We start from the raw sequence: 57,671 nt of genomic DNA, 5'->3' as shown, positions 1-57,671 counted from the left end.
GTGTTGGACGTCACGCCGCAGCCGACCGCGAGCGGGACGCAAGGGTGACGTCACGAGAGGAGTTTGCCGGAGCCCTTTCAATGGGACTCTCTCTCAAGTAACAGATCCGTTAAGCGGCTGTGACAGCTGCGGCAGGGCCGTCACCATCAGCGGGCCTGATCAGTTCGTTGCCGGGCGCTATATCCTTGCGGACGAGGTGGGCGTGGGTGCGCTCGGCGCGCTGTTGCTCCCAAGCCTCGACGGCCTTCTCGATGTATTCCTCTCCGCGGGTGACCATCAGGTATATCAGGCAGGCGAGTTCGCGCGCGGTGGCGTTGACAGCGACGGCGACATCCTTCCGGGCGAGTCGGGCACGGTGCCGGGCGCCGACGAAGGACTGGCTTCGCCGGGCGCCCGCGGCGGCCATGCGCAGCGCCCGCCCCGACCGGATTGACCGTCGTGGGCGCCCGGCACTGGTCGCGCCTAGACGGCGCGCACCCAGCTTGTCCGGGCGGTCGGCGACTGTATCGCCAGTCCGTCCCTCAATCCCGCTTGCAGCGGGCGCCACATTCCGGAGGCAGCGCCCATCTGTGCAACCGGCCTCTCTCTCAGTCAGCCCAGTCCCGGACTCGGCGACACACCATCCAGCCCAGTTCCGGCTGCGTCCATCTGGACCGGAAACTCGAGGGCTCGGCGTCAGGCGATGCAAGAGCCTGCAGGCACGACTGGCCACAGTCCAGTCAAAAACCATCGACCGGCCGATGAGCAGACCGTTGTCGTCCCATTGTTGCTGGTAGACACTTTCCATGCTCTTGGAGACAAAGCAATCATGAGTAACCCTGAACATGTAACCAAATTGCTCGAAGGAGCGAAAGCGTGGAATGATTGGCGACAAACCACACGCGTGAATCCGGACCTGTCGCATCTAAATGCAAGCGACCAATTTCGCAGGAAGTACAATTTCGAAACTGGTCAGTCGCTTCCTCTGGAAGGCATCGATTTCTCCTGGACTGATCTGAGGCACACGAATTTCTACAATTCAGATTTCTCGAACGCGAGCTTTTGCACGGCTTGCTTGGAAAACTCCAATTTTTCACATTGCAGGTTTCATCGTGCCAATCTGACTTCCGCAAAACTGCAGGGCACGGACTTGGCGCACTCTGACCTCATCGGGGTCAATTTGACAAACACGGAACTGTGGCGAGCCAAGTTGTACGAGGAGCCGCCCGAGCACTCGCGTCCCCCGATAGTCCGGTCGGCGAGAATTGCCGAATCCAGGTTACATGCCGAACTTAAAGAACTCTCCGATTTGTTCAAAGACTTTCAAACGCTTCGACGTCACTACGCCGATTTCCCGGACGACGACGTGACATTCTACTTTCGTGGAGAGTGTGCAGACTTCGAGGCGTTACGCCCTGCCGTTATGCGGCGTAGTCCCGCGGCGGACGAAGGGGAGATGCTGCTTGATCTCCGCTCCCGACGACCCGAAGATTTCGTCGGGATGAACTCAGCCTTGGCGCATTGGGTACTTGCGCAACATCATGGCCTGACGACCCGTCTGCTGGACGTAACCCGCAATCCGCTGGTCGGGCTGTTCAACGCATGCCGATCTGCTGAGATGCCGGATTCCCACACAGATGAAGATGGCCGCCTGCACATCTTCGCCGTTCCCAAACGCTTCAAGGTATCCACGCAGGATTTCAGTCTGGTGAAGTCATTCGACAGTGACACGATCAGCGTCATCGCCAATTTCGCAAGACTGTCTCTGGACGAGCAAGGCGTCATTTTCGGCTGCAAGGGCGTCAGCCTGATGCGAAATGATCCGCGAAACATTACATACGAGAAGGCTATGCGTCGGCTGTATCACTTTATTCATCAAGAAAAGCCGAATTTCCGAGAACGGATCGATGTGAGGGACTTGTACTGCGTGTTCGTGGTGGAGCCACAGCAGATGTTCGAGCGCATCCGCGCTCAACAGGGAGCTTTTCTGATTTCCGCATTCCACAAGCGGTACGAAGAGGCGGAAGTACTGAAATGGAACGATGGACTGCCCCACTACCATCACTACTTACAGAAGATTCCGAAATCCAGGAAGGCGGACCTCCTCGACCAGCTGGCGATGGCGGACATCACTCGTGAAACCCTGTTTCCGGGTCTTGACGAGGCTTCGCGTGCCGTCAACACGAAACACGGCCGGTGAATTCCTCGTGAGCGGGTTCGCGGGTCGTCGATGCGGGCACTCGCGCCCCCTTTGGACGGTTCCGCTTCGCGCCGGCATATGCACCTCCCGGGCCGACTTGCGTCACCCGGGACGCAACGCGTTTCCGGCTAACGCAAACAAAAACGGAGCAGTCGTACCGAAGCCCTGCACGCAGCCCATGGCCGGGTGACAGCAGCGCGCGTCTCCCCTCGATTCCACTCCTCCCGGCTGGCCTCAATGCCCAAACACGGGGAGCCTCGCCGGCGCTCTCCGGGGCCAGCAATGGCGCGCAGTGTGCGACTGTGAGCGGTTTCAAGGGAGACTGATCGATGACGCCGCAATCCGGTGAGGTTCCGCCGCCGGGTACGCCCCGCCCCTCGGTGCCGCAAGCGGCATCGCTGCAGTCCGTCCGGTTTGCCCTGGACGAGGCCTCCCGCGCGGCCAAGCGGATCGAGGATGGCGCCGAGCGAGCCGTCATTCTCGCGCGCGTCGCAGTGCTGCGGTGGCGAACCGGCGACGCGCCGGGCTGCACGAGTACTCTGGCGACGGCGCTGGCCGGTGCCAGGAACATCGAGGACGACAGCGCACGCGCGCTCTCACTCGCCCGCATCGCGCGCGCCCAGGCGCAGACCGGCGATCGGCAGGGGTGGCGGGCGACGGCGGCGGAGGCGCTCGCATCGATCACCCCCGGGCTCGCCGACGAGGTTCGTCTCTCCGCGCTGGCCGAGCTCGCCTTGGCCGAGGCAACGGGCGGTGACTTCACCGGCGCCTCGGCGCACGCCGAACAGCTGACTGACGGTCGCAAGCGCGACCGTACGCTCGGCGCCATTGTCTCGCTCGCCACGTCGGCGGGAACGTTTGCGCCGGCCCTCGGCGCGGCACGGGCGACCAACGACATCGACAAGCGGACGCACTGTCTGGCTTCGATCGCCCGAACGCAGGGCGAGGCGGGCGACGCCGCAGGTGTTACCGCTTCGGTTGTCGAGGCCCTGAGGACCGCCCGGATGCTCGCGGACGGGTTCGACCGCACAGTGCACCTGACCGCAATCACCAGGGTCCAGGTCGCGACCGGAGATCGTCAGGGCGCTGCTCGCACAGTCGCGGAGGCGCTCACGGCCGCAAGGGGGGCTGAGGACAACAGCGATCGCGTGTTCGCGCTCGCCCATATCGCACGCAACCAGCAACGGCTGGGCAATCTGATGGATCCTGAGCTACTCCTTGCCGAGGCTCTTCGCGCAGCGCGGCGTATCGACGGAGACGGCTGCCTCGCGAGCGCGCTTTGCGAGCTTGCCAACGTGAAAGCTTGGGCCGGAGACCGGGTCGGGGCGCTGGACTTGATCGCCGAGGCAACAGCAGCGGCAAAGCGCGATGCGGCGGACGACGGATACGACTGGCACGCTGGCGACATCGCCGAGGCGCAGGCGATGGCGGGCGACACCGTCGCGGCCCGCACGATTGCGCGGCGGCTGGCACGCGAAGGAGGGAACGACGGCTGGCTCGCCAATATCTGCGACGCCTTGTGCTGTGGGGACGCTGTCGGCGAAGCAGTTGCGACGGCCCACGATATCGAATCGGCCCGCGCCCGTTCACAAACGCTCGTACAGGTAGCGGCGCACCAGGCGCGGGGAGGCGATCCGGACGGGGCCGCGCGGACGGGCGGCCTTGCCCTGGCAGCTGCCCGCGCGATCGCGGACAGCGCCGACCGCGCGGCGGCGTTCGTGGAGATCGCGGACATGGAACTCGCAATCGCGGCAGGCCGCAGCCTGTCATGACACCGTCCGGGCGAGATCCGGACAAGGGTGGGAGCAACGCGACCGTAGCGACGGACAGACCGCACGGAGTGCGAGATCTCGAAGGGCCTGGACGCAGGCTTGCCAAGGCCCGGCGCATCTGGCGGGCATCCGCCGGTTGCTTTGCGCCTAGTGTCTACAATGTCTTGGCATGCTTATGGGAATCCAAGAGCCACGTTGGACGATAGCCACAGGGGTAGCTCCGGAGGTACTTGGGTCCTTCCAGGCGGGAGTTCCTGCTGGCGAACCTTGCCAGGGACGGGCAAGCGATCTAGGGTCTGCCGCCATGAGCCCACGGACCCGCATTCGCGTTTCTCGACGACGCGCCTTCGTATAGGCGGTCGCAGGCTCGTTCACTAGCACCACAATCTAAGCAGCCGCGACTGTCGCCGAGAGGCGGGGGTCTGTGTTGCTGCCCTTGTCCTCAGCGGCCCAAGCGGAGAGGACAAGGCAATGACGTCAATTGCAGAGCATCTGACTGACGGCACGGCGCACGGTTCCTACGGCGCCTTGATGGAAATCACTCAGCGGCCCCCAATCACCTTCACGCGCGGGCGGGGGGGATGGCTGTGGGACAGTGACGGCAATCGCTACCTGGATTTCGTCCAGGGCTGGGCCGTGAACTGCCTCGGGCATTGCCCGCCGGCCATCGCCCACGTGTTGGCCGAGCAGTCGACCAGGCTGCTGACCTGCAGCCCCGCCTACTACAGCGAGCCACTGACGCGCTATGCGAGCGCGTTGACCGCTGCCGCGGGCCTGGACCGGGTCTTCTTCGCCAACAGCGGTGCGGAAGCCAATGAGGGGGCCATTAAGCTCGCGCGGAAATGGGGCGCAAGGTACCGCGGCGGCGCCCACGAGATCATCACCACCGTCCACGGCTTCCATGGCCGGACCCTCGCCACCATGTCCGCGTCGGGCAAGGCCGCCTGGGACGGGCTGTTCGAGCCCAAGGTGGCGGGGTTTCCGAAAGTGCCAGTGAACGACCTGGGGGCGATGGAAGCGGCGATTACGGACAGGACCGTCGCCATCATGCTGGAGCCGATCCAGGGCGAGGCCGGCGTCTGGCCTGCCGACGACGAGTACTTGCGGGCACTGCGCTCGTTGGCCGACCAGCGGGAAATCCTGCTGATCCTGGATGAGATCCAGACCGGCATGGGACGGACCGGCGCCTTGTTCTGCTTCGAGCACGCCGGCGTTCGGCCGGACATCCTGACGCTCGGCAAGGGTATCGGCGCGGGAACCCCGCTGGCCGCGTTGCTCGCACGGGAACAGGTCTGCTGTTTCGAACCCGGCGATCAGGGCGGCACATTCAACGGCAACGCACTCATGGCCGCGGTCGGCAACGCAGTGCTCGAACAGCTCACTGCGGAGGGCTTTCTGGACCGCGTCCGGAATGCAGGGGGAACGCTGCGGCGCGGCCTGGAGGCCCTCAGCGAGAACCATGGACTCGGCGGAGTGCGCGGCCGCGGGCTGCTCCTCGCCCTCGACCTGAGGCCGCGGACGGACGGATTTGCCCTGGTCGAAGCGGCGTTGGCGAACCGACTGTTGCTCAACGCCCCCGCCGCCGACGCTCTTCGCTTCATGCCGGCGCTCAACGTGTCTGACGTAGAGATCGCCGAGATGCTCGACATGCTGGACCGGTTGTTGAAGGGCGCATAGCTGGGGCACGGCGCCCCGTGTATCTGCCCATCGCCGACAAGGCGGTTATCCGTCGGATTGCCCGCCCGGCGTAACGGCGGGACGGCCGGCGGGCGGGATCGTCTTACATCCGGTGGTCCGGTTACCGGCGCAAGCCCGAACACCGGGACACCGACATTCGAACCGGACCTGTCGCTGGGGAGCGGTCAGCAAGGGAGGCGGCATGCGGAGAATTGCAACGTACAAAAGAGGCGGGGACGGGATAGCATTTGCGATCCGTCCCATTTGCGACGGGGACGAGGAGACCGTCGCGGAACTCTGGCGCGCCTGCGGGCTGGTGCGGTCCTGGAACGACCCGCTCGGCGACATCGGGAGGGCGCGCGCCAACGCCTCGTCAGAGATTTTCGTGGCCGTCGCCCAAGACAGCGGCGGCATCGCGGGCAGCATCATGGTGGGCAATGACGGCCACCGGGGCTGGGTCTACTATGTCGCGGTCACCCCGGAGCATCGTCTGCGGGGTTTGGGCGAACGGTTGATCCGCCATGCTGAAGCCTGGCTTCGCCGCCTCGGTGCTCCCAGGGTCAACCTGACGATCCGAGAGGAAAACGCGGCGGCTCGCCTGTTCTACGAAGGGCTCGGCTACGCCATCGAGAAGCGCATCGTCATGAGCCGGTGGACAGACGAGGGAGGGTGAGCGGCAGCGCGCACACATGCTGACGCCGTCCAACCCGCTGCGCGGTCACCGGACGCGCCTGCGGGCAGCGCCGACCAGGGAGCGTCGCCGAGGGGATGCATTGCGAGAACGGGCCGGACCGACGTCCGCTGCCGACCGCCGGGGAGATGAACGATGGCCGACGACAAGGCGCCAGTGGCAATTGCCGCCATGGACGTGCCGCCCCGCGCGAAGCCGTCCAGCTACCCGGAGCCCTTCGCCAGCCGCATGGTGCGGCGGCAGAAGCGGGCGCTCGGCGATTTCTTCGACCTGAAGAATGTCGGCGTGAACCTGACGAGGATCGCACCGGGCGGCGAGTCGGCGCTGATGCACACGCACAGCAAGTCGGACGAACTGGTCTATGTGCTGGAGGGCGAGGCGATCCTGGCAACCCCTTCCGGCGAGACGCCGCTCTCCGCCGGCATGTGCGCCGGCTTCCCAGCCCGGGGCGAGGCGCACCACATCCTCAACCGCAGCGACCGGGACGTGGTCATACTCGAGGTCGGCGATCGTGCCGAAGGGGATGAGGGAAGCTATCCGCAGGACGACATTCAGGCCGTCATGGGCGCGAACGGCAAATGGCAGTTCACACGCAAGGACGGCACACCCTACTGAGGTAGAGCCATTCCCGCTCTCACGCCAAGCGCGGTTCGGCCTAGATGATCTTCAACGCCTGACGGGCGGGCTCGCACGTCGCCGGTCGCCCACGTGACATTCTCAACCGCCGGTTTCGAGCGCGCGAATACCGCATCGCATCCCCGATGGAAGGACATGGTTTCGAACAACGTGTAGAGCGATCCTTGGGTCCGTCGGGCGGCAGGTCCGCCCGTCGAACCCCTCTACAGTATGCGTTCCTCTCACGACGCTTCTTCCACAGTGATTCGATAGCTTCGCCGATGATCCGTTCCCAGAGATAGTTCAGGCCACCGTGGCTCCGGTGACCAGTCTTGTCGCTCCCGCGATGTCGGTGGACGGCACTGTGATTAGCGACGGGTGGCCCGGAACCGTCGTACGGCGCTTCCGCACATGTACCTTGACGAGTACGGAGCAAAGGCCAATGGAGACACCTCGTCGGCAGTGCCCTTCGCCCAATACTTCGCGTCCTGCTGCCTCATTGCGCGCCGCCCGGAAGCCGAAAGGCTGTTCAAGCACTGTTTCCGCAAGTGGGTGGCTGGCGCACCGCTCAAGCGCCGCGAAGGCTCAGTTCCTTCTAGCGGCGAACGGCATGCCGATGGCGGCGTTGGGAGCACAACGTCTTCGTTAACTCCCTGCAGGAGTTTCGGGGGCACACCCGACGCAGGTCCCTGCGGGTGCGCGCTTACGCGCTATTGCGTGCCCTGAAGGGCACTCTAGGCCCCTTGAGGGGCCTGATGGTTGCGGGGCGAGCGAATGCCATTTGCATACGCGTTGCGACCCTGATGTTTCCTTGCTGTCGGCACCGCATGTAAACGGTTTGCATTCGGTGAATGCGATTTGCATACGCGGATGTGTGCGGATTGCATACAGCCGGGATGCTATCACCACTGGTGTCAAGCCTCTGCATTTCGTTCCGGATTCGTACGGCCTCGCGGATCCTTGCCCGTCCGGCTTCCCTCCCGCGCCGTAACTTAGGCTGGCAATCGACGCAGGATCGCGCACTCGAACATGGTGTCCAACCAACATCCGGCGAGGCCTGTCGTGCTCCGAACTCTCTTTCCGAGCGGGCGCCAGGTGCACGTACCTCAGCAAAGGCCGCCACTAGGGCGAGGCTGGCGCCGTGGCACTGCGGCCGACGATCTCTACTTCTGCAGCGGCAGCATGACGCTGGATCTGGCCGAGTTGACCGAGCGAACCTCCCACGGCGTCCACTTCCTCACTTGTCTGAAGCACGAGGAACTTGACGGGCGGCCCTTCACATTGCGTATCTGTCGCCGATCCAGGACAGCCACTGGCGCCAGCGGCCCTCGCGGTCATGCTCCCTCACCCATTCCAGCCATTGCTGGTGGGTGAACACGGCAAACACCGCTTGCCCCCTGAATACCTTCCCCCACCCGTGTAGGTCGGACAATCCGAGCTTCCGCAGGCATCTGTTCAGATCTTCATTGCGCTCATCAACGGCGACTGCGGACACGGTCAGGTCGTATTTCCCCGACCGCGCGATGCCCTCAGCCAGGGCAGTTTGGCGGAACAGTTGATAACCACGGCGGGCGGCGGGGCAACAAGGCATGGCCGCCAGGGCTTCGCGGTCGGTCACGGCGGCGAGATGCTCCCAGTACCGCCGGCGCCACGCCGACTGATGGCACTGACCCGCGGGATTCCACAGCACCTTTAGCGGTTGGTCACATCGATCAGGATCCGGGTTTCCCGCCCGCCGAGCGCTGCCCTTGTGATTTCGTGCGGAACATCTGGAGAAATCAGGCTCGGTGAACTTGCTCTCCACAAGCACCAGCCCCCGTCCGTCGTTCACTTTCAGCCCGAGATCCGGCGACGTCTGCCCGGCACCCCGGCTTCCGCCGGTTTCTCCGAGGAGTCGCGAAGGATGTAATTCGCCATCCTCACACTCGGAATACTCCAGCTCGATTGCTTCAAGAGACGTGATCGGACGAGCAACGTGCTGCCGGAGGAACGAGGCGAGCAGCCTACGGTCCTGATCCGACCTTCGGAAAGGGAAATACAGGTTGGCGCACAGAACCCAAGAGCTCTTCAAATTGTGCACGCCGCTGTGCTTCTGCACCCCCGAACACTCGAGATAGGTTGCGAGCGGGTTGTCGGAGCCTTTGCGGATGCCGGGCCAGAGGCCCTCCTCCCACAAGCACCGGGGCACGATCCAGGGGTAGGGTTTGCCTCGCCACGTGCCCATTTCGGACGACGAGACGTTGCTCCGGCGCCACTCGACCTGGTGGCAGTCCATGAATTCGCTCAGGGAAGGGATGCTTGCATCCGACTTGTCGTAGCCGGAGCAGTGTAACCGTCGGGCGGACTCGCGGTGGATGGCCATCTGATGGTATGAGGAAGCAGGGCCAGATGACTGTTGGAGCCGGTTTCCCGTAACCTCCGGGGATTATGTAGGAAAGTGCCGAAAATCTGCCTAGTCGAAGAACAACCAGTACCCGAACCAGACGGGCGTGCCCAATAGCACGCCCCACAGCACGAATTGAAAAACGAACGCGCTGACAACGCGCCCGGCGATCCCCACGATGTCATGTCTCGCTTCCTGCGCTAGATAGAGCGTGTCTTTTTGCACCATCCTGAAAAGAAGAATTAGACAAGAGAAGGCTCCCGCGCCCGCGAAGCACTGCCACCATTCCATGTCAGGGTCTCAGGAAGTAGGTTCTTTGACGTACCGGATTCTCACCGGCTTCGCGAGCGCGTCCACGGCCTCATCGAACGACGCATCAACCCGCATATCTTCGTTCAGTTCCGCCCGGCTTGGCTGGTAGTCAGGGCGTACGATCTTGACCTCCTCGGGCGGTTTTCGGTCTTCGGTAGTCATGTTGTTGTCTCCCAGAATTAGCGGCGGGTAAAGAACACGGCGCACGTCATCTCGAACAGGGCGTACAGGATCACGATCGCGACCCAGATACCGATGGCGACAGTGAGCGCGTCTGCCATGCCTTACTCATCATTGCGATGGGCGGCAGGGATCTTGACGGAAGGCACTTCAATCGAAATCCGTCTCGAACGTACTGAATTTGTCCACTTGGTATTTGACGATGATTCCTTCATCGGAGTTATTTGGATAGACGATCAAATATCCGGCATTGTCGATGGTAAGAAAACAACTCAGTGCTGCTGGCCGGAATATGTGAGCGGGAATCGAGCCGTGTGAATCTTCGCCATATTTCTCACCAATTTTTGGAAGCGTCCAAATAGCTAACTCAAGGCATAGTTCACGCGTGCTGCTATCGCTGAAAACACCCTCCGGCTCCTGGCCATAAGCGAAGGGCGCAGACAGCATGATGAGTGCTGAAATCACGAACCTGGGGGAGGATCTAATCAAGTGTCCCCCCGCGGAAACAGAATGTCCCCGATTGCCCTTTGGCTGGCTCGGTGCATGGACATGGCCTTTCCGTCAATTACTAAATCACAGGACATGGATTCTTCGTTCCATTTCGGCGTGATATGGATCACCTTCAGGATGGCGTTGCTGCGCATGGGCCTGACTTCGATTGTTTGCCCAGAGATAGACACAGCCGTTACGCGACTTCCCCGGCTAAAGGTCACTGTCCGGTAATCGACGTGCTTCACTTCGCAATCGTCATTGCTAGACAATCTGTTGAATGACTGAACGTCAGATTCAATGACAGCAACCAACGTCTTGAATGCCGCATCGACAGTGCAGGCGTACCGTGCCTTCACCCACTCCCGTTCGCGTTCGATTCTCTCGCCGTCGGTCATTTTCTTGCTCCCGAGTCCAGCCCATTGTGGGCGATCAGGTCGGCGTACTTCAGCCGCTTGCCAACGCCGCCGGTCGTGACGGCCGCCATGATCTCGATGGTGTCACGCTCCCGCAGATTGTGGCGCGTGGAGAATTCGTCGATGTACCGCTGCAGGTGCTTCGGGGACATCTTGTGGAACGTCCCCTTGTGCGCTCGCTTGAACATGCTCCAGACGGATTCCATTTCGTTGGTGTGGACTTGGCCCCGGACGTACTCGGATACCGAGTGCTTGACTGTTTCGTGGTCGTACCACGCTTCCAGAATGTCGTAGATCGGTGCGTCGTCCGTGTAGACCTTGGAACCGGGCTTGGTGTTGACTGCGACGAAGCCGGGAACGTTCCGATAGTCGGTAGCCGGAACGTGGCGGGCGCGGACTTCATTGGTCTTCCGATCCTTCACGCCAACGACCGCGGCCTTGTCGGAACCGCCCCGGCCAGTGCCAGCCAGTTCCTTCCGCTTCCGGTTGCTCATGTTCTTTCGGATACCGCCAACATACATCTCGTCGGCTTCCACGGGGCCGCTGAATTCGGTTCCGTCTTCGGTCAGCGCGGTGCGGAGCCGGTGCGCGAGGAACCATGCGCTCCGCTGGTTGATGTTCATGTCGCGGTGCAACTTCATGCTGGATACCGACGTCAACGACGTGGACAGCAGGTAGGTGGCGATCATCCAAGTCTGGAAACCGAGCTTGGAACCTTCCATGACCGTGCCGGTCTTCGCACTGAACCGCTTGGCGCATTCCTTCTCGCGGCAGCGGTAGGGCATGGTCTTGTGCTTTGCGCCGGTCTGAACGTTCATGGAGCCACAATGCGGGCAGGCAATCTCTTTAGGCCAACGCCGCTTGATGAACCATGCTTCGGCGGTCGCGTCGTCCGGGAAACGCTTGAAAATCTGTACCAGTGAAATGCCTTTGCGGCGGGACTTTCCGGGTGATTTGCGGGCCATCTGTCGGTCTCTCCTAACTGGCCCGATCTTACAGGAAAGTGCCGAGCAAGTCAGGCGTTCGGCACTTTCCTACGTAATCCCCTAACCTCCAGGAACCAAGTCAAGTCCCACTGGCCGGCGTCAACCGTGCCGATCGGCATCGCTGCCGGAAGGCTGGCAACGTGCAAGGGGCCACACGCACGCTCATGTCTGACCGGTCCCGGTAGGGCCACCGGCCCCGAACCTTGCCATTTCGGCGATGGGATCGCGCCGGGGATGCCTCGCCCGACGGCAGGACTGCTCAGTCCGAAGGGCCGGCCCGCAGCTCGTCGTGCAGCGCGCGGGCCGAGCGGACCAGCTCTTCCAGCTCCTCCCCGCGGCCGTTCCCGATCATCTCGTTCCGCAAAGCGGTCGCCAGGATGTGCGTGTACCGGAAGATCCGGTCGACCTGCCGAGCCAGCCGGTCGTCGGCACCGGCCACGACTGGCCCCGCCCCGACCGCGGCGATGGCGGCCGTGCGCACCAGTTCGGGGGCCGTCATGCCCCGCATCACGGCGAACGTCTCAATCCGGTCCCAGTCATGGTCGGTAAAACGGATGGTGCGCGGCAGCCGTTGCCCGCCCCTGTTGCCCGCCGTGCCCGCGGGTCGTGCCGGTCTCTGCTCCATCAACTCCCTCCCGGGCATGCGGTTACGCGTGGGCGGGCGGCAGGTTCACACAGGAAACCCTGAACCGCCGCCGACGGTCCTCACAGCCCAAGGTCAGGCTCCTGACCCCGGCTGCGCTCCCGATCGGCCGACTCCCGTTCCGTGGTCCGCGAACCGGACCCGGTCCGCGGCCCGGCGGCAATGCCCGCCGTGCGTTCCTCCGACGCCGTGTCGCGCGTGTGGGCAGCGTCCGCCGGCCGGTCCCGCGCCTCCCGCGGCATCTCCCCGATACCTTCGAGCGCCGCGATGCGCTCGCCCGTGGCCGCCTGGAGCTGCGCGCACAGCCCGCCCGCGTCGTCGGTGACCAGCTCCGCACGGTCCCGGGCGCGACTGATCTCGACGTAGAAGCCCTTCTGCGTCGTCAGGTGCGGGTGCCGGGCCTCCATCGCGGCGATCACGTTGTCGACGGTGCGTCCCTGAAAGGCGTGCGCGGTCGACGCCCAGGCGTGGTCGAGATGCCGCAGTTGCGGGTCGCCGTCACCCATGACCAGGTTACGGCCATCCTCCAGGCGGAACGCGACGCGCCCGTTGCCGACGGCGAGCACCTCGGCGGTGCGGCTGTTGACCACCCCGAGGCCCGCGTCGTTCCGCGTCCAGCGGATGCGATCACCCGCGCGGAGCTCGATCCCCTCCGCCCGGTATACTTCCGTGCCGCCCTTCCGGCCGCCGATCTGCGCCGGCTTCCAGGCGACGGTCCCGCCCCTGCCGTCGTCGATCAGCACGGCACGGCGGGCGTGATCGACGCCCGAGACGCGGCGCTCGTCGCCCTTCGCCACGCCGATCCGCTGGTAGTCCCGGTAGAAGGCGACCACGTCACCCTTCGCGTAGTTCCCGGCGAGTGCCTTCTCGGCCTGCGTGTACCCCTTCGAGACCAGCCGCTCGACCCCGACGGCCGGACCGTGCAGGCGGCCCTCGCGCGCGAGTTCGTCACGGATATGGCCGTTGATCTTCAGACGGAGCTCGTGACTCGGGGCCATGACGCCGGTCCGTTCCCGCGCCTCCGGCGTGAGCGCCAGCCAACGTTCGGCCACGGTGCCCGCGATGTCGCGGGATCCGGTTTCCGTGACGTTGGCGCCGAGCCTGTCGAAGGCGCGGCGGATCTCGCCCCGGAGGCTCGCCTCCACCGCTTCCTTCAGCGCCGGGTCGCGCTGGCGGAGGATCTCGTCCATCACCGCTGTCGGCATGCCGGCCGCCTGGAGCTGGGCGAAGGGCTTCCCGGCATCCACGGCGTCGAGCTGTTTCGCGTCGCCCACCAGAACCACCCGCGGGATGCGGAGCTCGTCCGCGATCCGGAGCAGATCCCCGGCCTGCACGGTGGAGGCCAGCGAGCCTTCGTCCACGACGAGGATGGTTTTCGCGAAGGCGGCCCGTAGCGCGCGCACACTGCGTCTCGTGACGCGCCCCGCGGCGACGCCGGCGTTTCGGGCCAGGAACCCCTGTAGCGTCTGCGACCCGATCCCGGCCTCCGCGGCGAGCGTCTGCACCGCCGACGCCGAGGGTGCCAGGCCCACCATGCGCCATCCCTTCTTCTCCGCGAGGGTGCGCGCCCGGTCGAGCATGGTCGTCTTGCCCGTCCCGGCGTAGCCTTGGACCCCCACCACGCGATCCCTCGCCGACAGGATCAGCTGCACGGCATCCCTTTGCCCCGCCGTGAGCGGTCCCCGACGGAGGTGCCCCCGGACGACCCAGCTCCGCATCGGGGCCTTCCCGCGGGCCTCGCCCGCGCGCATCAGGGCGATTGTCTCGCGTTCTTCGCCCACCGTGCGGTCGGTGGCCAGCGAGTCCCGGGCACCCGGCAGGTGCACCGCGTGCAGCGTGCCGTCCGCCTCCCGCGCTGCCACCTCCCGCTCCACGGCCTCGATGGTGAGCGTACCGGGCGCAACCGACAGCGCCGCGGCGAGGAGCGCGGTGCGCCGGAACACGGCGTCGCGCTCCGAGAGGTGGTCGAGTGCCCAAGTCACCGCCTCCGCGGCCACCGCATGCCCGGGGACATGCCCAACGCCAGTTGCCCTGGCATCCCCCGGCGCCGGTGCATTTGCCGGCCCGTCACCCCCCGGTGCAGTCCCTTTCGACCCACCGACGACCGCAACCTCGGGTGCAGTCCGGGCATCCGCGAGCGATTCCCCCGCCCGGTCTAGTGGAGGCGTGGCTGCGCCTGCTCCGCCCTCCGCCGCCAGCGCTCCCGCGTCGAGGCCGAGGTCGACGGCCTGCCGCTGCCAGATGTCGCGGAGTTCGCCGCGGTCGACCTCGCGTTTGGTCGCGCGCGTCATCAGCGCCGCGCGCTCGGCGTGGCGGGGATTGTCCGCCGGGGCGCCGAGCCCGCGCTCCGCCACCGCCGCCTCGATCTCCTGACGCCGCGTCGAGAACGCCTCCACGACCTCGCGCGAGACGCCCGCGATCTCGAAGCGCCCGTCCGCGTGGGTCTTCTCGATGCCGTATCCGAGCCGCGCAAGCCCGGCCGCGAGCTCGCTGCGGTAGAGCGCGCCGAGCAGCATCTTCGACTCGTAGAGCTTCTCGTTCGCCATCGAGCGCCACTTGCCGTCCTCGCCCTGGACCATGTTGGCGATCACGGCGTGCGTGTGCAGCTGGGGATCGAGGTTGCGCGACGTGTCGTGGCGGAAGGCCGCGACCACGGTCTTCTGGCCGCCCGTCCGCACCATGCGGCCGGTCTCCGGGTCCTGCACCCGGGCCTCAACGGCGTTCTTCTCCACCCAGGCGAGCGTGGCCTTCACCGCCCGGTCGTGGACGTCGACGATGCGCGCGTCGCCGCCTACGAGCGCCGCGATCGAGACCGACTTCGGCGCCGAGAACGTGAGATCGCGGCCGGGCCGGTGCGTGATCTCGCCGTCCGGGCCGCGCCTGCCGAGCTCGGTCCCGGACCCGTCCGGGACCTTGCCCTCGAGGATCGCGCGGAAGGTGTCGGAGTCGACCGGACCGTTGAGCCCCAGCGCCTCCGCACCCTTGCCGAACCAGGCGCTGGCCTCCCGGTGCTCGGGATCGTCCTTTGTGTAGTAGCCGTCCTGCTCGTAGTAGCTCGCCCCCTGCGCGGCCGAGGCGATGGCGCCGATCGAGAGCACGTCAGGCCCAGTCGTCCGTCCCGGGCGGCGGGATGGCCCCGTCGCGCGGCGCGCCTGTCTCGCGAGGCGTTGGCTGGATCGCCGGCGGGGCGGTCTTCTCGCGCCCGGTTTCCGGAGCCGTTGCAAGTCCGGCGGGCTCGCACGCCGCGCCGTTGCCGTCATCCGCAGGCGTGGTGTCGGTTCCGGCAACAGGCTCCGCAGGGCTGCATTCGGGCCAGCTGGTGTCCGGCTCATTCGGCCATGGCAGGGCGTCGGCCCCGTCGCGGGGCGGGGCGGCCGGCGGCCCGGGGACGGGGCTGTCGCCCGTACCGGGTGCCGGTTCACGGTCCTCGCGCGGCACGAAGCGGGGCGCCAGTGCCGGGCGCCCGACCGGCCTCAGCACGATCGACGCCACCGGGTACGGCCCCGGGAACTTCAGGTATCCGTGGAGGTTCGGGAGGCGCATGATGTCGGCGGGGAGTGCGAGCGCGCGGAGTTCCCGCCGCGGGGTGAGCGACACCCCGTCGCGGATCGTGTTGGCGCCGTAGCTGACGTTCTCGGCGACCTCCTCGACCTCGCTGCGCCCCAGGCTGTCGGCCGACCACTGTGCGGTGTCGCGGTCGGGCGCGGCGAGCACGACGCGGGTGCCGCAGAGCCCCGAGATCGTCTCCGCGCCGTTCCGCCCGTAGAGGTCGCGGAGCGCGGCGGCCACCTGCACGCCGAGCACGAAGCAACCCCCGAACTGCCGGCTCTCGGCGAGGCCCGGCTGGAGCGAGGGGACCTGGTGGAGGGTCGGGAGCTCGTCGAGGATCACCCAGATGCGCCGGTCCCCGGCCTGGTCGAGCGAGAGCATCGCGTTGACGGCGATCTCGAGCCACGTCGAGATCAGGCCCCGAAGGCTCGCGTGCTGGTCGCCGCGCGAGGTCAGGAACAGGAACCCGTCCCCGTCCTCCCTGGACACCCACTCCCGGATCGAGAACGGCTCGCCCTCGTCGGGCAGGAACTCGAGCGCGCTCACGTTCGCGGTCAGCATCGCGCGTACGCTGAGCGCGGTCCTCGGGTTGTCGGGGTCGACGATCGACTGCGCGACCGTCCCCTCCATCGCCCGGGCGAGCGCCGTGAGGTCGGCCTTCAGGAGGTGGTCGACGAGCACCCGGTTCTCGGTGACGCCCTTCTGCGCCAGTACCGCGGCGCCGTGCGCGAAGAGCTGCCGGGCGGCCGTCACCCAGAACGGGTCGGCGCTGTCGCGCGGGTGCGGGATGAGCGCGGCCGCCATCATGTCGAAGTCGCGGGGATTGCGGGCTTCCAGGAACGGCGACCAGCGGGGGGCCCGGGCGTCGAGCGGGTTGAGGAGCACGTCGCGGGCGGGATCGAAGAACGTGCGCGTGTAGCTCCCCATCTTGTCGTAGAGGACGCAGCGCTCGCCGCGGCTGCGGATCTGCGCCACGAGGTCGGAGATCAGCACGGTCTTGCCCGAGCCGGTGGTGCCGGAGACGATCGTGTGCTGGGTCTCGCTCCGGGGCGGGAACGGGATCCCCGCGATCCGGTAGGCCCGGGTCCGCTCGATGCCCGGCAGGCACTCCAGCAGGCGCCGGCGGTACGGCCGGATCCTACGGCGGAGCTGCGCTGCGGTCACCAGCTCGGCGCCCCGCACGCGGTGCCGGCGCCCGAGCCGGACGCCGCGGTACCAGAACCAGGCGAGGAACAGCGCGATCGCCCCGGCCCCCGCCTGCCCGCCCCGCCACGCGCTCCGGAACACCTCGTCGCGGATCCGCTCGCGGATGCGCGCCGCCGGGACCGACGACGCGATCGTTCGGATCGAGAGGACCCGCCGGACGCCATCGCGGTCGCGGACGACCTGGCCGGAGTCGGGCTGGTAACCGATCGCGAGCTTGGCCTCGGCGAGGGTCAGCAGGCCGGCGGCGTACCAGTCGTAGCCCGTGGTCGTGTGCCAGAGGTTCCACGCCGGCACCGCGACCACCGTGACGGCTGCGAGCATCATCCCCGCCTGCAGGAGCTGGCCCCACATGCGGATGCCATGGAAGACGGTCTGGCCACCCCGGAGCGTGCTCCCGCCGATGCCGCGCATCGCGCGCCCTCAAGATCGCAGCGGCCCGGTCAGGCCCAGTCGACGCTGTCGGTCACGGGTTTCGGGGCGGCCGCGGCGACGGCGGCCCCCGCCTGCTGTTCAGGTACGCGCTCGGATCCCGTGGACAGCACATTCACCATGCCTTGGGGGCCGGCGACGATGATCTCGGTCGCCTGCCTCGGCGTGTCCTGCCGGTCCGTGTACTCGCGGACCGTGAGGCGGCCCTCGACGAGGACCGCGGCCCCCTTGCGGACCCGCTCCTCCACCACGCCGACCTGTCCCCCGAACACGATGATGCGGTGCCACTCGGTCCGCTCCTGGAGTTCCCCGGCCCGGTCCTTCCACCGTTCCGTGGTGGCGAGGCTGAACCGGGCGGCCCGGTCGCCGGACGCGCCGGTGTGCAGTTCGGGATCGCGCCCGACATGGCCGAGCAGGGTCACGCGGTTGACGTTCAGCATCAGGACACTCCTTCGGGGTGCGGCTGCCGGCCCGCTGCCGGCGGCAGGGGTTCCATCGCGGGTCCTCGTGCGTATACTGCGCGGTCATGCACAGAGTACGGACAAAGAGAGATAATCCGCGCATACGCCACACGTGGCGCGAACGCGCGTTTGTGTTCGGCGGGATCGCGGGCGCGGGCGCGGCGACGGCACTCGGCGCGCCCGTCGGGGCGGGGGAGGACATCCTCGCGCCGGTCTGGCTCGGAGCGTTCGCCTGGACGGTCCTGGCCAGCATCGCCCATGTGCTGTGGCGGGGTCTCCGCCGCGGCGACTGGTCGGCGTTCCGTGAATTCGAGCCACCCGGCGTGGACCACGACACGTTCGACTGGAGCACACGCACCGGTGCCTACACCTACATGCGGCTTGCCGAACAGGACGAGCAGCTGATGCGCGGGAACCCGTACTAGCGTCACCCTCACGGTCCGCCCCAATCCGGCCCCGATCGGCGCTCCGCCGGATTCTCTTCCGCCTGTTGCTCCGCCGCATCCGGCGCGCTGTTCCTGGCCGTGCCGTAGAGCTTGCCCGCCAGCCACTCGCCGACGAACGGCACCCCTTCAGTCGCATGCTCGCGGAGCGGACGCACGTTCTCCATTGCGATCGCGGCGCGTCCGGCGCCGATGTCGCTTCGCACGGACCCGTCGCGAGTTTGGCGGTCCGCCTCGCGGGCGGCGAGCTCCGCCTCGACGTCACCGCGGCCGGCGGCGGCACTGTCGGTCGCAACGCCCGGACCAGGTGCCCCGGCGCCCACCGCACGCGCGCGGACACCCTCCGCCCAGCCGGCATGCGCCGTCCCGGCCGCCGGCCCGTGGGCCTGCTCGAAGTCTTCCCGCGCTGCCTCGAACCCCGACCGGCCAGCGACGGACGCAGGATCGGGCCCGGGTGGCGCGGGGAACCGCGCGGCGATGAAGGCGGCGGCATGTTCGCGGAGCGCCTCGGCGTCCTCAGGGGTCTGGGGCGAGGCGAGGCGCATGGCCCCGCCCGCCCCGATCGGCCGGCCGTCGGTGCCCTCGCGTCCGGCGAGCCAGGCGAAGAACGGCTGCCCGAGCTCGCGCTCGATCGACTGCGCGTCCGAACGCACCGCGGCTGCCTGCTCCGACCACTGCTCCGATTCCCCGTAGCTCAGCGCCGCGCGGTCCTCGAAGCGCTGCATCCGGGTGAGGTTGGCGCCGAGGCTCTCCTCCAGGCTCGCGAGCTCGCTGTCGCCCGTCGAGGTCGAGTAGCGCCTGGACGCCTCCTGGACCCGCGACCAGAGATCGGTCACACCGTGCTGGCGGTCGTACTCCTGCATGCGGTTCCAGGCGTCATGCTCGACCGTCTGCCCCCGCCACGTGGCGGAACCGCGGGCACCGAGGCGAAGGAACCCGGGCAGGCCCCCGCCCAGCGAGGCCTCCCCGGTCAGGGTCATCGTCTGGTCCTTCGAGAGGTTCCCCAACTCGGCCAGCTTCTCGACGTGCGACGCCAGTTCGCGGACTTCCGCGCTTTCGCTCCCGGCGACCCCGTGACTGTGCGCGGTGCCGGTGCTCACGTCGTGCGAGTACCGCTCCACCAATTGCGTGGCGTCGGTGGCCGCAGCCGTACGCGCCGTGGCCGCCTGCACGTCCCAGTTCCGGCCCATCGACCGGGCCTCGGCCGAGCGTTCCTCGTGCGAGACGGCGAGCGATTCCGAGAGGCGCACCCCCGCCGCCGGCACCCGGCTCGTGGCGCTCCCCATGTCCGCCACCGCGGTACCGTCCGGCGTCACCGTGAAGCCCGCACCCGCCGGCGCGTAGCCCGTGTACCGGTCGGTGTCGACGTGCGCCGAAGTCCGGAGCTGGCGGCCCTCCTGGCTCGCGAACCGGTGCGTGTCCCACTGCGTGTTGGCGAGCGAGAGGTTGCCGGTCGTGCCCTCGTGCGCGGCCGACGTTGCGGCGTCCTGGCCGACCGCGAGCACCGAGGTCGCGAGCACGGTGGCCTTGGAGAGCCCGTAGGCCAGCGCCGCCGCCAGGAACGGCACCGACATCGAGAGGTACCCGCTCATGACCGCGACGTCGGCTGCAACGGCGCGGATCCCGGCCTGCGCCACCAGCGAGATCCCCACGTCGCCGTCCGGCATGAGTGCCGCCGCCTGCATCCGCTCGGCCGCCTCCCCCATGCTGATCCGGTGCAGGATCGCGTAGAGCGGCCCCCAGCTCTGGAGCCAGATCAGACCCGTCACGTAACTCCGGAAGATCGTGACCCCCGCAGGGGTCAACATCAGGAGCACCGCCAGCGGGAAGGCGCCCACGTAGAGGCACTCGAAGACGATCCGCAAGAGCGGCACCCAGGTCTCGGCCTGCCTGCCGATCGCCCGGTACGCCGCAGCCGTCTGCGCCTCCGCGCGGGCCTCCGTGTAGGTCTGGAGAGCGGCCGCATTGCCGGCCTCCGCCGCCCACTGCTCGCCCGCGTCGTGGACGGCGTTGAGGACCATCTGCTGGCGGAGGATCTCGGCGGCCGAGCGCGAGGCGCCGATCAGGAAGTCGTGTGCCGCGGGGAGCGCCGCCAGCAGTTCGGCCCGCGCCAGCGCCTGGGTACTCGCGTCCGGGAAGATGCGCCGCCCGAACAGCGTGCCGGCGCGCGCGATCTCTGCGGCCCAGGCGGCGTTCAGGCGCCCGGCGCCGTCCCGGCAGGTGACGATCTCCCTGTCGACGGGCGTGGCGCCGGTGGCGCCCGCCGGCTGGCGCGTCGCGAACTCGAACATCCGCGCGGGCGACGCCCCTGCCGACGGCGAGCCCCCGGCGGTGACCAGGGCCCAGATGTCCGTCGATTCGCGCAGGTCGTCGGCCGAGATGTGGCCAAGGAGCAGCGCGTGAAAGACGCACTGGCGCGTGAAGTTCCGGAGGTTCCGGGCGAACACCGCGTCGGTCACCTCGAGCCGGGTCGCGGTGGCGGCGAGGCGGGCGCCGAAGATCAGCCCGTGGCGGCGGTAGGCGAGGTCGTTCGGGAGGGTGAACGCCTGCTCGGTGAGCCGCGTGAGCCCGTCGCCCACCTGCGACGTGACCGAGGCGAACAGCGCCAATCCGATCGGCACGTTGGCGACGACCGCCGGCGCCAGCGCCGGGTCCAGCCGGTCCACCACCCTGACCGTCGCCTTCGGCACGATCATGGCGCCCCAGACGGTGACGAAGAGGAGGATCCACTTGGCGTTGTCGCGCCAGCTCCCGCCGAACGCCGTGCGGAATACGACCCAGGCGACCCCGCCCGCGCCCGCGAGCTGCGCGAGCGTCACGTACGCACCGCCCGACGTGATCGCGGCGACCGCGTTGAGCAAGTCGACGAGATACGGCCCGCCGCCGAGGGTGAAGAGCTCGTACATATAGAAGGTGTCAGCGGGAGCCCGCCCCGGCGCCGCCGCGGGCAAACGCGAGCGCCGCGCGGAGGTCGGCCGAGAGGGCGCCCGCGAGCTCGGTTTCGATCAGGCGGAGCTTCTCCACGACGGCGAGCGCGGTGTTGAACCGCTCGAGCCCCTCGTGGCGGTGGCGGGCGAGTGCCGTGCGGTTGGCGCGGAGCCCCGCGCGCCAGCGCCGGAGCTGGTCGCCGTCGGCGATGTCGAGGGTGCCGGCGCGCTCCTCGACGGTGCGGTGAAGATCGGCGATCCAGACCTGGAGGAGGTCGAGTGCGACCGCCTCGGCGAGCGCGTCGATCTCCTGGTCGACGACCGCGCCCCGATACGCGGCCGCCGCGTTGGCGACCCGGTAGACGGGTAACGTCGTGAGGTTGACCAAGCCAAGCGCGGCCGCGGGCGGCGCGGTGTCGGTGCGCACGGCCGCGACCAGGTCGCGGAGCAGCGACGCGACGCGCGCGCGGAATCCCCGGTCGGCCGGCACCGTGACACTGCCCTGCGTCGGGTTGAGGCACCGGGCCGTCGTGTCGCAGCGGTAGACGGGGAGGTCGCCGCCGCCTTCCATCAGAACCTCGGTAACCCTGCGGTCGAGCGCCAGCGGCTCCAGGACCCGGACGCGCGGGCCGGAGGTGTCGCTGTCGGCCGTGGGCGCCGTCACGATCACGGTGCCGGAGACGGACATCGCGAACTCCGCGAGCTGCGTGTCCCCTGCCAGGAACGACGACGACTGCACCGTCTTCCAAGCGTAGTTGACGTTGACCGGCACCTGCTCCGCCATCTCGCCTGAGGCCGCGGCCAGGGTCGAGTGGCGCTGGCCGTCGGCGCCGCACCCGTGGCGCGCCGCGGCGTAGTCCGAGAAGATCCCCTGCGACGTGCCGACCGCGGCGCAGATCGCGGCCGAGGCCCGGTCGTTCCTGGACCACACGGCCCCCACCAGCGCCTGCGCCGTCTCGCAGGAGTTGACGTTCCGGTTGTTGGCCCACTGCGCGAGCGCGCGGAGCTTGGACATCGTCTCGGCGATGACGGGCGAGATGGTCTCGAGAGCGAGTTCAAAGGCGAAGCCGGCCGCGTTCTGCGCGATCGCCCGCGCGAACGCCACCAGCTGGTCGGAATCGATGAACGAGAACGCCCCGGCAAACGCGTCGATGCCGCCGCACCCCGCCCGGAACGACGGCAGGTTCACGGTCGCAATCGGCTCGGCGCGCACCGGGGAGCGGAGGTAGAGGTTGCCGAGCGTCCAATGCCCGGAGGCCTGCCCCTCGAAGGCGGTGGGCCCGGTGGTGTTGACGGCGGCGCCCTGCCAGAAGCGGTTCATCTCCGAGAGCACGTCGGCCGCGGCCGGCGGCGCGCACGCGAGCCAACACGCGCATGCGGTGATGGCGGCGCGGAGGCCCCGCGGAGCCTGATCAATAGTCATGGCCGGCCTCCAGGGACGTGAGCGCGAAGATCCGTTCCGCGAGCTGGTCCTCGGCCAGGACGCCGAAACCGACGGGAAGCACCTGCTGCGTCGTGGAATCGAAGAGCACGACCGCGGGCAGCGGGGAGCCCGCGAACCCGAGCCTCTCGGCGCGCCCGTCGTCGGGCATGGCCTCGGGCCAGCCCTCGAGCGCCTCCCCGGTCATCGAGACCGCGAGCACGTCGAGGCCGTGCCGGAGCGCGAACGCGCGGAGCAGCGGCCCGAACACCCGGCACGCGGCGCAGGCGGGATCGCCCAGGTAGATGAGCCCGTAGCGCTCACCCAGTCGCGCGAGTGCTGCGTCCCGGGCAGCCCTGCGCTCGTCCGACCAGAGCTGTTTCGCGAGCGCGCCCACCGGGCGCTGGAGCGTGTAGTCGAGGTCCGGTGTCGCCCAGACGGTGCGCCGGAAGCTGTCGGAAAACGCCGCCGATCTCTGCAGCGCCGCCTGCTGGAGGCGCAGGTATGCGGTAACGTGCGCCGGCGACGGATCGAGGATCGCCGTGGCGCGCGCCTCCTCGAGCTCGCGGCGCATCTCCAGGATGCGCGCGTGCGCGGACGACGGCGCCACCTCCGGCGGGATCACGGAAGGAGCCTCGTCGGGAGCGTCGTCCCGGTCGCAGTAGAAGTGCCAGCCGAGCCCCTCCCCACACCAGGCGCGCCACTCCCCGGAGTCGGCCGGGGGAGCAGCCAGCGCAATGAGCAGCACGCCTGGCGCCAAGCGGAGGAGGGTCCCCACCTCAGTTCCCCTGCTGGTAGAACGAGCGGATCCGGTCCCGCAGGAGCGTTTGCGTGGGGCTGGTCTCCGGGAGATCGACCGACGGCTCGGTCGCGCCGTCGAGCAGGTCGCTGGTGAACTCGCTCAGGTCCAGCGCGTCGAAGTCGACGCTCTGGATCTCCGCCACGGTCAGGCCGCGGCAGCTCCCCCAGCCGATTCCGAGCTGGCGGCGGCCCTGCTGCTGGAAGATGCGCCCGAGCTTCGAGCCGAAGACGCACCACGCCCGGTCGCGACGGATGCAGACCCCGAGGACGCGCCTGGCGCAGTACTGCCCGAGGTAGTGCGTGTGGCCCTGGTTGCGTTCCCGGGCGAGCTCGACCTCCCCGGGGCTGCAGTTGCCCAGTCCCACCAGCAGCCCGGAGTTCCGGCAGCAGTTGGCGAGCCCGCCCCAGCGGATGGTGCAGGCGCGGCGCTGACCGGTGAAGAAGCGAAGGCTGCCCCGGTCGAACTCGTCCCCGCCGAGTTCCATCACCATGTTGAGTTTCGTCGCGGCCTCCACGAACCCGTCGCCCGCCTCGGGCTCGACGGTCTCGCAGCCGCCGCCGACGCAGTAGCGGACGGACCCGCAGGCGCCGCCCGTCTCTGCGGCCTGCACCGTCGCGTCGCAGTCCTGGACGCTGCCCGAGGCCAGTCCGTCCGCCCGGTGCGCCGCGGCCTGCGGCGTGGCGGCGATGCGCTCCGAGCGGACCACCTCGGGGTCGCTGGCGGGCACCTGCGCGGGCGGGCGAATGTGGGCGCCCGCCTGCACCGCCCTGCCGGCCGCACCGCCCGGGTCGTCCGGATCGGCAAGCCGGGCCCGGCCCTCGTGCTGGAGCCGGCTCGCACCGATATTGCGCTCCGGCAGGTTCGTGCCGGCATAGCCCGGCACCGCGGCCGTGTTCGACGAATCCCGCGCGACCGAGGCGGCGGCCGCATTGCCCGCCTGACCGATGGCGCGGGCCGCGGCCGTCGGATCCTCGGCCTGGACTGTCCCGGTCCCGGCCAGGGTCACTGCCAACAGGGCCGCGCCCGCGCCGATCCATCGTCTTCTCATCGTTCGGCCCCCCTGAGGATGGACAGGTGTCGCCGCGCGACCGCGCGGCCCGCGTCGCCCTCCGCCGCGACCGCTTCCAGCGCGGCTGCGAGGGAAAGGTTCCCGCTCACGCGGTCGAAGGGCGGCGGTGCGTCCCCCGCACAGCCGGGCTGCCGACAGGACGGCACGCCCCCTGGCACGACGACGACGGCCGGAACCCGCTCAACCCCGAACAGGCGGAAGAGCCTGGGGTCAATGGCGACGCCGACCCTGGCGTCCCCGAGGCGGCCGGCGATTCGCCGGGCAGTCTCGGGGAGGCTTCCCCCGGCCACGCCGCGCAGCACCAGTGGAGCGCCGATCAGGGCCGCGTCTCGCGCCGAGGCGCGCCAGCTCGCGGCCGGCACCGAGAGGCTGGTGAAGAGCAGCACGTCGCCCGTCGCCGCGCCCCGTGCCTGGGCCGTGGCATCGTCCCGCACGGCCGGGAGCGCCGGCTCCAAGACTGTTCGCGACCAGGCGTCGAGCGCTTCACCGCCGACCAGATCAGCAGCCTCCTCCGCGAGTTTCCGTGCGAGATCCGCGTAGCCGGAGTTCGCTTCTGCCGCGGATGCCGAGCTACCGCACACCAGGGTCGCGGCGGCGGCGACAAGCACGGCACCGAGGTGGCGGGCGGACATACCGAACGCGCGGATCACAGGAAACAGCAGTTGCGCTTGCGCCACAGCAGGTAGCCGAAGTTTTCGCCGGCCACAGGGAGCTCGCGCATCGTCTCCCAGAGCACCGACGACCGGCCCGTCGGGTTGCAGCCTGTGAGCGGCGACGTCGCCGGCACCGGCTGCGACATTTGCCAGCGGTACTGCGACTTCCGCATGACCGGCATCGGGTACCGGGCGCAGAGCGCCGCCGAGCCCGAGGTGCCCCAGGCGAGCCCGGCGCGGTGCAGCCGGTAGAGCAGGCGCTGGCCGGCGAGGAGCGACGCCTGCACCCCGCCCACGTGCGCCGCCACGTTGCCGGTGAGCGGATACATCCCGCCCTGGCACCCAGCGCACCAGAAGAGCGCGTCGAGCGGTAGCCCCGTGGATGCGGCCGTGCAGTCGGCCGCGCACGCGGCCTGCGCCGGGAGGTTCGCGAAGAGCGCCGCCTCGGGGTTGAGGAGGAACGACAGCTCGTCGTCGAGCCACGCGGGGTCGAGCTCTGAGGTCCACGCGATGTCGAAGCTGCCGGCCTCGAGGCAGCCCATGTCGAGGAGCGCCCCGATCCAGGAGAGGAGCGGGTACACATAAAGGTGCGCGTGCCAGACGGATCCCGCCGCGCCGTCGCCGCCCGAGGAACCCGTCCGGCCGCGCGCCGCGTGGAAGCCCGGATTGATCGTGAGTCCGCCGAGGTTCGGGAAACACCATGGGATGCGCGTCACGTCCACGAGCCTCGCCGGCTCCCAGACCCCGAGGGAGAGGCCGATGCGCGGGATCGGCGAGCCGCAGAGGCAGATCGGCGAGGACGGGTTCGGGGTGTCGGGCGCGCCGGAAGCGCTGCCGATGGAGATCGGCCCGATCGAGATCGGGAACAGGCACTCCCAGCAGACGTCGGCGATCGGGTTCACGAAGCGGCCGGTGCAGGACTGTGCCGCGGCCGGGGAAGCCAGGCCCATCAACAGCACCGCGGCCGGGAGGGTGAGCAGACGGAGGCTCATGGTCCCACTCCGTGGTCCGGGATCGGTACCTCGGTGACGCGGAGGCGGGCACCTTCCCGGCGAACCTCGACCGGCGTCGCAGCCAGGCCGAACCGGGCCGCCAGGCGCCCGCCCTGGTCGAAGAAGAAGGGCCGGCCGTGCCGGCGGGCGAGGTCGAGCGGACGGCCGGCGAGCAGCACGATCGTGGCTCGGCCCGGGCGACCGAGCGCCCACGACACTTCGCCCGGCCGGCGGCCGTCGATGAAGAGGAGGTCGCGGCGGAGCGGCGCGTGTTCCAGGGGATTGAGGCGCATGCCGGCGGCGGCAAGCAGCGTTCCGTCCGGCAGCCGGATGTCGCGGTCGAGGACGACCGAAGGGTCGACCAGGCGCGAGCGGTGCGTGGCTGCGGGTGCAATCCCGGCCACTGGCTGCGGCGCCTCGACCCGCGCGCGGGCGCGGGCGCGCGCCTCCTCCTCGATCGCCGCCATGGCGCCCGATCGCTCCAAGTCATGGAGGCGGGCTTCAAGTGCCTGCAGCAGGTCGGGCTCGGCGATCGCCCAGGTCTCGCCGCGGACGCCGAGGTCCTTGGCTGCCGCGGGCACCTGGGGCAGGACCGCAAGCGCTACCGTGATCGCGACGGCAGATACCCGAGCGAAGGCAGCGCTCACGGGGCCGGATCCTCCGGTCCGACCAGGGGCCCTTCCAGGCCAAGCCACGGCAGATCGGGCAACGCCACGGCCCGCGCCCGGACGCCCTCGCGCGGGACGAACCCGATCTCGGCGTAGCGGCTGTCGTGGCTGTCGCGATGCGGCCCGTGGAGGAAGTAGTGGCCGGGCGGCACCGGGCCGGGCGCGATCGCTGCGAGCGGACGGCCGTCGCGGGCCTCCGTCTTGGCAATTCCGAGCACCAGGCCGTCGACCGACACCGCGCGATCAGACCAGACCTCGATGCGCGCGCCGGGCAGCCCGCGCACGGTCTTCAGGTACGGCACGTCCGCGCCGATCCCCGCCGGCGGGTCGAACAGGACGACGTCGCCGATGCCGGGATCCCCAACGATCGGCAGCGCGAGGTAGCCCCAGGCCCCGTCCGACCAGCTTGCGTTGACGTGCACGCGCGAAGCGGCCAACAGCCACAATGCCGCAAGCGAGGCCATGGCCACGACCACCCGGTTGCGGGATCGCGTCGTCATGGCCGTGTTCCTGTCGGCGCAACCCCTGCATCCGCCTCGGGCTCTTCCAGCAAACGGAGAAGTGTCAGCTCGACATCGGCCGTCAGGTCGAGCGCGCCTGCTGCAACGGCCCGGGCCGGCAGCAGGACCGCACCGTGCCGCTCTGCGGTCGCTCGGAGTGCCTGTTCGAGGGCCGCGGCCCAGCGCCGGGCCTCCGCTGTCGCCGCTTCCCCGGAACTGGCGTCACTGGCCACGTCGAGCGCGAAGCGGGCGGTCAGTTCGCCGAGCCGCACGCTCGCGATCCGCGGCGGGTCCGGCTGCGTGAGGCGCACCATGGCCACCGCGACGGCAGCCGCAACGGCGGCGGCCAGCACCAGCGTGCAGGCGGCCGCCGGCAGGTCGACGGCCGGCAGGCCCTCCGCGAGCCGGCGGGAATCAACCCCGCGCGGCATCGGTACCGACAGGTGTCCGCCCGCTGCCGGCCGTCTCGCGCAGGACCTGCAACCGGCTGAGCCACATCCGTGCGGCCCGGTCCGGCGCCAGGGGGCGGATCCGCCGCCGGCACGGCGGGAACGCGAGCGCCCCACTGGCCGTGTCCTCGCCGTCGAGCAGGTCGCGGCACTCCGCCGAGGCCACCATCCGGTCGACGAACCGCAGCAGCTCCGCCTGCTCCTCGCCGAGCACCGGGTCGAGGCCGGCCGCCTCGCGGAGCGCGCGTTCCACCCCCGCGGCGAGCTTGCCGGCGCGATCCGGGCCCCGCGCGGCGCCGCCCGACACGCCCCTGAGCCACGCGGAAGCCGCGCCCGCGATCAGCGCATGGAGACCCAGGGTGCGCTGGTCCTCCGTGGACAGGCCGTGGAGCGCCTGGATCTCCTCGCTCACGGCGACCGCATGCGCGGCCAGCGAATGGTACTGGCGCATCCGGCCGCCCCGGCGGCACGTGTTGGCGAGCACGTGCGCCAGCGCCTCGAAGTCGATGTCGGCGGCGCTGACCTGTTCGGGGTCGCCCGGCCAGGCGAGTGGCCGGTCTTCCCCGGCCGCGTTCGATGGTCCCGATGTCATGCGTGCTCTCCTTCCCGTTCGGCAGCCGTTGCTTGTGGTTCCTTCCGGCCGGCCTGGCCGGAGTCGTCTTCGCGCCGTTCGGGAGCAGCGCCACCGACGATTCGATCGATGGCCTCGATGGTGCTGAGCCCCTCTGCCTTCAGCGTCTCGACGGCGGCAAACGCGGGCCCCCGCGACGAAAAGAGCGCGACCGACCACGGATCGAGCACGAGCCGCGCCACCCGCCAGCCGTCCGGGCCGTGCAAGACCAGCTCGGCATAGCGGCCGTCGGCGGTGGTGAGGGATTTCAGCGCCCTCTCCATGCCCGGATCGCAGTGGATGCGCTTTTCGGATTTCAGCAGCTCGACCGACTCGTCCTTCTGGCTCAAGAAAATGACCCAGTCGCTGTTCTCCCAGGCCGCCCGGGCGGCGGGGGAGCCGTAGTAGTCGTTGACCGACTGGGTGCCGGTGATGAGCGATCCCCGGTACTTCCGCGCCCGCCTCGCCGCCCCCTCGAGGAACGCCTTGCTGTCCTCGCCGGACAGGAGATCCCACGCCTCGTCGATGACGATCGCCTTGGCCCGCGTGCGTGGGCCGTGGTACATCCGCTGGGTCGCGAGGAACACCACCAGCATCAGGACCACGCCCTGGACGTCGCCCCTTCCCTTCAGCTCCGCGAGCTCGAAGACGGTGAGCGCGGCATCGAGCTCCGGCGTCTCCGAGCCCGCGAAAAGGCGGCCCATCGCGCCGCCCGGACACCACGGACCGAGGGCGGTCGCCATGTCCATCGCCCGGCGGTCACCGCGAGCGGTCAGTTCAGCCCGGACCGTGTCGAGGTCGGCCGCGTTGCCGGCCTCGTCCCAGGCGCCGGCAATCGCCTCGTCGATGAGCGCGGCCTCGATGTCGTCGATGCCGGCCCGGCGGCGCGCCATGCGGCCGACCACGCCCGCGAGCATCGCAAAGCACTCCTCGCGGTAGTCGCCGTCGCGGGCGGCGGTCTCCGCGTCGATCATGGCGAACGGGTTGAGGCAGGCCGGGTCCTTCCCGAACGCGATGAACGCCCCGCCCAGCGCCTCGGCCGTGTGCTGGAACGAGCGCCCGTCGTCGATCACGACCGCCTCGCCGCCGGCGCCGACCAGGCCCGTCACGAGTTCCTGCATCAGGACCGACTTGCCCGAGCCGGACTTGCCCGTCACCGCGACGTTGTAGTTGCCGGCGTCGTTCGCGAACGGCGACCAGCACGCGGGCTGGCCCCGCCGGCCTACAAGCAAGAGTGCCGGCGGGTTGTCGGGACTGGCCGGTTGGCCCCGCCATTCGCCGTGGACGGGCGCGAGATTCACCGCCGAGGACGTGAGGAGCGTCTTCATCCGCCCCATCCGTTCGAAATCGGCGTCGAGCCCGCCCGCCGCGGCCATGGGGAGGCACGCAAGCCACGAGGGGAGCTGCACGTAGCGTTCGGCCGTGACCCGCCAGCCCTGGCCGTGGTAGATCGCGCGCACCGCCTGCTCGGCCTCGTCCAATGCATCGAGTGGCGCGTACACCGCGACCAGGTAGGCCGCGCGCACCAGCTTCTCGCCGTCCTTGATGCGCTCGGTAACGGCCTGCCAGTCGCGTGCCTTCTCCGGCAGGCCGGGCAGGTACCGCGCAATCCCGGTGCCCGCCTGCTGGGTGGCGCGCGCCGACTTGAGGAAGGCCTTCTCGCCCGCCGCCTCGTCGCCCGTCGTGAGGACGAGCGCCGTCAGCACGGGGCAACCGGGCTGCAGGAAGTCCCGGTGGAAGTCGCCGATGAGGACGTTGCCGCGCCAGCTCGGCCACACGTCCGGATACGCGATCGCCGAGAGCACCCGCACCGCCACGTCCTCGCCGTCCGGGTGGTGGAAGGTGAGCCCCGTGGGGGCGACCGTGAGCGCCCTGCCAGGTGCTGTGCACTGCTCGTGGAGCGGGTCGCGGGGGGCCCAGCGCCGGGGCGGCGGGCGGATTCCGCCGTCGTCAGCACCCCGGACGTCGGGCGCGGTCAGTTCAGCTGCAAGGCTGAGCAGCGCGTCGGGCTCGAGCCGGCGCACCCACGCACCGGCCGAGGCGAGCGTCCCTTCGAGCGCCCGGCGGAATGCGCCAAGCGCCGTCTCCGCGGCCGGACCCGGCGGACCGGCCAGGCAGGCGGTGATGAAGACCCGGTAGTCGGAGAGCGTATTCGGCGGGCCGCCGGCATGGAGCTTCCGCCAGCCGGCGGGCTGCAGGAGCGCACCGCGGCGCTCGCCGATCCGCGCCTGGACCCCGCCGGCGCGGGCGCGGGGCGCTGCCCACGCATCGTACGTGGCCCCGAAGCGGGGGCTCGCCCAGTGCAGGACCTGGAGGGTGCATCGCTCCGGGGCGGCGTCGGCGAAGGTGCCCGCGAGCGCGCCCGCCACCTCCTCGTCGATGTCGACGAACGGCGGGAGTTCCAAGACGAAGCCGATGCTCGCCGCGTTCACGTAGAGCTCGCTCCGCTCGTCCCAGGCGCGCCACGGGAGCAGCTGGTGGAGCGCCGCCGGCACCGGCGGCGGGGTCCAGGACGCGGGCGCTTCCGGGCCCTCGAAGAGTTCCAGCAGGCGACCGATCACGGCAGCTTCCAGCCGGCCGGTTCCAGCACCACACGCACCCAGTGGGCCTCGCGGTAGATCCCTTCCGCGTCGACGAAGGGTGCAATCCAGATGCGGCCCAGCACCTCGGGCACGCGGAGGGAATCGTCGGCCGTGATCGCGGAGTCGGGCGCGGCAGGTTCAGCTGCCGCGGCCGTTGTGTGCGCTTCCGGCGGGAGCGGGGCCGGATCGTTGCCGGTGTCGCCCGTGAACAACTCCGTGAGCCAGGCAAGCGGCCCGCAATCACGGTTGCACGCTTCACCGCGACCGCTCGGTCCGCCCGGCAGCACCTCGCCCGCCGGGTGGCGAGCCCCGTGCAGCGGCTCGCCGAACAGGACAGCCGAACGGGCGGCGGCGGCAGGCACAGCGGGATCTGCCTCGGCGATGCTCGTGCACGAGGTTCCCTGCGCCAGCGGGCACTGCCACGATTCGCCGACATGGGTGGCCGAGCAGCCGGCCAGCAGCACCATTGCCGCTGCAGCCAGACCCGCGTTGAGTGACCGCGTCATCGTCGTCTTCATTCGATTTCTCCCGTGTTGCGTTGACCGTCGAGCAGCCCGCCGTCGAGGCGCGCACCCTCCAGAAACACCACGCTTACGCGTGTGCCCGAACGCAGCTGGATGACCGGCTGGTACTGCTCGGCCCGGCGGATCAGGTAGTCGGCCACCTTCTGTCCGGCCGACGCCGCGCCGGCCCCGAGGCCGGCCCGACCGATGTCCATGAGGCCGGTGTTGGCGACCGCCGCGTCACCGCCGCCGGTCGCGACGGCCTGCGGCTGGAACGCCTGCGCGGCCCCCTGCCCGGCGCCGGACACGAGCCCCGCGAGGAACGCCTTCTGGACCAGCGCGCCCTCGCGGCTCACGACCGGCCCGCGCACGCCGGTCTTGCCGGAGCCCGCGATGAATCCCGCGACCTCCGTCTCGATCACGCTCCCGGGCTCGGGCCCAGCGCAGGTCAACGTGCGGAGCCGCGCGTACACCTTCTCCGACGACAAGTCGCCGTGCGCCGCGCCCGTCACGGTGCAGCCCGCGACGTCGACCTGGAGCGCGGAACCGTCCGCGGCCGCGGTCCAGGCCGGCCCGATCAGGCGCAGCAGGAGCGGCCGCGGATCGCCCTGGGAGGAGATGCCGGCCGAGGCGTCGACGCCCGCGAGCACGACCGCCTCGGCGTGACTCCCGGCGGGGAGCCACGTGGAAAGCGGCTTCCAGGCCTCGATCGCCGAAGCGCCCGGGGACGGATCGTCCAGCTCGAAGGTTTCGATCAGCGGTGCCGGAGGCGCCACGAGCGGGAGCCCGTCGCCGGGACCGTGCGCCGGGTCGCCCGCCGCGCCCGGGAACATCGGCGTCTCCCCGGGGACCGCGACCGCGGGCAGCCCCTCGGACACGAACTGCTCCAGGTCGTCGATCATCGCGGCCTGGCGGTCGATCACCGCGCGCGCGTCCGCCGCGTCGACGGCGAGCTTCTCGCGGAGCCGCTCGTTCTCGGCACCCAAGCGCCGCGCGTCGGTCTCCATCTCGCGGAGGCGGGCCTCGATCGTCCCGATCCGCGCTTCGGAGCGCCGCGTCCACGCCTCCTCGGCGGTGTCCGGGCCAGCGAGCTCGGCATCGATGCTGGGCGAAACAGGCGGTGCCTTGCCGCTGCCCAGCCCGAGCCACAGCGCGAGCGCCACGAGGAGCGCTGCGGTGAGGACGGAGAAGACCAGCAGTTGACGACGGCGCACGCCCCCGGCATCGGCATCGACCGCGTGCGCGCGGGCGTCGCTCCCGGCCGCACTCATCGGGCGATTCCAACCCGGGCAGGCTCCGTCACGACGACCGCCGTGCGTTCCTGCGGCACCCGGTCCCGCGCGGCGGCCACCCAGACCGCGGCAACGCCGGTCCCGAACCGCTCGGCAAGGGTCGCCGCGTCAATGTCCCGACCGGCCTGCAGCACATGCGCCACGTACCGCGTACCGCGCCAGGTTTCGATGATGCGGAGACCACGCCGCGACGGGGCGGCCTCAACCAGGTAACCGGGCAGGAACTCGTGGCGCGCCGCGGCCTGGACCAGCCGGACCAGCTCCGCGACGCGGGCGCCGCGCCGAGCGCCCCCGTGTGCCTGGTTCGCCGGACCGGAAGCCGCAGCGGCGTTCCGGATCAGCACCTGGGCCGAAGGACGGGCGTCGGGAGTCAGGGTGAGGCGATAGGTGAAGCCCCGCTCGGTGCCGAGGAACAGCGTGATCGGCAGCGCCGTCCCGGGATCGGCATCCGGCCCCTGCCCCTCCGGCGGGCGGAGATACAGGTCGCCCGAGGCGGCATCGTGCTCGACGTCGAACCCGCCCGGGCTCCGGATGACGCGGCGGATGCGATCGTCGGCCAGGGCCACGCGGCTCACACCTGTGGCGGAGATCGCCGCCTCGAGCTCGGCGTGGTCCGCCGCATCCAGGGTCTGGATGGCCGCGGCCGGCGCGGGCAGGAGGACGGCCACCAGGCACGCCGCCACGAGCGCGGACGTGCGGGGGGCGGCACATTCTTCGGATGGCGGTTCCACCGGGTCTCGGTACATGTTCATCACTTCATCTCCTCGAAGCGCACCAGGCCCAACCGTCCGGCATCCAGGCGGAACGTGAGGCGGTAGTGCTTGTCCTCGCGCGCGGACTCCTCGCGCCCGATCCAGGTCGCGAGCTCGCCCTCGACGTCGACGGTGAGGCCTTCCGCGTCCGCTTCGATCCGCTTCGGGTAGAAGGCCGCGGCCAGGTCGCGCCCGGCCATGCGCCGGGCCTCGGCCGCGACCCAGGCGCTGATCGCGCCCCGCGCCGACGGGTGGCTCAGGCGGGCGGCCGCCTCGCGGACGTGCTCCGCGTTCTCCGGCGTGAGCGACAGCAGCGTCACCGCAGCCGTCCGCGCCATGTCCTCGAGGTACCGCTGCCCGGCGCGCCCGGCGCCGACCTCCCAGGCCGGCCCCGTCACCGCGGGTACCAGCACGGTCACCGATTCGCGCCCGGCGAGCCCGACCCCGAGCGCAAGGTTGGCAAGCATCGAAAGCAACAGGAGGGCAGCCAGCGCCACCCGCGCATCGCGGGCGCGGCGGAGCCCGGTCTCCAGCACGTCGCGTCGCACGGCCGCCCTACCCGATGAGCCGGCGCACATGGCTCGGCGGCGTCGCCTTCAGGCGGAGCACGAAATCCGGGAGAAACCAGTAGAGCGCGTAGCGAGCGATGTTCGCGCCGCCGCCCCGCTTGACGCGGCGGAGCAGCAGCCAGCCGCCGACCCCTGCGACGAGGCCCGGCACGAAGGCGTTGGCCGCGAGGCCGAGGAGCGCCGGGCCCATCAGCACCGCCGCCTCGTCGACGGTCCAGAACAGCCACCGCTCGGGGTCGTCGAGCCGGCGGGGGATGGCATGGCGGGCGGGGTCGGCCACGGCAGCGATTTCAGACGATCGCCGTGCCGACGAGACCAGTCACGATCCCGGTGCCGGCACCGGCCGCGACGCCCACCCCGACCGCACCCATGAGCTGCATGGCGTTGAAGCGCAGCACCGATCCGACGAGCGCCGCGCCGACCGCGAGCGCCGCCGCCAGCTGGCCGCCGGTGCCCGAGACCATGTCGGTCACCGTGTCGAGCGGCGCGTCGAACGTCGTGTCGGTGGTGGCGAAGGCGAGATCGATCCCGAGGCACGCGAGGAACAGCGCGACGACCGCGAGGATGGCGGTCCGCACAACCCGTTCCCGGCGATTTGCAGGTCCTGCCGGGCCCGTACGACGCCCGCTCACCGGGGCGCTCCTGCCAGCGCGCTGCCGTCGTCCGCCGTCGAGTTGCGTCGCCGGGCCGCCGCCCAATCCTCCAGATCAGTCCGGGCGTAGCACACCCTCTTTCCAAACTTGTGGAAGACCGGCCCCTCGCCGCTGATCCGATAGCGATCGAGGGTTCTGGGGCTGATCCCCAGCAAGTGCGCTGCTTCGCGGGTCCCGACATAGATCGGGCGTTCGTTGTTCATGGAATGCTCTCCTTTTTCACGGAGTCGGTGCCTGCCCGGGCAAGAGTGAGGCCACGGCGGCACGCTCCCGGTTGTCCGAATACGCGGCCATCCAGGCCCGCACCCGGTCCACCTTCGCGAGCGTCGGCGAGGCGCCCCGGCGGAGCCGGGCGACGAAGGACGGATCCCCCGCGGCCAGCTCGCCGAACAGGGAAACCTTGAGCCCGGTCGCGGCCAGGAAGGCCTCCACCTCGCGGCGGAACGCCTCCCCGACGGGCTCCATCCCCATAAAGGCGAGGAGCCGGTCCGCGGTCCGGAGACGGAGCGAGCGGCCGCGGCGCAGTTGCGCCACCAGGCTCGGATCGCCGGCCGCGACCTCGCCGAAGCGCCGCCCGCTCACGTTCTCTCGCGCCATCCAGTCCTCGACAGACATGCGCACGAATATCGAAAGTTCCGCCATGAGCGGGCGAACGTATAGGGATCAAACCGGACTTGCAAAGGAAATCGAAAGAATTTATCCTACGCCCGGTGTGACAGGGCTGGAGGCCTGCAATGGAACGCGACCCCGTGCGGGAGACAGTGCGGCACCTGTTGCGGCAGAACGGGATCGCCATGCGCGAGGCCTCGCTCGCGATGGGACGGAACGCCAGCTACCTCCAGCAGTTCCTCACGCGGGGCTCGCCCGCGACCCTCCGGCGCCGCGACCGCGAGGTGCTGGCCGGCCTGCTCGGCTGCGCGCCGTCCGACCTGTGGCCCGCCGAGCCGGCCGGACCGGAGGTGCCGGCCGGCGGCATGCCCGCAGTTCCCGCCGGTGCCCCGCTGGCGGATATTCCCGAGATCGAGGTCGCTGCCGCAGCCGGGGGCGGGGCCATTGGCGAGGACCATCCGCCGGAGGTCGCGCGCTGGAGCCTCCCCGAGGCCATGCTTCGCCACGAGGGCGGGGCCTCCCCGGAGAACCTCCGCATCCTCCGGGCGAGGGGCGACTCCATGGAGCCCCTGGTCGGCGAGGGCGACCGGCTCATCGTCGACGTCTCGCCCCGCGCGCCCGCCACCGGCGAGCTGGCCGTGCTGTGGGACGGGCTCGGGCTCGTCGTCAAGCGGGTCGAGGCCGTCACTGGCAGCGACCCCGCCGAGCTCCGGCTGATCTCCGCCAACCCGCTCTATGAGCCCTACGCAGTCCCCGCGCAGGACGTGCACATGGTCGGCAAGGTCGTCTGGGTACTCAGGAAGGCGTGACGAATTCTGTGGCCGTGGCTCCGAACACAGACCAACAGCGTGCGGCGATCACCCCGTACTGACCCTCGGTCAGTCGGAGGCACGGAACGGAAGCAGACCGATGGGTCCTTGGGCAGCTCGTACCGCAAACAACACCCTACGCTTTGCAGACCTCAGCGGTTCATTTGCTCTCTTGGAGACCCTTTGAACATTTGTTCCACACGGCTTCAATCGCCCGCAATGTTTGCGCTGTTTGTTTGGTATGTATATCGTGTTTGCATCTCCAACCATATGGAAGGGGCTAATGAGTACTGAGTTCGAGTACGTATTTCCCGCGATTCGCGGAATTCAGGCAGGGCGAGAGTACTACGCCTCTATGTGCCCGCTGCGGCTCATACCTAAGCTCTTCCTCTTTGACGAGGACGAACTGGTCCCGGAACTCCGGGCACAACGGCATCTCAACAAGGCACGCGTTCCCGAAATGTCGCGCTACATCACCGAGAACGACGACAACTACGTCTTTTCCGCAATCACGGCGTCTATTGACGGTGATGTGGAGTTTGAGGAGCTGTCAACGGCCGGGGGAGCGAGCCGCAATGGGCGGCTGCACATACCGATGGAAGCCAGGTTCATCATCAATGACGGCCAGCACAGGAGAGCGGCTATCGAGATGGCGCTCCACCAGCGACCGGAATTGGGTGAGGAAACGATTGCGGTCGTCTTCTTCCATGACGCCGGGCTTCAACGCTGCCAACAAATGTTTGCAGACCTCAACCGGTACGCGATCCGTCCCTCCACGTCCCTCAGCCTCCTGTACGACTACCGCGACGCTACCGCGAATCTTGCCAAGGATCTGATCGCAAGGTCACCGGTATTCAAGGATGTCGTGGAAATGGAAAAGACCACGCTGTCGAAGCGTTCACGACGCCTGTTCACACTCAGTGCGATCTATCACGCCACGGGGGAATTCCTCAAGAATCTGGACATCGCCGAACCTGAGACGACGGCGGACCTGGCCCTCCAGTTCTGGGAGGCGGTCGCCGGCCACATGACCGAATGGGAGTACGTCAGGTCAGGTCGGATCACTTCCGGGGAGGTCCGGTCCGATTACGTTCACACGAACGGCGTCGTGCTCCAGGCACTCGCCCGGGCGGGAAACGCTCTGTTCCGACAGTATCCGGAACGCTGGCTAGCGGAGATAGCGAAGATTGCCGACATTGACTGGCGCCGGGCCAACAGCGAACTGTGGGAAGGCCGCGTCTTGCTTGGTGGTCGCGTGCAGAAATCGCAACAGAATGTCACGCTGACAACCAACGCAATCAAGTGCCAACTAGGGCTGCCGCTCTCGCCCGAGGAGCAACGGGTTGAAGACGCCTTCCGGCGGCGCGATCTCGATGCCGAGACCTAAAGCACGGCGGCGGGCCTCCGCCTTCGATGACATCGGCTTCAAGGGCTCTATTGGATCGCTCCTCGACGAGGTCTGTGCGCTCTACGAAAGCGATCAAATTCCCTGGGTGGTCGGTTACAGCGGCGGCAAGGATTCGACTGCCGTATTGCAGCTTGTCTGGCTTGCGCTGGCTGCGCTTCCGAAGGATCGGCGGGTCAAGCCGGTACATGTCATCAGCACCGACACGCTCGTCGAGAATCCCATCGTCGCCCTCTGGGTGTCTCGCTCTCTTGAAAAGATCAACTCGGCGGCCGAAGCCCAAGACCTCCCCATCAAGGCTCACCGCCTCACCCCCGAGACCACCAACACGTTCTGGGTCAACCTGATCGGGCGCGGTTATCCGGCACCACGCCCCAAATTTCGCTGGTGCACCGAGCGCCTCAAGATCATGCCGTCCACGCAGTTCATCACGTCGATCGTACAGCGGCATGGCGAGGCAATCCTGATCCTTGGCACTCGGAAGGCGGAGAGCACCAAGCGGGCCGCTTTGATGACGAAATACGAGGAACGTCGCGTACGCGAAAAACTGAGTCCCAACGGCAAACTTCCCAACTCCTTCGTCTACACCCCCCTCGAAAGCTGGAGCAACGACGACGTCTGGCTGTTCCTCATGCAGGTCGCCAACCCGTGGGGATACAGGAACAAAGATCTTCTCACCATGTATCAGGGCGCCTCGGACGATGGCGAATGCCCACTGGTCGTGGACACCTCCACGCCGAGCTGCGGGGACAGCCGCTTCGGATGCTGGGTGTGCACGCTGGTCGAAAAGGACAAGTCGATGCAGGCGATGATCCAGAACGACGAGGAGAAGGAGTGGATGCTCCCGCTGCTGGAGTTGCGCAACGACCTCGACCCGCCCCGGACCGTCGATACGGATCGCCACCTCCGGGATTTCCGGCGCCTGACGGGCGCCGTTCAGCTGTATCAGAACCGCCCGATCCCGGGGCCCTACAAGCAGGACGTGCGATCACACTGGCTCAGGAAGGTTCTCGCAACCCAGCGGCACATTCGAGAAAACGGGCCTGCGGAGGTGCGCGACGTAGCGCTGATCACGCTCGCCGAACTCGAGGAGATCCGGCGCATCTGGGTCGTCGAAAAACACGAGATTGAGGACGACCTGCCGCGCATCTACGAGGATGAAACCGGCCAACGTTATCCCGGCCGCAGTCTTGACGACAATCAGATTTTCGGGCGATCAGAGATGTCGGCACTTGCAGAAGTTTGCGACGGCGACGAGCTGCACTATCAGCTCACGCGGGAGCTCCTTTCCGTAGAGAAAAAATACAAGTCCATGCTGCGCCGCTTCGGGCTCTTCGACGCAATCGAGCGCGCGTTTCATCGCCATTTCTACGACGACGAGGACGACGCGGTTGCGCGGGCGAAGGCACAGCGAACGGCGCTTGATGACGCCCGCAGGCGTGTCTCGGATGGCCTAAACCACGATCCGTTAGTCCAAGAGTCACTGGATTTGCCGGCAGCCAAAGCGGACGCACACCATGATTCTCGATGAACTGGTCCTGCACAACTTCGGGCTTTACGCGGAACGCCAGAAAGTAACCCTGACGCCGCCATCGTCCGACCAGCCGATCATTCTGTTCGGCGGCTTGAATGGCCACGGGAAGACGACGCTACTGGATGCCATCCAGCTGTGCCTCTACGGATCGGCAGCGAGAATCTCGAATCGGAACGGGTTGTCATATCGGGAATACCTTTCGCGGAGCCTCCACCGAACGTCCGGGGTACGCGAAGCAGCGGTCGAGATCGCGTTCCGGCACACTATCGATGGCAAGGAGGATCGCTACCGCCTTCACCGCTCCTGGACGCTCGGCAAGAGCGGCTGCCGCGAATATTTTCAAGTGCTCAAGAACCGGCGTACTGACGCGGCACTCTCCGAGAACTGGCTCGCCGAAGTGGAGGACTTGATCCCACCCAATATTGCCAGCCTGTTCCTGTTCGACGGCGAACAGGTCGAGGAATACGCATCTCAGGACAATTCGCGTCGATTGATTCATACCGCGATCCGCAATCTTCTGGGTCTCGACATCGTCGACCAGCTGGACCAGGACCTGCATACGTACACGCGGAGGAAGCGGACTGAGGACCGATCGGACCCTGCCCGGGACGATATTGAAAGAGCGGAGCGGGAACTGAAGGACTTGCATGCCCGCGCCAGCGACCTAACCCAGGAACGCGCCGCACTCAGGACGACGCAAATTGATCCGCTTCGGAAGAAGCTCGTCAACGTCGAGGAGCAGTTCCGCAATCTTGGTGGTGACCTATTCGAGCAGCGCACGGTCATCGAGCGAGAGAAAGCTGACGCAGAATTCGCCTTCGGCGAGAGCACGGACCGCCTGACGGAGCTTGCGTCCGGAGAGCTGCCTATGTTGCTGGTCCGCGATCTCCTGAATGCCGTTCGAACGCAGGACCAAAAGGAGGTAGAGGTCCGTCGTGAGCATGACCTCGCCCGCATCATTGAAGATCGTGACGCAGCCCTTCTCGATCAGCTGGGTGATGAGGCAGTTGACGCCCATGTGGTTGACGTAATCTCCGCGTACCTGACACGGGACCGCGAGCGGCGCCGCGCTACGTCCGGGAAACACGAGCCCGTTGTGGATCTTGGTCGCGAGGCCCGAATTGATCTTTCAGCCCTGCTCGGTGGCGAGCTTACTGCCCTACTCCGGTTGCTCAGCCGCACACAGGAGCGGCGTGCGGTCGCTGAAGCTCGCATGGAAAGTGCCCGACTGAAGCACTCCAGCATTCCCGGAAGCGATGAAGTTTCCGAACTTGCACGGGAACGTGACCGCCTCCGCGCAGATATTGACCGACTGGAGGCCCAATTCGCGAGCATGGGCGAGGAACTGGAGAAGCTGTCCCGCGAATCCGAGAGGTGTGAGCAGGCCCTGTCCCGAATCGTCGAGGCTGACGTCAAAGCGGCTGACAGGCGCCATGACCGCACCCGGATCCTGCGTCACGCTGGGCGCGTAAGAGCGACATTGCGCCGCTTCCGTTCCGCCGTGATCGAGCAGCATGTCCGACGAATCTCGGACCTCGTTCTTGAAAGCTACCTTCAACTCTTGCGCAAGGCCTCCCTGATTTCCCGGCTCGAAATCGACCCGGAGAGCTTTGCGCTCACCCTGTATTCCAAGGATGGAAGGTCACTGGGCGCCGAACGACTGTCAGCCGGCGAGAGGCAACTCCTCGCGATCGCCCTGTTGTGGGGGCTAGCCAAGGCATCCGGAAGAGTATTGCCAGCCGCCATCGACACGCCTCTAGGCCGCCTCGACTCGGATCATCGCATGCACGTCGTGAAGCGTTACTTTCCGTTCGCCAGCCATCAAGTGTTGCTGCTTTCCACCGACGAGGAGATTGCCGGCTCCTACCTGACCGAATTGCTCCCCTACGTCGGACGCCGCTACCACCTCGCCTATGATGATGCGACCGGCAGCACGAAGATTGCGGACGGGTATTTTGGCGAGCTCGCGAGGGCATAGCGATGCTCGACACCATCAAGCTGTCGCAGCAGGCCAAGGACCAACTCGTCAAGCTCAAACGGGTGACGGGAATCGCCCAATGGAATGTGCTCTGTCGCTGGGGATTTTGCATGTCGTTGTCGGAGCCGGGTGTTCCGCCGGGCGTTCGGATCCCCGCTGACAGCAACGTCGAGATGACCTGGCGTGTGTTCAGCGGTCGCCACGCGGATCTCTACGCCGCTCTTCTGAAAATGCGGATGGCGCAGGACGGGCTACCGATCGACAGCGATACGGTTGCGCAGCAGTTCCGCCTACATCTTCACCGCGGCATCTCCTACTTGGCCGGTGACCGTAGCCTCAAGCGGATCGACGACCTGATCGCGCTCGCTGTGCCGTCCGAACCTGCCGGCGAAGGAGAGCCGCCCGACGCCGACCATGCCCTCGTCGCGCATGCGGATGGCACCTCATCGCCAACGGCACATGCGGACTGACGCGCCGGTGGCAAGTGCTCTACGGCATCCATGAACCGTTTGAACCCGAGCACCGACGGGCCCGTCTACCTGGACTGCGCCGCCACCAGTCCCATCGAACCTGCAGTACTCGACGAGATGTCACGCATTTGGCGGGAGGAACCTGGCAACGCGGGCAGCCGGACCCACGGGTACGGCCTGAGCGCGAAGAAACTGGCGGAGCGGGCACGAGCGCAGGTGGCATCCGTTGTCGATTCGCGTGCCGATGAAGTGGTCTTCACGAGCGGGGCGACGGAAAGCAACAACATCGCCATTCTAGGGCTTGCCGGACAAGGCGAAGAAACCAAACGTCGTCATGTGGTCTCAACAGCTATCGAGCACAAGGCCGTCCTGGAGCCGATTGAATATTTGAGGACGCGCGGATTCAACGTGACGCTGGTCGACCCGGACGCGACAGGTGCCGTCTCGCCCGACGCGATCGCTGATGCGGTTCGGTCGGATACCCTGTTGGTCTCGGTGATGCAGACCAACAACGAAACCGGAATCTGCCAACCTATCGACGAAATCGCGGCACTACTTGCAGATCACGAGGCCTGGTTCCACGTCGACGCCGCGCAAGGGTTCGGCAAGGAACTGTCGGCACTCCGCAACCCGCGCGTCGACCTCATCAGCATCAGCTCCCACAAAATCTACGGTCCCGTCGGTATCGGAGCGCTGGTCGCGCGCCGGCGCGGTTTTCGGAAACCGCCGCTGTCTCCCGTCCACTACGGAGGTGGGCAGGAGCGAGGACTCCGGCACGGAACGCTCGCGGTACCGCTGGTCGCGGGGCTGGGGGTGGCAGCCGAGATGGCGGAGCGGGACCACGGGGCCCGACGCAGCGCCTGCCTCGCCGTTCGGGAATCTCTCCTGGACGCCTTCGCCGATCTCGAACCGATACTCGTCGGAGATCAGGACCTCGCGATGCCGGGCATCGTCAACCTCGCGGTCACAGGCGTGGACGCCGAGGCGCTGATGGTTGCGCTCAAGGACCTTATTGCCATCTCGAACGGCTCCGCCTGCACCTCGCAGAGCTATGAGCCGAGCCATGTGCTGAAAGCGATGCGGCAGCCGCAGCAGGTCATCGAGGGCGCTGTCAGGATCTCCTGGTGCCACATGACCCCCGCGGTAGACTGGGGGAGCGTATCCCGGCGCATAGACGGCCTTCGCTGACCAGCGGGCTTGTCAGGGAGGCCCCGAAACGATCATTCTTCGCTAGGCATCCAGTATTGGGGGTCCAATGTCGTGCTGTGCATGAATCGGGGATGGGTCTGCCTCAGCAGCTGCTTCAGACTACCTAATTCCGATACCCCAACCAACAACAACGTCTCTATTCCGGGCAGGGACTCCTGGCGAGTGAGTTCCTTCATCGCGCCAGATACATCTCGCCCAAAGGGATCGTACTGATAGTGCCCATGAGGATCGAACCAGGCCACTGCAACGTTTAGCGGATCGCCAAATTCAGGAAGCTGCCTCTGCAAGTGTTTCGGGTTCCGGGCTTCCCAGTCTCTTATTTCTACCGAAATCTTGCGAAGCCTATCGATCAATTCCAATGTAGCAACATCGTCTTTCTCGACGGTCCTGAACCCTTCCTTGGCCTGCTCACCGTAGCTCTCGCACCAGCAAGCCCAGAGGTGTTGAAACCAGGTCCTTATCTGGATCTCAAACCGCACCCTAACGTCAGATTTGCGAAACGGCTGATGGAATCGCACAATTTCATGAACTGCCCTGTAACCGATCCCACTGTAATGATCGGCTGCCAAATAGTTCTTCTCCTGGGCGTCTAACCTGCCCTTAATCCTCGCTGCCAACCCCACGACATCGGTATATGTTTCGCAGATCACACGGAAGCCGATGACATCGTCCATCTCGTTAATCGCCCCTCGCTGTCCGCGCTGGAGCTTCCGGGAAATACTCCTAAGACGTTTGAGGCGGGCGCTGATCAAAGCGTTCTTGGGCGGCAATGACTCACGAAGCAAGGACAAACTTGTCCGGATACAATTCAGCCGAAATTTCCTATACGCGTTCAGCGTCTCGACAGCCTGTGGATCTTTTGGGTTTTTCTCGAATTCCTTAGTCGCTCGCCGAAGGTCTCCCATTGAATTGAAGAGCAATGAACCGTCCGGAGCAGTGATCGTACTCCTATCATATGAGCAATCAGGCACCATTACATCGCTCAAGCGCGTATTAGTGCCACGGATCCGGTAAACGGAACTTTTCTAATGTCCTGAGTTTTCCGGATGGATCATAGGCCATCAATTGATTGTTCTGCCCAGCCTCACCAGGTGCGATCGCGCGGGCAGCAAAAAACTCCTTCCGTAGCCTCTCCCTGTCATCATCGTCCGGATACCCGCCTCCCATGAGGTAGGTGAACATCTTTGTGGCAAGGTCTTGTGATGTCTTGTGACGTCTAATCTTATTTGAGGACACGTCACACAGGACTCCGTACCAAGGTGCCTGCTGGCTCGTGAGCCGAAGGCAGTTCTTGGCTTCATACTTCGCCAGCAGTGACACCAAGTCGTGCAGATTCTTGCCCTGTTCTATTTGAAGACTGGCTACCGCCTTCGCAAATGCGACTTGCGCAATGGGCCAGAACAGGATGTTATCCCGGTCCTTCCGCGATCGAAGATCAGGGACTGGTTTACCGTCCACCATTTCCTTGTGCGACGGTATGGTCTTCAGTGCATCAAAGTATTTGGTCAACTTGTCCAACGCGTCATTAATTTCGGTGCCGTCTGGACGCAGATATCCGCACTCCTTCCTGTTTGCCAAGATCGGTGTCAACCAAGATTCAAAAATTTTGCCCGTGTCCCCAATGGGCTTGGAGGCGAGATACGCCTCCGCGATCTCACTGAGTGTGACAAGTGTTGTATATTCCCGGGCGCGTTCAGTGAGATTGGGCATACTCTCATTAACCCGAAGCCCTTTTTCTGCTTGAAAAAGCTCATGCTTGATCATGATGGTTCGTGCAACGATCCGAAATCCTTGAGTCTCGGAAAGAAGTATTATCTCGCCCTTTTTTGGTCTTTGTGCAGTCTCGTTTACATCGACGAAGATATTCCTTAGACGCGTCACAGCCTCCTTGTAGGTCTCGTTTCGCTGCACCGCGGGAATGATCTCGATACCCATAACTTCGTTTAGTAGATCATCCAAGTTCGTGATCTCTAATCCATACCGATCCTTGTCTTGGGATAAGAACACATTGTACTCTACCTCGTCGCGTACCAATGCATTTCTCGGTCTTGTTCTCCCTGCCTGATCTTTTGATTCCAATCTCCCATCTAGAAGATCATTCAGTCCTTTGATGGCCATTAGCCGGTGCTGTCCGTCTAGCGCGTAGTATTGTGTTCCTGCGACATCGAGGTCCACCAACGAGGCTCTGCTATCCAACGGTTGCTCGTTGAGTGATGGTTCAACTGCCCGCCCGTCCGGACCCCAATTGTCTGATTTCTTGTCATGTACCCAACTCTTATAGGCAACCAAAATCAGAGGGCCGAACTTGTGATATTTCCTTGCAGCGAGGTACGCGACCATGGGAAGCTGTCGCCTAAAGTCCGGTTCACGCTGCTGAAGATAATCGATCGTGGTATCGTTTATGGAAATGCGGCCTGTTTCCGGCTGCACGTGTTCCTTGAATACCGGAAGCTCCCTAGCAAATCTCACGTTTTCATGTATCCACTTCAGTGAAACAGACGTTACGTACGACGTTGTAGTTCCCATTGTAGTGCGCGAAGCAATAAGCCGGCTATGGTCACTGTATTTGCGAAAATACCAATCGAGCAGGGTGCGCAGGCCCCGGAGATACCGGTTGTCTTCCTCTTCTAGGTTGGCAACCTCATCCAGCACCTCGTCGATGTTCTCAGGGGCATCTGGTGATGTCACGATGATGTCCTTTCCTTGCCTGCAATGTTGATGGGCGGGCAGAAGAACCTAATCAGTTCTCTCTCTAGCTTTACCCGAGTATTTTTCGAAGTACCCGGTAGCGGACAAAACCAGCAGATTGCCATAGCGTAATGCTCCATGAGGTAATCTCGAAGCCGAGCGTTTGTCTCGCGGTGCCGATTATGCTGCCCGAGGCGTACTCTGAGATTGCCGCTCTCCCCGATATACATGTAGACGCGCTCGCTGGTAAGCCCGCGACAGCGCTTGCTGTCGTGCCCGAATGCATAAAGCCCCGGCACAGGCGGAACGTGAGTAAGCGGCGTGGACACGCGCTTTTGACGCCACTTCGACTCAATGCCTCCCAACCCAATTTCGGAAACTTGACGTTTCGACATCTGTGTTCCCGAGCCGCCAACGCTTGGTGGATGGAGGAAAAGGTGGCAAGTTTCCCGGCGTGAGTCAAACAAAGTCAGCGCAGTGAATGCAACCCTGTCCTTTGAAATTCATGGGCTTTCTGGCAGTAAGCTGTCTCTGAGGCACGCTGGCGCTCTGCTCAGCATCCAAGCAGTTTGGTGCTTTACACTTGCACATGGCTTGCCCTCTTCGGCACGGGAGCGACCACCTGCGTTCAGGCATAAGATGCGTCCTAGGGCTCTCCTGGAAGGGGTAGTTCACTCCACCGTGTCAATCCGGTGGCAGTGAGGCGCATGGATTCATGACCCTACGCGACATCCCGTACAAGGTCGACTATCGCACCGGTTACGACGACCTTGCGGCAGACCTGTTCCGACCATCCTTGCGGGTGGCCACTGACTATTGGCGTGCAGTCGGCTATTTCTCGAGTTCGATCCTCGAGGCATTCGGATCTCCTTTGGGCGAATTCATCAAGAGCGGAGGCAGCATTCGGCTCGTCACCTCGGTCGAACTCACGGAGCCCGATCTTCACGCCATCGAGCGCGGTATCAGCAAGCGAGACGTCTGCGGTGCGCGGCTCGACGCCATTCTCAACGAGCAGTTCGCGGACGGCGTGGGCGACGGGGTGACGCGACTTGGGCTGCTGCTTGACCTGGGGCGTCTAGACATTCGCATCGCCGTGCCCAAGACAGGAACCGGCATCTACCACGAGAAGATCGGCATCTTCCTTGACGGCGACGATTACGTTGCCTTTACCGGATCCTCCAACGAAAGCCGCTACGCCCTGGAGAACAACCGCGAATGCGTTGATGTATACACATCCTGGGAAAGCCCCGTTCGGGCAAAGAGCAAGCAGACACACTTTACGGCGATCTGGGATGGCACGGACCAGGGGGTCGATGTCTACGAATTTCCCGAGGCGGTAAAGCGCAAGCTGATCCGGATCTGCCGCGCGCGCGAGGCGCAGCCTCATGCCCAGCGGGACGAAGCGCACCTATGGACGCATCAACAAAGCGCGCTCGACGTATTTCTGAAGCTCGAGCGCGGCGTTCTCAACATGGCGACCGGTACGGGAAAGACCCGTACGGCGATTGCGATCATCCGCGCACTTTTCATGCGGGGCGACATCGACACCGTGATCGTCACGATGGACGGCAACGACCTATTGAACCAGTGGTATGCGGATCTACTCCGTTTCCGACACTCCCTGCCGAAACCGCCTGAGATCTACAGGGACTACGACGACAGGAAGGAGGTCCAGAGCTTCTCTCTGGACAACAAGAATGCAGTACTCCTGGTTTCTCGACAGGGCGGGCGCTCCCGCGATCCCCTATCCTCAGCCGTCCGCAGCCTTTCGACCAAGGAAGCCGCACGAACCGTGCTGATTCACGATGAGGTCCACCGCCTTGGAAGCCCCTCGAACCGCGAAAGATTGGAGGGGCTCTCGGAGCCTATCCGGTACCGGCTCGGACTCAGTGCTACACCGGAACGCGACTACGACGAGGACGGGAATGCGTTCATCGCCCAGCACATTGGGGAAGAATTCACGGAATGCAGTTTCGGACTAGATGGCGCCATTCGCGGCGGCATCCTTGCGCCGTTTCACTATTTCGCCCTGACCTACATACCGACTGACGGCGACCGGGAGCGGATCAGCGCGGTGTTCAGGAAGCAAGCGGCGCGGCGTGAAGCCGACAACCCAATGTCTGATGAGGAAGTCTGGATCGAGATCGCACGGGTCTACAAGACGTCACCAGCGAAGCTCCCCGTGTTTTCGCGTTTCATTGCGGAACGTCCCGACATCCTGAAGCGCTGCATCATCTTCGTGGAGACCGTGGAGTACGGACAGAGCGTCCTGGACATCGTTCACTCCCATCATGCGGACTTTCATCCCTATTTCACCGGCGAGGAGTCGGAAACGCTGCGGCGTTTCGCGGTTGGGGAGCTCGAGTGTCTCGTCACCTGCCATCGCCTCTCCGAGGGGATCGATATCAAATCCCTGAACTCCGTTATTCTCTTTGCTTCTGCCCGAGCCCGGCTGGAAACGATTCAACGGATCGGGCGGTGCCTGCGCACCGACCCCAACAATCCGGCAAAGATCGCCAATATCGTCGATTTCGTCCGGGAACGCGACGCCGATGCGGACCCAGCCGAGCCCAATGCAGATGAACTGCGGCGCGACTGGTTGTCGGAACTGTCGGAACTGAGGGAGGAACAAAATGAGGCTCGACCACAACGTGGCTGAAGCTGTCCGGGTGGCCGTCCAGAACGCTGGCCAGCCAGCGACACTCGTCGAACGCATCACCAAATGGCTGGAGGTCGTGAACAGCCGAACCGAACTGTCTGACGACCAGGACGAGGATGCGCGCCATCTCGATTCGCTCTTCAACGGGACCGAACTACCAAATTACCGTCGCACCGCGAGCAACCGCTGATGCCCGCCACTATGCGCATACTGGGCTGGAAGGCGGAGGGCCTCCGATGTCCAGATCACGACATTGATTTCTCGGCCGACACGAACGAAATCAATCCCGTCACGCTCATTCAGATGCCGAACGGAACGGGCAAGACGACGACATTGAATCTCTTGCGCGCGGCCCTCTCCGGTTCGCGGCGCACCATTGAGTCGGGTACAAATAGCATTGGAGAATTTCGGAAAAAGGACAGCACCACAAGTGTCGGAACTTTTGAAGTACGCCTCCTACTGAACGATCGCAGAGCCACGATCCGGATCGAATTCGACTTTGAGAACGCCCAAGTGTCCTGGAGCACCAATACCGGCGGAGGATTGCGTCATGATTTCAAACCGCCGCCAGACTTCCGACGCTTCATGAACGAGGACTTCGTCAATTTCTTCATATTTGACGGTGAACTCGCACAAAGCCTCCTGAATCGCGAACTCACCGATGCGGAAACAGTCGTCGAGAACCTATTTCAGATCAATTCGTTCCTGATGCTCCGAGACAAGGTCAAATCTCACTGGGAACAACGGGCGAAGGACGCAGGGGCGAAGGATGATCGCGGTCTCTCCCGCCGCAGAAACAGGCTTGCGCTCCTCGAAAAGCGGTTAGCAAAGTTGATTAAGGAACGAGAGTACTGCCTTGGCGAAAAACGCAAGATTGAGGCAGAACTGACCGATCGGAGGAACGCCTATCAGCTGAGGATCGATGAACACTCCCAACTCGCTTCGGATTTGCGCGAAAGGGAAGAAAAAGCCAGGACGCTGTCATCCGCTTCTCTTGAAGCCGCCCGCGAGGCGCTTGAAACCATGCGTGACCCCCACGCACTGTCCCACGTTTTCGCCCGAGATCTTTGGGATCTGAAGTCGGGACTTGATCGAGTGAAGCTTCCCGAAAGCGCGGCACGAGAGTTCTTTGAGGAGCTGGCAGACGAAGAGGAGTGCGTCTGTGGGCGACCGATTGACGACGAAATGCGTGACATAATCCGAAGGCGATCAACGCAGTATCTGGCATCCGACGACGTCGCGCTTCTGAATGCAACGAAGAGCGCGATACAAGACGCAGTGGGAGAGTCTCTGGATGCGGCGGCGCAGGAACTTGGCAGGAAGATGGACGCTTTGGCTGAAAGCGTCCGCTGTGCGACAGCCGCGCGAAATGACGTGGAGAATCTACGACTCCGCGCCAATGAGGCCGACCCGACTGTTGCCCGCGTTCAAGAGGAAGTTTCGAAACTAGAGGAACGCCTCAAGGCGATTGAGGCCCGTCTTCAACGATACGAGAGTCCCGATACGGCGAGGGCGGACGCTGAGACGTGCGGGATCGCCGTCATTAGGGAGCGAATAGAAGTTCAAGAACGGAAGGTTGCCGAAATTACGGACACGATTGACCAGCGTGACAAACGCGACGTCCTAGTCTCCATTCTCGAAGATGCGTACCGAAGGGCCCGCGATGCAATTACGCGCGAAATATGTGACGAGGCGAATGCGCGCATCACAGAACTGATGCCGGACAATACTATTGAGATCGAGCGTATCGAAAAATGCCTAATGTTGGCCGGGCAAGAGGGCGGTAGCGTTGGGGAGACGCTCTCGGTGGCATGGGCATTTCTAGCAACGCTATTCAACAGGTCGGAGCACGCCCTCCCATTCGTTGTGGACAGTCCCGCAGGCTCAATCGACTTAGCAATCCGGCCGAAAATCGGTGAACTGATCCCGAAGCTGACGGGGCAGTTTATTGCGTTCACGATATCTTCGGAACGTGATCAGTTCGTAGCCCCATTGCAGCAAGCCAGTCCAGAAAAGATCCAGTTCGTGACGCTCTTTCGTAAGGGTCCTACCGGGCTGATCGAAATGGCACGGAAGACAGAGCTATGTGCTGAAACAGCGGACGGGATGCTGGTAGGTGGTGAGGATTTCTTCCATGCGTTCCAAATCTCTTCAGAGGAGCCAGATTAGTGCTACCGTTCAGAGTCGGAGAGCGCGCTTGGAACTGGTGGTTCAAGCCTCTTCGCGATGAAAAATCGTTCTCGATTGGTTTTGACGCATTCTATTTTTGCTTTATCGCCGGACTCTGTGAAGGCAGGAAGGAGGATTTGCGACAGGACGAGACAGAAGAGCTAGTGTCGTATTTCCCGGAGCGCTACAAGGCTAGGGGCCGGCTGCTCGTTGCGCTTTTTCTGATAAGTGAGCTTCGGAAGCTTGGGATTACCATGCAGGACAAGAAAGAGGTGCATTCGGTGATCGCCAAGTTGATCAGCAGGGACGCCCAGAATTTTCTTAGCGAAGAAGGAGTGCGAGAATTCAACCGATACGCGTACGGAGGCTACGAGGTCCTCCAAGACTGGTTTGATGGCGACCAGCCTAGGACGTTGGATGTGTTCCTGAGAGTCTTTCAAAGAAAGGTCAACGAGTTACTACCGAGCGCACCGCCGAGTTCGACACATGAGGTCAAATGAACATACGCCAGTTGAGCTTGTAGTTTCAGACTGCTAGCCCAATTTACGCAAGAATTGTGCCATTCGCTCCAGGCGCATGATGTCTGAAGGATCGTGATCATCAGGAGTAAAGTGCATTATATCGTTCCTAACGCTGCGAACAGACTGCAGAAGATCAATAAACGCCTTGCGGTCGACGTTCAGCTCCAACTTCGCCCACGCTTCCGGTTTTTCGAGAAGACGACAATAACCGCCGAAAGTTAGATCATCAGGTCCACGAACTTCCTTGCTGCCGTCCGACGCACCATCCAATTCCTCAACAGTAAATTTGCGTCGAACCAAATTACGCAAATGATGTTCAATCTCGCCAATTAGCAAGAATGGGTGTGCGCCCTGTTTGAACTGATGGGCTAAATCCACGGCGGTTACGATCCCTGTAATCCTATCGTCGGTTCCGCCTCGAACAAGGACGTACCCTTGGTCACATATTACGTTGGCGGCGGAGGCCAGAGGCATGTTCTCATCAACTTCGTACGCTTCTTCCATGCACTCCTTAACCGTCTTGGGAAAACTCCCTCGAGCGTAAGCTTCACCAATAGATTGCCAGCTCACGATCCCCTTCACAGTCCGGTCAGTCGTCATCACCGGAAGCTGTGAATAGTCTTCCATTTGCATTAGTGTTGTCGCTTTGACGAGCAGATCATCAGGTGCGACGCGGACGGGCGAATTATGCGCCGCATCGAGAATACCTACCCGCACCGTGGGATCATTCTCTAACCTGTTGTCCTCCGTTTCCGTGATATCGACTTTAAGTTCAACCGTGATTGGGCTGTCGATGTACTGCAACTCGAAATCAGGCGAGGCTTGGAGCCCATAGAATGCCAGATTTTCTCGGATCTCACCCACAACTCTGCCTCGGCGCCGCGCGTAGCCAAAATTTGCGAGGAATTGACGTACTGTGAGCGTTTCAGGTTGGGGAGCAGCTCCAGCGTCCAACTCGTCTTGGAGTCGCTTGGCTAGGTTCTGAAGCCAAGCAACGCCTTGGTTATGCGATTCAGACATAGAAACAATCTCGGAACGGCTGCTTGTGGCGCCGGAAGCCCGCGCAGAGCATACACTACGATCTTGCAAGATGATCATTGAAACCGCCGGACGCGGCAGAGCAATTCAAACGGAATTATGAGCCTGTAAACAACCCGGAATTTGCACTTTGACTCCCGTATGCTTGCCGCATACGACGTAGCCACATTGCCTAAAACTCTAGCGAATCTAGCCAGTTGGGGTGCCGGTTTTTGGGCCTGCCAGGACTGGCAAACATCAAGAGCCTCCAGCCAGATCGCATCTGGCTCGCCACGTTGTTCTTCCCCTAATCACTAACTGAATTCGAGGACCCTAAAGGTAACTCCTGCATGTCTTGTTCCGGTAATTCGCAATGCAGCTGCGTCAACAGCAGTGCGTCGGGCTCGTCGTGTAAGTGAAACTCATATAGCTCCGGGCTGAACTGCCATACTGCAATTTCGTCATTTGGGTCTAACTGATTTCGAATTATCAACTGAATTAAGATCAATGTGATGCGAATGTTGACATGGAATTGGCGAAGGGCTGGATCTTCATCGGCGCAGTATCGCGATTCGTCTCCCCAATCTTCCGGATCTGGCTTGACAGTACCATGGGTCACCGCATTGCGAAAACAACGAAGATGTTCGGCTGCTATTGCCGCGGTAGCCCTAACCGAAAAGAGGCGTAGCATCTCATCATTATTGTGCTCTATCGCGCTACTTGCGCTCAGATTGATCGCTTCGATAACAGATTCACGGAGATATGGAAAACACTTGTCACCCATTATACGCAAGAGTATGTCACGACCACGGGCTCCCTTACCTAAGCGTTTCTTATTTTCAGCGCGCGTGCTTGCTACTTCGACAGCTGCCTCATAGGCGATCCATACAAAGTTGAAAACAATGACGCTTGCAATATACTTAGCCGCGACTTCGCTGTTGGCTTCCTCGAAGTCTGCCGCAGGCCTACAATAGAGGCTGCTACCATCCAAATCTGTATCGGCGAAGAGATCATCTAATGACGCGGCCAAGTGCAAACTCTCTGCAATTGTCTGTAACTCATTTGCCGTGCCAAGATGCGACAGATAGTTGGCAACAGTGCACATGCGTTTTACATGCTCTCGCAGCGGAATCATGCCACCCGAGTCAGCAGTGTTGTTTCTCCAAATCGGATCCAAGGCGCGGTATTTGACCTTCACATGACCTTCCTGAAGGGCGCCAAAATGCAGCCGGCTACTTTCCAACAAATTGCGTAGTTCTCCAAGCTGAAGGACCGCTGAAGCTTGCGAATTGACATCCGACATATCCTGTCAGCCTTGAGTTCCACGCGCACGCTACTGCGCCCTTGGCGCAAGAAAGCACTTCGCCAAACATGCAAACTATGAGCGCCACAATAGTGTGCCGTGAAAGTCCGAACAAACTAGCGGTCACCCTAACCGACTCCAATAGCGTGAGCATGAGGCACCGCTTGTCGAGCCCTCAACTGTTAACGGCGGTCAAGCGCTATCCCGAACTACCGTCTTGAGGGCCAGAAGGCGATGCCCCCTCAAGTAGAGCCCATTTCTCGCCAATAGCGTGTTCCAAGCATCTCTCCGCCCGATCATCGTTGTGTCATCGTAGAGTCCTTTCTCCTCTTCGATGCGAGTAAGGCGGGCGAATTTCGCATAGAAGGGATGTCCAGCTTCGAGAAACGCCTCTTTGCGATGCAGGATCGGCGGATTTCGATGAGGGTCGAACTCCCTCTCCCGAACGCGAAACGTCTGCAGGTGGACCGAAAGCGAGTGGGCGAGTGCCGGATGCGGGTCCGTCTCGAAGTCCGGATAGCTCAGATAGGACACCTTGGGCTCGTCACGATGGAGCTTGACCAAATTGGCTCCCTCCACCCGACCAATCAACGCTCGTGCGCACCCTTCCAGAAGTTGGAGTTGAGGCGACAGCGCTGCGAGAGCACTCTCGTGCATGTAGAGTGCTGACGGCAGTCGCTTGCCGATAAGTGAGGCGTCCAGAGCGCCTTTCCGAACCTCGTCGCGCCCGATGGAAAACAGGAGGTCGTCGGCGTCGGCGCAGGCCTCCCTATAGGTGCCGAAGAAGCTTCGCACATCGTGCCGCAGTGCTGCCGGCAGGCCCGAAAATTTGGGGCGCCCCTCAAAGCGAGAGAGTCCCAGGAAGATGAGCAGCTCCGTCGAGCGTTGCTGTTCGATCGCCAGCCACTCTTCATCACCCGTCGCGCGCACGACCGTCCGCCAAGCCCGCTTCAGGCTTCCGAAGACGTCCACAATGCCCTGCTCTCCGCCCTTCAGTTCCCCCACGGCAGGAAGCCGCCCCCGCTCGGCGAAGAATTCCATTAGGGGCTCTAGCTTTTCTCGATGCTCAGCGAGAAGCGCTTCGGAACGCCTGATTCTCGGCGCCACCACCCGACGTCGGTGGCGGTGTGCCAAGAAGCTCGTTCGAGCAGTATCGTCGCGGAATACATAAAAGACTCCGGGCCCCGCAGGAACCGACAAGACTCCAAGTGTTGTGTCGATCCATGTCTTGAGTTCGTTCTGGTCGTAGAACTTCTGGAAGGTTCCCTGTCCCGTCAGAAATCCGTCCGCGTAGCCCGTCGACTGCCGCACTCTCCGCGCCTCATCGTGAAGGCGGGCGCTGACGACCAACGTCTCCTCGGCAAGGCCAAATGCCCTCCGCACTGTCTCTTCGCGTTCCCGAGGATCTTCAATGACATTGATCACGTACCCCAGGTTCACAATCGCTGACGAACGCATCGGTGTGCTAGGGCGGTGCACGGGATCCCAGCCCGCGCATTCAAATCCCAACAAATTCAGGGTCTCGACGTCACTACCATGGCCGCAACCGTAGTCGAAGAAGGAGCGAGAGGTTTCGAGTACCCCATCTGCCATCGCCAGTTTCACCGGCCGCGACAAATCAGAGCGACGCATTGCCGTCCGGTGGCGTTGAATTCCTGGGAGGTCGTTCATTGTGGAATTAGGCTAAAGAGCCGAAGCCCACGCTCACGTCCCGCATCGTAGCGGACGGACACGGCTGCGCTCGCAGCGACGACCAGGCGAACGTAATCCTTCGTGCGTAATAGGGAGACGATGTTTGGGCAGACAAAACAACAATGCGTTTGACAATTGGGGGCAATGTGTCCCGCTTGCAACTGCGGGTGTATCGGCAATGATCGTAAACAGAATCTGTCCCGTATTCGCCCACCTGACGTCAAAGCTATCGGGTGACTTGGGCAATCCGTTCGGATATTCGATCTGCTGCAGCCTTTACCGGATCGGCAGCAAGATGAGCGTACCGAGCCGTTGTTTGTACTTGAGTGTGGCCGAGCAACTTGCCGATCATCGGCAGGCCCTCGCCAACTAACAAACCGCCACTGGCAAAGCTGTGGCGCAAGTCGTGGAGACGGAAATCGTCAAGGCCCGCACGTGCACGTATCCGCCTCCAAGGAGTCTGCAGGTCGGTGAGATGGCGACCGCGCCGACGTCCGACGATAACCCAAGGATTGTCTTCGACACGTTGAACCCCGCGGAGTACTTCAATGGCGGCCTCCCCGAGAGGCACGATCCTAGCCCCGCTCTTGCTATCGGGCAGGTTCAGTCGGCCAGCCTCCAAGTCTACGCAGTCCCAGCGCAACGTCAGGATCTCGGATAGACGGCAACCCGTCAGCATGAGAAGGCGGATCGCCGCGACAGAGGACGGCGTTTCGGAAACCTCGGCATCCCTGAGAGCTGAACCCAGTCGAGCGTACTCGGTGTCGGAAAGGAAGCGCTCCCGCTTTCGCTCCTTGTATCGCTTCACGTGACGACATGGGTTCGAACCGTCTGGTCGCATCCCCCAAAGCTCCGCCAAGTTGAACATCTTCGACAAGACGGCGAGGGTGCGATTGGCTTGGTAGGGCGTGGCCTGCATATCCTGATGTAGAGCCACAACGTCCGCTCGCCAGACATCAACTACCCGACGTTTCCCGAGTTTCGGAGCAATGAAGCTCTCTACCGAATGCCTGTAGTCTTTCTTGGTTGTTGGCTTGCAATGCACAGAAACGTAGTCGTCGAGGAAGCGGCGACACAGTTCTTTCATTGTCCCGCTTTCGGGAGACTGCTTCTTCCGCAGTGTGGGGTCTTTTCCGGCTCTGGCCTGGGCGATAATTTGCATCGCTTGAGCGCGCGCCCCGGCGACAGTGACCACCCCGTGCTGCCCGATCGTCACTCTGATCAACCGACCATCAACGCGCGTCATCACAATGAAGACTTTTCGGCCCGATGGGTGGACGCGCACCCCGAAGCCCTTGAGTTCGTCGTCCCAGACCTCTCGTGGACGTGCTGCTACGGCAATCGTGTCCACCCTACGTTTCGTCAGTTTCGGCAACAGTCCCGTCCTCTCGCGATATCATTTCAGGTAACAAATAGGTAACAGATTGCATCGATTTTGCAAGCGAATCAGAGCAAATGGGCGTGGAATGTGTTACAGTAAGATACTGTTTCATAGTATATCATATATTTCCAGCGCAGATGGGGCTGGCAAGCATGAGCTGACTCTTAATCAGCGGGTCCAGGGTTCGAGTCCCTGTGCGCCCTCCACCCTTAAACATATGCAATCAATGGGTTTAATTACCTGATGCGGGCGGCCGAGTAAGCCTCGATTTCCCGGCTGGCAAACAATTGGCAAACAGTTGGAAGATATGTTCTGACCATCGACGGCGAGGTCTTTTGAGGATGGCGTGGACCGCCCCAGTGCCGCAGATCGTTCCATCTGACTGCGAAGTCCTTCGGGTCGCAATTGGATCGGCGTCGCGTTGGACCGGTTGTCACCGCTGATCTCGGGAAGTGCCAAAGGCCCGCGGGCTACAGTTGGCGGCGGACGGACAGGTCCCGTTCAGCGTCGTTTGGAACGTGCAGGTCTGGTGCGACCTGGGCCCCTTCTGCCCGCCGGTTGACCCGGCTGCAGATTGCGCGTGTATTTGCACTCCGGCCAGTTCGAGCACCCCAGGAATCGGCCGTACTTGCCCATCCTGGTCCGCAACCATCCGCCGCAAGCAGGGCAGCCTTCGATCGACCCGCCGCAGTCACGGCAGCGAAATGCTCTGCCGGTCCTGACCGGAAGGCCAGTTCCGCAGTGGGGACACGGCCGTTCAATGTACTCACAGTAGGGCCAGTTCACGCAGCCGTAGAAGATGCTGCCGTCGCGCGAGTTCTCCCGGCGCTCCAGGCGTCCCTCCCTGCACCGTGGACAAGCCACGTCGCCCTCCGGGAGCCGGCCGAACACGCTGACATCGTGCGAGCCGCTGATGAGTTCCTTGACGAACACCGACGGGGGCCCGCCTTCGGCGAGCAAGAAGACCTGGCGGCGCGCCCGGGTCAGCGCCACATAGAGCAGGCGTCGTTCTTCGGCGTTCGATTGCCCCTCAGGCGCGGCCATCACCAGGTCGAGCAACGGGTCGTCCGCGATCTCCGCGGGAAATCCGTACTTGCCTGAGCACAGGTCGAGCACCACGGCGTAGTCGGCTTCCAGTCCCTTGGAGCGGTGGATGGTCATGTACGAGAAGCTCAGCCCCGGATAATGCCGTGCCAGGCTCCCCAGGTTTGTCGGCTTGGTATGCCGGTAGCGGCCCAGGAGCAGCACGTCCGAGTTCCCGTCGTGTCGGTCCGCATCCTCGGCGATCCGGTCGAGTGCCTCCTTGAGCAACGAGAGCCCTTCCTCGCCCGGCAATCCCACGTGCACGGCCGGCC

At 65.0% G+C, this 57,671-nt stretch carries 54 protein-coding genes (1 of these 54 running past the window's edge); 17 read left to right on the top strand and 37 right to left on the bottom strand.

Annotation, left to right across the window (positions count from 1 at the left end):
• Positions 1-48 carry the final stretch of a hypothetical protein gene (locus OXH60_04745; GenBank protein MDE0711428.1) on the top strand. 2,097 nt of this gene lie to the left of the window's left edge, so only the last 48 of its 2,145 coding nucleotides appear in the window; its start codon lies off the left edge, out of view; the stop codon is at positions 46-48.
• Positions 49-109: 61 nt separating this feature from the next.
• On the opposite strand, the gene OXH60_04740 is transcribed toward OXH60_04745, so the two are convergent.
• Positions 110-406, bottom strand: a complete 297-nt coding sequence (locus tag OXH60_04740) for a hypothetical protein (protein ID MDE0711427.1) — start codon at positions 404-406, stop codon at positions 110-112.
• Between the two features lie 402 nt (positions 407-808).
• On the opposite strand from OXH60_04740, the gene OXH60_04735 reads away from it, so the two are divergent.
• The 5 genes from OXH60_04735 to OXH60_04715 all read left to right on the top strand — a co-directional run bounded on the left by OXH60_04735 (position 809) and on the right by OXH60_04715 (position 6,934).
• Positions 809-2,179 carry a pentapeptide repeat-containing protein gene (locus tag OXH60_04735; protein MDE0711426.1) on the top strand — a complete coding sequence of 457 codons (1,371 nt, stop codon included), beginning with the start codon at positions 809-811 and terminating at the stop codon, positions 2,177-2,179.
• A gap of 329 nt (positions 2,180-2,508) precedes the next feature.
• A complete protein-coding gene (locus OXH60_04730) occupies positions 2,509-3,951 on the top strand; it encodes a hypothetical protein (GenBank protein MDE0711425.1) in 1,443 nt (480 codons plus the stop codon).
• A 471-nt stretch (positions 3,952-4,422) separates the two neighbouring features.
• Positions 4,423-5,628 carry an acetylornithine transaminase gene (locus tag OXH60_04725; GenBank protein MDE0711424.1) on the top strand — a complete coding sequence of 402 codons (1,206 nt, stop codon included), beginning with the start codon at positions 4,423-4,425 and terminating at the stop codon, positions 5,626-5,628.
• A gap of 202 nt (positions 5,629-5,830) precedes the next feature.
• Complete coding sequence (locus OXH60_04720; GenBank protein MDE0711423.1) at positions 5,831-6,301, top strand: GNAT family acetyltransferase; 471 nt, start codon at positions 5,831-5,833, stop codon at positions 6,299-6,301.
• Positions 6,302-6,454: 153 nt separating this feature from the next.
• Entirely contained in the window at positions 6,455-6,934 is a 480-nt protein-coding gene (locus OXH60_04715; protein MDE0711422.1) for a cupin domain-containing protein, read from the top strand.
• 1,276 nt (positions 6,935-8,210) lie between these two features.
• Here OXH60_04715 and OXH60_04710 read toward each other — a convergent pair.
• The 10 genes from OXH60_04710 to ssb form a co-directional block, all read right to left on the bottom strand.
• On the bottom strand, positions 8,211-9,209 hold the full coding sequence (locus OXH60_04710; protein ID MDE0711421.1) for a hypothetical protein: 999 nt from the start codon (positions 9,207-9,209) through the stop codon (positions 8,211-8,213).
• Positions 9,210-9,386: 177 nt separating this feature from the next.
• Positions 9,387-9,542 carry a hypothetical protein gene (locus tag OXH60_04705; protein MDE0711420.1) on the bottom strand — a complete coding sequence of 52 codons (156 nt, stop codon included), beginning with the start codon at positions 9,540-9,542 and terminating at the stop codon, positions 9,387-9,389.
• 75 nt (positions 9,543-9,617) lie between these two features.
• A complete protein-coding gene (locus OXH60_04700) occupies positions 9,618-9,791 on the bottom strand; it encodes a hypothetical protein (GenBank protein ID MDE0711419.1) in 174 nt (57 codons plus the stop codon).
• A 168-nt stretch (positions 9,792-9,959) separates the two neighbouring features.
• Positions 9,960-10,274: a hypothetical protein gene (locus tag OXH60_04695; protein MDE0711418.1), complete on the bottom strand. Its 315-nt coding sequence runs from the start codon at positions 10,272-10,274 to the stop codon at positions 9,960-9,962.
• Between the two features lie 20 nt (positions 10,275-10,294).
• A complete protein-coding gene (locus OXH60_04690; GenBank protein MDE0711417.1) occupies positions 10,295-10,696 on the bottom strand; it encodes a hypothetical protein in 402 nt (133 codons plus the stop codon).
• Positions 10,693-11,679, bottom strand: a complete 987-nt coding sequence (locus OXH60_04685) for an IS1595 family transposase (GenBank protein ID MDE0711416.1) — start codon at positions 11,677-11,679, stop codon at positions 10,693-10,695. Before OXH60_04685 ends, OXH60_04690 begins: the two co-directional genes overlap by 4 nt.
• Positions 11,680-11,959: 280 nt before the next feature.
• Positions 11,960-12,325, bottom strand: coding sequence for a hypothetical protein (locus tag OXH60_04680; GenBank protein ID MDE0711415.1), 366 nt, complete (start codon positions 12,323-12,325; stop codon positions 11,960-11,962).
• Positions 12,326-12,405: 80 nt separating this feature from the next.
• Positions 12,406-15,441, bottom strand: a complete 3,036-nt coding sequence (locus OXH60_04675; GenBank protein MDE0711414.1) for a conjugative relaxase — start codon at positions 15,439-15,441, stop codon at positions 12,406-12,408.
• 1 nt (position 15,442) lies between these two features.
• The gene (locus OXH60_04670) at positions 15,443-17,449 is read right to left on the bottom strand and encodes a type IV secretion system DNA-binding domain-containing protein (GenBank protein ID MDE0711413.1); all 2,007 of its coding nucleotides are present in this window, start codon (positions 17,447-17,449) and stop codon (positions 15,443-15,445) included.
• A gap of 89 nt (positions 17,450-17,538) precedes the next feature.
• Positions 17,539-17,967 (bottom strand): single-stranded DNA-binding protein, encoded by a 429-nt coding sequence (gene ssb, locus OXH60_04665; protein ID MDE0711412.1) that lies wholly within the window; start codon positions 17,965-17,967, stop codon positions 17,539-17,541.
• Between the two features lie 86 nt (positions 17,968-18,053).
• On the opposite strand from ssb, the gene OXH60_04660 reads away from it, so the two are divergent.
• The gene (locus OXH60_04660; protein ID MDE0711411.1) at positions 18,054-18,413 is read left to right on the top strand and encodes a hypothetical protein; all 360 of its coding nucleotides are present in this window, start codon (positions 18,054-18,056) and stop codon (positions 18,411-18,413) included.
• A gap of 8 nt (positions 18,414-18,421) precedes the next feature.
• Here the strand turns inward: OXH60_04660 and OXH60_04655 are convergent, their stop codons facing one another.
• The 19 genes from OXH60_04655 to OXH60_04565 are packed head-to-tail and all read right to left on the bottom strand — an operon-like array spanning position 18,422 to position 35,493.
• Positions 18,422-21,337, bottom strand: a complete 2,916-nt coding sequence (locus OXH60_04655) for a conjugal transfer protein TraG N-terminal domain-containing protein (GenBank protein ID MDE0711410.1) — start codon at positions 21,335-21,337, stop codon at positions 18,422-18,424.
• Positions 21,338-21,347: 10 nt separating this feature from the next.
• On the bottom strand, positions 21,348-22,781 hold the full coding sequence (locus tag OXH60_04650; GenBank protein ID MDE0711409.1) for a conjugal transfer protein TraH: 1,434 nt from the start codon (positions 22,779-22,781) through the stop codon (positions 21,348-21,350).
• Complete coding sequence (locus OXH60_04645; protein ID MDE0711408.1) at positions 22,771-23,556, bottom strand: conjugal transfer protein TraF; 786 nt, start codon at positions 23,554-23,556, stop codon at positions 22,771-22,773. The genes OXH60_04650 and OXH60_04645 overlap by 11 nt, the downstream gene beginning before the upstream one ends.
• A gap of 1 nt (position 23,557) precedes the next feature.
• Positions 23,558-24,628, bottom strand: coding sequence for a conjugal transfer protein TraN (traN, locus tag OXH60_04640; GenBank protein ID MDE0711407.1), 1,071 nt, complete (start codon positions 24,626-24,628; stop codon positions 23,558-23,560).
• Positions 24,625-25,281: a type-F conjugative transfer system pilin assembly protein TrbC gene (gene trbC, locus OXH60_04635; GenBank protein ID MDE0711406.1), complete on the bottom strand. Its 657-nt coding sequence runs from the start codon at positions 25,279-25,281 to the stop codon at positions 24,625-24,627. Before trbC ends, traN begins: the two co-directional genes overlap by 4 nt.
• A 14-nt stretch (positions 25,282-25,295) precedes the next feature.
• On the bottom strand, positions 25,296-26,294 hold the full coding sequence (locus OXH60_04630; GenBank protein ID MDE0711405.1) for a TraU family protein: 999 nt from the start codon (positions 26,292-26,294) through the stop codon (positions 25,296-25,298).
• Entirely contained in the window at positions 26,291-26,941 is a 651-nt protein-coding gene (locus OXH60_04625; protein ID MDE0711404.1) for a hypothetical protein, read from the bottom strand. The genes OXH60_04630 and OXH60_04625 overlap by 4 nt, the downstream gene beginning before the upstream one ends.
• Positions 26,938-27,462 (bottom strand): S26 family signal peptidase, encoded by a 525-nt coding sequence (locus OXH60_04620; GenBank protein ID MDE0711403.1) that lies wholly within the window; start codon positions 27,460-27,462, stop codon positions 26,938-26,940. Before OXH60_04620 ends, OXH60_04625 begins: the two co-directional genes overlap by 4 nt.
• On the bottom strand, positions 27,459-27,893 hold the full coding sequence (locus OXH60_04615) for a TrbI F-type domain-containing protein (GenBank protein ID MDE0711402.1): 435 nt from the start codon (positions 27,891-27,893) through the stop codon (positions 27,459-27,461). The genes OXH60_04620 and OXH60_04615 overlap by 4 nt, the downstream gene beginning before the upstream one ends.
• Positions 27,877-28,503, bottom strand: a complete 627-nt coding sequence (locus tag OXH60_04610) for a hypothetical protein (protein ID MDE0711401.1) — start codon at positions 28,501-28,503, stop codon at positions 27,877-27,879. The genes OXH60_04615 and OXH60_04610 overlap by 17 nt, the downstream gene beginning before the upstream one ends.
• Positions 28,500-31,082: a type IV secretion system protein TraC gene (gene traC / locus OXH60_04605; GenBank protein MDE0711400.1), complete on the bottom strand. Its 2,583-nt coding sequence runs from the start codon at positions 31,080-31,082 to the stop codon at positions 28,500-28,502. The genes OXH60_04610 and traC overlap by 4 nt, the downstream gene beginning before the upstream one ends.
• Complete coding sequence (locus tag OXH60_04600; GenBank protein MDE0711399.1) at positions 31,079-31,621, bottom strand: TraV family lipoprotein; 543 nt, start codon at positions 31,619-31,621, stop codon at positions 31,079-31,081. Before OXH60_04600 ends, traC begins: the two co-directional genes overlap by 4 nt.
• The gene (locus OXH60_04595) at positions 31,618-32,877 is read right to left on the bottom strand and encodes a TraB/VirB10 family protein (protein MDE0711398.1); all 1,260 of its coding nucleotides are present in this window, start codon (positions 32,875-32,877) and stop codon (positions 31,618-31,620) included. Before OXH60_04595 ends, OXH60_04600 begins: the two co-directional genes overlap by 4 nt.
• Entirely contained in the window at positions 32,874-33,650 is a 777-nt protein-coding gene (locus tag OXH60_04590; protein ID MDE0711397.1) for a type-F conjugative transfer system secretin TraK, read from the bottom strand. The genes OXH60_04595 and OXH60_04590 overlap by 4 nt, the downstream gene beginning before the upstream one ends.
• Positions 33,650-34,228, bottom strand: coding sequence for a TraE/TraK family type IV conjugative transfer system protein (locus OXH60_04585; GenBank protein ID MDE0711396.1), 579 nt, complete (start codon positions 34,226-34,228; stop codon positions 33,650-33,652). Before OXH60_04585 ends, OXH60_04590 begins: the two co-directional genes overlap by 1 nt.
• The gene (gene traL / locus OXH60_04580) at positions 34,206-34,499 is read right to left on the bottom strand and encodes a type IV conjugative transfer system protein TraL (GenBank protein ID MDE0711395.1); all 294 of its coding nucleotides are present in this window, start codon (positions 34,497-34,499) and stop codon (positions 34,206-34,208) included. The genes OXH60_04585 and traL overlap by 23 nt, the downstream gene beginning before the upstream one ends.
• A 10-nt stretch (positions 34,500-34,509) precedes the next feature.
• Positions 34,510-34,797: a hypothetical protein gene (locus OXH60_04575; protein MDE0711394.1), complete on the bottom strand. Its 288-nt coding sequence runs from the start codon at positions 34,795-34,797 to the stop codon at positions 34,510-34,512.
• 50 nt (positions 34,798-34,847) lie between these two features.
• Positions 34,848-35,075 (bottom strand): helix-turn-helix domain-containing protein, encoded by a 228-nt coding sequence (locus OXH60_04570; GenBank protein ID MDE0711393.1) that lies wholly within the window; start codon positions 35,073-35,075, stop codon positions 34,848-34,850.
• A gap of 16 nt (positions 35,076-35,091) precedes the next feature.
• Complete coding sequence (locus OXH60_04565; protein ID MDE0711392.1) at positions 35,092-35,493, bottom strand: hypothetical protein; 402 nt, start codon at positions 35,491-35,493, stop codon at positions 35,092-35,094.
• 113 nt (positions 35,494-35,606) lie between these two features.
• Between OXH60_04565 and OXH60_04560 the strand changes: the two genes are divergently transcribed.
• The 6 genes from OXH60_04560 to OXH60_04535 all read left to right on the top strand — a co-directional run bounded on the left by OXH60_04560 (position 35,607) and on the right by OXH60_04535 (position 42,865).
• A complete protein-coding gene (locus OXH60_04560; GenBank protein MDE0711391.1) occupies positions 35,607-36,290 on the top strand; it encodes a peptidase S24 in 684 nt (227 codons plus the stop codon).
• A 283-nt stretch (positions 36,291-36,573) separates the two neighbouring features.
• A complete protein-coding gene (gene dndB / locus OXH60_04555) occupies positions 36,574-37,677 on the top strand; it encodes a DNA sulfur modification protein DndB (protein MDE0711390.1) in 1,104 nt (367 codons plus the stop codon).
• Positions 37,634-39,226, top strand: coding sequence for a DNA phosphorothioation system sulfurtransferase DndC (dndC, locus tag OXH60_04550; protein ID MDE0711389.1), 1,593 nt, complete (start codon positions 37,634-37,636; stop codon positions 39,224-39,226). Before dndB ends, dndC begins: the two co-directional genes overlap by 44 nt.
• Positions 39,213-41,207 (top strand): DNA sulfur modification protein DndD, encoded by a 1,995-nt coding sequence (gene dndD, locus OXH60_04545; protein ID MDE0711388.1) that lies wholly within the window; start codon positions 39,213-39,215, stop codon positions 41,205-41,207. Before dndC ends, dndD begins: the two co-directional genes overlap by 14 nt.
• A 2-nt stretch (positions 41,208-41,209) precedes the next feature.
• Positions 41,210-41,677 (top strand): DNA sulfur modification protein DndE, encoded by a 468-nt coding sequence (gene dndE, locus OXH60_04540; GenBank protein ID MDE0711387.1) that lies wholly within the window; start codon positions 41,210-41,212, stop codon positions 41,675-41,677.
• Between the two features lie 30 nt (positions 41,678-41,707).
• On the top strand, positions 41,708-42,865 hold the full coding sequence (locus OXH60_04535; GenBank protein ID MDE0711386.1) for an aminotransferase class V-fold PLP-dependent enzyme: 1,158 nt from the start codon (positions 41,708-41,710) through the stop codon (positions 42,863-42,865).
• A gap of 32 nt (positions 42,866-42,897) precedes the next feature.
• Here the strand turns inward: OXH60_04535 and OXH60_04530 are convergent, their stop codons facing one another.
• Both OXH60_04530 and OXH60_04525 read right to left on the bottom strand, forming a co-directional pair.
• Positions 42,898-43,791, bottom strand: coding sequence for a RelA/SpoT domain-containing protein (locus OXH60_04530; protein MDE0711385.1), 894 nt, complete (start codon positions 43,789-43,791; stop codon positions 42,898-42,900).
• Positions 43,792-43,879: 88 nt separating this feature from the next.
• On the bottom strand, positions 43,880-45,574 hold the full coding sequence (locus OXH60_04525) for a hypothetical protein (protein ID MDE0711384.1): 1,695 nt from the start codon (positions 45,572-45,574) through the stop codon (positions 43,880-43,882).
• A gap of 715 nt (positions 45,575-46,289) precedes the next feature.
• Between OXH60_04525 and OXH60_04520 the strand changes: the two genes are divergently transcribed.
• From OXH60_04520 to OXH60_04505, 4 genes are read left to right on the top strand one after another with little or no spacing between them, the layout of a single operon-like run.
• Positions 46,290-48,233, top strand: a complete 1,944-nt coding sequence (locus tag OXH60_04520) for a DEAD/DEAH box helicase family protein (protein ID MDE0711383.1) — start codon at positions 46,290-46,292, stop codon at positions 48,231-48,233.
• Positions 48,208-48,423: a hypothetical protein gene (locus tag OXH60_04515; protein ID MDE0711382.1), complete on the top strand. Its 216-nt coding sequence runs from the start codon at positions 48,208-48,210 to the stop codon at positions 48,421-48,423. The genes OXH60_04520 and OXH60_04515 overlap by 26 nt, the downstream gene beginning before the upstream one ends.
• Positions 48,423-50,402 carry an AAA family ATPase gene (locus OXH60_04510; GenBank protein ID MDE0711381.1) on the top strand — a complete coding sequence of 660 codons (1,980 nt, stop codon included), beginning with the start codon at positions 48,423-48,425 and terminating at the stop codon, positions 50,400-50,402. Before OXH60_04515 ends, OXH60_04510 begins: the two co-directional genes overlap by 1 nt.
• The gene (locus OXH60_04505; GenBank protein ID MDE0711380.1) at positions 50,402-50,902 is read left to right on the top strand and encodes a hypothetical protein; all 501 of its coding nucleotides are present in this window, start codon (positions 50,402-50,404) and stop codon (positions 50,900-50,902) included. Before OXH60_04510 ends, OXH60_04505 begins: the two co-directional genes overlap by 1 nt.
• A 33-nt stretch (positions 50,903-50,935) precedes the next feature.
• On the opposite strand, the gene OXH60_04500 is transcribed toward OXH60_04505, so the two are convergent.
• From OXH60_04500 to OXH60_04480, 5 genes are all read right to left on the bottom strand, one after another.
• Positions 50,936-51,943, bottom strand: coding sequence for a CBS domain-containing protein (locus OXH60_04500; protein ID MDE0711379.1), 1,008 nt, complete (start codon positions 51,941-51,943; stop codon positions 50,936-50,938).
• A 304-nt stretch (positions 51,944-52,247) separates the two neighbouring features.
• A complete protein-coding gene (locus OXH60_04495) occupies positions 52,248-53,243 on the bottom strand; it encodes a hypothetical protein (protein ID MDE0711378.1) in 996 nt (331 codons plus the stop codon).
• A 192-nt stretch (positions 53,244-53,435) separates the two neighbouring features.
• Positions 53,436-54,914: a DNA phosphorothioation-associated putative methyltransferase gene (locus tag OXH60_04490; protein ID MDE0711377.1), complete on the bottom strand. Its 1,479-nt coding sequence runs from the start codon at positions 54,912-54,914 to the stop codon at positions 53,436-53,438.
• Positions 54,915-55,161: 247 nt separating this feature from the next.
• A complete protein-coding gene (locus tag OXH60_04485) occupies positions 55,162-56,310 on the bottom strand; it encodes a site-specific integrase (GenBank protein MDE0711376.1) in 1,149 nt (382 codons plus the stop codon).
• Between the two features lie 507 nt (positions 56,311-56,817).
• Positions 56,818-57,671, bottom strand: an 854-nt coding sequence (locus OXH60_04480; GenBank protein MDE0711375.1) for a topoisomerase DNA-binding C4 zinc finger domain-containing protein, incomplete at its 5' end; no start/stop codon positions are given.

The organism is Rhodospirillales bacterium (assembly GCA_028824295.1).
Lineage (GTDB): Bacteria > Pseudomonadota > Alphaproteobacteria > TMED109 > TMED109 > VXPW01.
Note: the sequence above shows the minus strand (reverse complement) of the source record. Positions and strands in the feature narration are given on the sequence as shown.

What these genes read in the sequence shown, in the direction of transcription:
- OXH60_04740 (MDE0711427.1), bottom strand. Translation starts at nt 406, where the DNA reads ATGGCCGCCGCGGGCGCCCGGCGAAGCCAGTCCTTCGTCGGCGCCCGG.
- OXH60_04735 (MDE0711426.1), top strand. Translation starts at nt 809, where the DNA reads ATGAGTAACCCTGAACATGTAACCAAATTGCTCGAAGGAGCGAAAGCG.
- OXH60_04730 (MDE0711425.1), top strand. Translation starts at nt 2,509, where the DNA reads ATGACGCCGCAATCCGGTGAGGTTCCGCCGCCGGGTACGCCCCGCCCC.
- OXH60_04725 (MDE0711424.1), top strand. Translation starts at nt 4,423, where the DNA reads ATGACGTCAATTGCAGAGCATCTGACTGACGGCACGGCGCACGGTTCC.
- OXH60_04720 (MDE0711423.1), top strand. Translation starts at nt 5,831, where the DNA reads ATGCGGAGAATTGCAACGTACAAAAGAGGCGGGGACGGGATAGCATTT.
- OXH60_04715 (MDE0711422.1), top strand. Translation starts at nt 6,455, where the DNA reads ATGGCCGACGACAAGGCGCCAGTGGCAATTGCCGCCATGGACGTGCCG.
- OXH60_04710 (MDE0711421.1), bottom strand. Translation starts at nt 9,209, where the DNA reads ATGGACTGCCACCAGGTCGAGTGGCGCCGGAGCAACGTCTCGTCGTCC.
- OXH60_04700 (MDE0711419.1), bottom strand. Translation starts at nt 9,791, where the DNA reads ATGACTACCGAAGACCGAAAACCGCCCGAGGAGGTCAAGATCGTACGC.
- OXH60_04690 (MDE0711417.1), bottom strand. Translation starts at nt 10,696, where the DNA reads ATGACCGACGGCGAGAGAATCGAACGCGAACGGGAGTGGGTGAAGGCA.
- OXH60_04685 (MDE0711416.1), bottom strand. Translation starts at nt 11,679, where the DNA reads ATGGCCCGCAAATCACCCGGAAAGTCCCGCCGCAAAGGCATTTCACTG.
- OXH60_04680 (MDE0711415.1), bottom strand. Translation starts at nt 12,325, where the DNA reads ATGGAGCAGAGACCGGCACGACCCGCGGGCACGGCGGGCAACAGGGGC.
- OXH60_04670 (MDE0711413.1), bottom strand. Translation starts at nt 17,449, where the DNA reads ATGTGGGGCCAGCTCCTGCAGGCGGGGATGATGCTCGCAGCCGTCACG.
- ssb (MDE0711412.1), bottom strand. Translation starts at nt 17,967, where the DNA reads ATGCTGAACGTCAACCGCGTGACCCTGCTCGGCCATGTCGGGCGCGAT.
- OXH60_04660 (MDE0711411.1), top strand. Translation starts at nt 18,054, where the DNA reads ATGCACAGAGTACGGACAAAGAGAGATAATCCGCGCATACGCCACACG.
- OXH60_04655 (MDE0711410.1), bottom strand. Translation starts at nt 21,337, where the DNA reads ATGTACGAGCTCTTCACCCTCGGCGGCGGGCCGTATCTCGTCGACTTG.
- OXH60_04650 (MDE0711409.1), bottom strand. Translation starts at nt 22,781, where the DNA reads ATGACTATTGATCAGGCTCCGCGGGGCCTCCGCGCCGCCATCACCGCA.
- traN (MDE0711407.1), bottom strand. Translation starts at nt 24,628, where the DNA reads ATGAGAAGACGATGGATCGGCGCGGGCGCGGCCCTGTTGGCAGTGACC.
- trbC (MDE0711406.1), bottom strand. Translation starts at nt 25,281, where the DNA reads ATGTCCGCCCGCCACCTCGGTGCCGTGCTTGTCGCCGCCGCCGCGACC.
- OXH60_04630 (MDE0711405.1), bottom strand. Translation starts at nt 26,294, where the DNA reads ATGAGCCTCCGTCTGCTCACCCTCCCGGCCGCGGTGCTGTTGATGGGC.
- OXH60_04620 (MDE0711403.1), bottom strand. Translation starts at nt 27,462, where the DNA reads ATGACGACGCGATCCCGCAACCGGGTGGTCGTGGCCATGGCCTCGCTT.
- OXH60_04615 (MDE0711402.1), bottom strand. Translation starts at nt 27,893, where the DNA reads ATGCCGCGCGGGGTTGATTCCCGCCGGCTCGCGGAGGGCCTGCCGGCC.
- OXH60_04610 (MDE0711401.1), bottom strand. Translation starts at nt 28,503, where the DNA reads ATGACATCGGGACCATCGAACGCGGCCGGGGAAGACCGGCCACTCGCC.
- OXH60_04600 (MDE0711399.1), bottom strand. Translation starts at nt 31,621, where the DNA reads ATGAAGACGACGATGACGCGGTCACTCAACGCGGGTCTGGCTGCAGCG.
- OXH60_04595 (MDE0711398.1), bottom strand. Translation starts at nt 32,877, where the DNA reads ATGAGTGCGGCCGGGAGCGACGCCCGCGCGCACGCGGTCGATGCCGAT.
- OXH60_04590 (MDE0711397.1), bottom strand. Translation starts at nt 33,650, where the DNA reads ATGAACATGTACCGAGACCCGGTGGAACCGCCATCCGAAGAATGTGCC.
- OXH60_04585 (MDE0711396.1), bottom strand. Translation starts at nt 34,228, where the DNA reads ATGTGCGCCGGCTCATCGGGTAGGGCGGCCGTGCGACGCGACGTGCTG.
- OXH60_04570 (MDE0711393.1), bottom strand. Translation starts at nt 35,075, where the DNA reads ATGAACAACGAACGCCCGATCTATGTCGGGACCCGCGAAGCAGCGCAC.
- OXH60_04560 (MDE0711391.1), top strand. Translation starts at nt 35,607, where the DNA reads ATGGAACGCGACCCCGTGCGGGAGACAGTGCGGCACCTGTTGCGGCAG.
- dndB (MDE0711390.1), top strand. Translation starts at nt 36,574, where the DNA reads ATGAGTACTGAGTTCGAGTACGTATTTCCCGCGATTCGCGGAATTCAG.
- dndD (MDE0711388.1), top strand. Translation starts at nt 39,213, where the DNA reads ATGATTCTCGATGAACTGGTCCTGCACAACTTCGGGCTTTACGCGGAA.
- dndE (MDE0711387.1), top strand. Translation starts at nt 41,210, where the DNA reads ATGCTCGACACCATCAAGCTGTCGCAGCAGGCCAAGGACCAACTCGTC.
- OXH60_04535 (MDE0711386.1), top strand. Translation starts at nt 41,708, where the DNA reads ATGAACCGTTTGAACCCGAGCACCGACGGGCCCGTCTACCTGGACTGC.
- OXH60_04530 (MDE0711385.1), bottom strand. Translation starts at nt 43,791, where the DNA reads ATGGGAGACCTTCGGCGAGCGACTAAGGAATTCGAGAAAAACCCAAAA.
- OXH60_04520 (MDE0711383.1), top strand. Translation starts at nt 46,290, where the DNA reads ATGACCCTACGCGACATCCCGTACAAGGTCGACTATCGCACCGGTTAC.
- OXH60_04515 (MDE0711382.1), top strand. Translation starts at nt 48,208, where the DNA reads ATGAGGCTCGACCACAACGTGGCTGAAGCTGTCCGGGTGGCCGTCCAG.
- OXH60_04510 (MDE0711381.1), top strand. Translation starts at nt 48,423, where the DNA reads ATGCCCGCCACTATGCGCATACTGGGCTGGAAGGCGGAGGGCCTCCGA.
- OXH60_04500 (MDE0711379.1), bottom strand. Translation starts at nt 51,943, where the DNA reads ATGTCTGAATCGCATAACCAAGGCGTTGCTTGGCTTCAGAACCTAGCC.
- OXH60_04495 (MDE0711378.1), bottom strand. Translation starts at nt 53,243, where the DNA reads ATGTCGGATGTCAATTCGCAAGCTTCAGCGGTCCTTCAGCTTGGAGAA.
- OXH60_04490 (MDE0711377.1), bottom strand. Translation starts at nt 54,914, where the DNA reads ATGAACGACCTCCCAGGAATTCAACGCCACCGGACGGCAATGCGTCGC.